This window comes from Bradyrhizobium sp. CCBAU 11357, assembly GCF_028128865.1.
GTDB lineage: Bacteria > Pseudomonadota > Alphaproteobacteria > Rhizobiales > Xanthobacteraceae > Bradyrhizobium.
The window spans coordinates 516,508-574,178 of record NZ_LBJW01000113.1 but is presented as its reverse complement, the minus strand read 5'-3'; the positions used below and the strand labels follow the sequence as shown (position 1 = coordinate 574,178).

General features: G+C 65.8%; 48 protein-coding genes and 2 riboswitches (2 of these 50 only partly in view). Of the genes, 16 read left to right on the top strand and 32 right to left on the bottom strand.

The window, feature by feature from the left end:
- Positions 1-857, bottom strand: partial view of an FAD-dependent oxidoreductase gene (locus XI05_RS38415; RefSeq protein WP_271511577.1) — the 5' portion only. The gene continues 361 nt to the left of window position 1, outside the view; 857 of the gene's 1,218 nt are visible here — the first part of the coding sequence; its start codon is at positions 855-857; its stop codon lies beyond the left edge, outside the window.
- Positions 858-1,276: 419 nt separating this feature from the next.
- On the opposite strand from XI05_RS38415, the gene XI05_RS38410 reads away from it, so the two are divergent.
- The 3 genes from XI05_RS38410 to XI05_RS38400 all read left to right on the top strand — a co-directional run bounded on the left by XI05_RS38410 (position 1,277) and on the right by XI05_RS38400 (position 5,579).
- Positions 1,277-2,623 carry a lipopolysaccharide biosynthesis protein gene (locus XI05_RS38410; protein ID WP_271511573.1) on the top strand — a complete coding sequence of 449 codons (1,347 nt, stop codon included), beginning with the start codon at positions 1,277-1,279 and terminating at the stop codon, positions 2,621-2,623.
- Positions 2,624-2,838: 215 nt separating this feature from the next.
- On the top strand, positions 2,839-4,014 hold the full coding sequence (locus XI05_RS38405; protein ID WP_271511571.1) for a glycosyltransferase family 4 protein: 1,176 nt from the start codon (positions 2,839-2,841) through the stop codon (positions 4,012-4,014).
- 29 nt (positions 4,015-4,043) lie between these two features.
- A complete protein-coding gene (locus XI05_RS38400) occupies positions 4,044-5,579 on the top strand; it encodes a glucosamine inositolphosphorylceramide transferase family protein (RefSeq protein ID WP_271511568.1) in 1,536 nt (511 codons plus the stop codon).
- Here the strand turns inward: XI05_RS38400 and XI05_RS38395 are convergent.
- From XI05_RS38395 to XI05_RS38365, 7 genes are all read right to left on the bottom strand, one after another.
- Positions 5,576-7,291 carry an FAD-dependent oxidoreductase gene (locus XI05_RS38395; RefSeq protein WP_271511966.1) on the bottom strand — a complete coding sequence of 572 codons (1,716 nt, stop codon included), beginning with the start codon at positions 7,289-7,291 and terminating at the stop codon, positions 5,576-5,578. The genes XI05_RS38400 and XI05_RS38395 overlap by 4 nt on opposite strands.
- Positions 7,292-7,337: 46 nt before the next feature.
- Positions 7,338-7,805 (bottom strand): MarR family winged helix-turn-helix transcriptional regulator, encoded by a 468-nt coding sequence (locus tag XI05_RS38390; protein WP_271511566.1) that lies wholly within the window; start codon positions 7,803-7,805, stop codon positions 7,338-7,340.
- A 161-nt stretch (positions 7,806-7,966) separates the two neighbouring features.
- Entirely contained in the window at positions 7,967-8,914 is a 948-nt protein-coding gene (locus tag XI05_RS38385) for an ABC transporter substrate-binding protein (RefSeq protein WP_271511563.1), read from the bottom strand.
- Between the two features lie 95 nt (positions 8,915-9,009).
- Entirely contained in the window at positions 9,010-10,050 is a 1,041-nt protein-coding gene (locus tag XI05_RS38380; protein WP_271511560.1) for an ABC transporter permease subunit, read from the bottom strand.
- A complete protein-coding gene (locus tag XI05_RS38375) occupies positions 10,043-11,566 on the bottom strand; it encodes a sugar ABC transporter ATP-binding protein (RefSeq protein ID WP_271511558.1) in 1,524 nt (507 codons plus the stop codon). The genes XI05_RS38380 and XI05_RS38375 overlap by 8 nt, the downstream gene beginning before the upstream one ends.
- 138 nt (positions 11,567-11,704) lie before the next feature.
- Positions 11,705-13,150: a xylulokinase gene (xylB, locus tag XI05_RS38370; RefSeq protein ID WP_271511555.1), complete on the bottom strand. Its 1,446-nt coding sequence runs from the start codon at positions 13,148-13,150 to the stop codon at positions 11,705-11,707.
- 13 nt (positions 13,151-13,163) lie between these two features.
- A complete protein-coding gene (locus XI05_RS38365; protein ID WP_271511553.1) occupies positions 13,164-14,087 on the bottom strand; it encodes a LysR family transcriptional regulator in 924 nt (307 codons plus the stop codon).
- A 107-nt stretch (positions 14,088-14,194) separates the two neighbouring features.
- On the opposite strand from XI05_RS38365, the gene XI05_RS38360 reads away from it, so the two are divergent.
- From XI05_RS38360 to XI05_RS38310, 11 genes are all read left to right on the top strand, one after another.
- Positions 14,195-14,518, top strand: coding sequence for a Dabb family protein (locus XI05_RS38360; RefSeq protein ID WP_036005173.1), 324 nt, complete (start codon positions 14,195-14,197; stop codon positions 14,516-14,518).
- On the top strand, positions 14,515-15,594 hold the full coding sequence (locus XI05_RS38355) for a maleylacetate reductase (protein ID WP_271511548.1): 1,080 nt from the start codon (positions 14,515-14,517) through the stop codon (positions 15,592-15,594). Before XI05_RS38360 ends, XI05_RS38355 begins: the two co-directional genes overlap by 4 nt.
- 4 nt (positions 15,595-15,598) lie before the next feature.
- On the top strand, positions 15,599-16,963 hold the full coding sequence (locus XI05_RS38350; RefSeq protein ID WP_271511545.1) for an amidohydrolase family protein: 1,365 nt from the start codon (positions 15,599-15,601) through the stop codon (positions 16,961-16,963).
- Positions 16,964-16,984: 21 nt separating this feature from the next.
- The gene (locus XI05_RS38345) at positions 16,985-17,887 is read left to right on the top strand and encodes an NAD(P)-dependent oxidoreductase (protein WP_271511542.1); all 903 of its coding nucleotides are present in this window, start codon (positions 16,985-16,987) and stop codon (positions 17,885-17,887) included.
- Positions 17,888-17,902: 15 nt separating this feature from the next.
- Positions 17,903-18,787, top strand: a complete 885-nt coding sequence (locus tag XI05_RS38340) for an intradiol ring-cleavage dioxygenase (protein WP_271511539.1) — start codon at positions 17,903-17,905, stop codon at positions 18,785-18,787.
- Positions 18,788-18,836: 49 nt separating this feature from the next.
- Positions 18,837-20,231, top strand: a complete 1,395-nt coding sequence (locus XI05_RS38335) for an FAD-linked oxidase C-terminal domain-containing protein (RefSeq protein WP_271511536.1) — start codon at positions 18,837-18,839, stop codon at positions 20,229-20,231.
- A complete protein-coding gene (locus tag XI05_RS38330; protein ID WP_271511534.1) occupies positions 20,228-21,751 on the top strand; it encodes a sugar ABC transporter ATP-binding protein in 1,524 nt (507 codons plus the stop codon). Before XI05_RS38335 ends, XI05_RS38330 begins: the two co-directional genes overlap by 4 nt.
- Positions 21,744-22,694 (top strand): ABC transporter permease, encoded by a 951-nt coding sequence (locus XI05_RS38325; RefSeq protein ID WP_271511531.1) that lies wholly within the window; start codon positions 21,744-21,746, stop codon positions 22,692-22,694. Before XI05_RS38330 ends, XI05_RS38325 begins: the two co-directional genes overlap by 8 nt.
- Positions 22,691-23,668 (top strand): ABC transporter permease, encoded by a 978-nt coding sequence (locus tag XI05_RS38320; RefSeq protein WP_271511528.1) that lies wholly within the window; start codon positions 22,691-22,693, stop codon positions 23,666-23,668. Before XI05_RS38325 ends, XI05_RS38320 begins: the two co-directional genes overlap by 4 nt.
- A gap of 41 nt (positions 23,669-23,709) precedes the next feature.
- Positions 23,710-24,684: a sugar ABC transporter substrate-binding protein gene (locus XI05_RS38315; protein WP_271511525.1), complete on the top strand. Its 975-nt coding sequence runs from the start codon at positions 23,710-23,712 to the stop codon at positions 24,682-24,684.
- Positions 24,685-24,772: 88 nt separating this feature from the next.
- Complete coding sequence (locus tag XI05_RS38310) at positions 24,773-25,060, top strand: YciI family protein (RefSeq protein ID WP_271511520.1); 288 nt, start codon at positions 24,773-24,775, stop codon at positions 25,058-25,060.
- A 4-nt stretch (positions 25,061-25,064) separates the two neighbouring features.
- Here the strand turns inward: XI05_RS38310 and XI05_RS38305 are convergent, their stop codons facing one another.
- From XI05_RS38305 to hydA, 13 genes are all read right to left on the bottom strand, one after another.
- On the bottom strand, positions 25,065-26,042 hold the full coding sequence (locus XI05_RS38305) for an ABC transporter ATP-binding protein (protein ID WP_271511516.1): 978 nt from the start codon (positions 26,040-26,042) through the stop codon (positions 25,065-25,067).
- Positions 26,039-27,028, bottom strand: coding sequence for an ABC transporter ATP-binding protein (locus XI05_RS38300; protein WP_172784408.1), 990 nt, complete (start codon positions 27,026-27,028; stop codon positions 26,039-26,041). The genes XI05_RS38305 and XI05_RS38300 overlap by 4 nt, the downstream gene beginning before the upstream one ends.
- 31 nt (positions 27,029-27,059) lie before the next feature.
- The gene (locus tag XI05_RS38295; protein ID WP_271511513.1) at positions 27,060-27,983 is read right to left on the bottom strand and encodes an ABC transporter permease; all 924 of its coding nucleotides are present in this window, start codon (positions 27,981-27,983) and stop codon (positions 27,060-27,062) included.
- The gene (locus tag XI05_RS38290) at positions 27,980-28,921 is read right to left on the bottom strand and encodes an ABC transporter permease (protein ID WP_172784406.1); all 942 of its coding nucleotides are present in this window, start codon (positions 28,919-28,921) and stop codon (positions 27,980-27,982) included. The genes XI05_RS38295 and XI05_RS38290 overlap by 4 nt, the downstream gene beginning before the upstream one ends.
- A gap of 17 nt (positions 28,922-28,938) precedes the next feature.
- A complete protein-coding gene (locus XI05_RS38285; RefSeq protein ID WP_271511506.1) occupies positions 28,939-30,543 on the bottom strand; it encodes an ABC transporter substrate-binding protein in 1,605 nt (534 codons plus the stop codon).
- 141 nt (positions 30,544-30,684) lie between these two features.
- Positions 30,685-32,355, bottom strand: a complete 1,671-nt coding sequence (gene nikE, locus XI05_RS38280; RefSeq protein ID WP_271511503.1) for a nickel ABC transporter ATP-binding protein NikE — start codon at positions 32,353-32,355, stop codon at positions 30,685-30,687.
- Positions 32,352-33,200 carry an ABC transporter permease gene (locus tag XI05_RS38275; protein ID WP_271511500.1) on the bottom strand — a complete coding sequence of 283 codons (849 nt, stop codon included), beginning with the start codon at positions 33,198-33,200 and terminating at the stop codon, positions 32,352-32,354. Before XI05_RS38275 ends, nikE begins: the two co-directional genes overlap by 4 nt.
- On the bottom strand, positions 33,197-34,231 hold the full coding sequence (locus XI05_RS38270; RefSeq protein WP_271511961.1) for an ABC transporter permease: 1,035 nt from the start codon (positions 34,229-34,231) through the stop codon (positions 33,197-33,199). Before XI05_RS38270 ends, XI05_RS38275 begins: the two co-directional genes overlap by 4 nt.
- Positions 34,232-34,259: 28 nt before the next feature.
- Complete coding sequence (locus XI05_RS38265) at positions 34,260-35,879, bottom strand: ABC transporter substrate-binding protein (protein WP_271511498.1); 1,620 nt, start codon at positions 35,877-35,879, stop codon at positions 34,260-34,262.
- A 119-nt stretch (positions 35,880-35,998) separates the two neighbouring features.
- Positions 35,999-37,435, bottom strand: coding sequence for an NAD(P)-binding domain-containing protein (locus XI05_RS38260; protein ID WP_271511497.1), 1,437 nt, complete (start codon positions 37,433-37,435; stop codon positions 35,999-36,001).
- Positions 37,432-38,181, bottom strand: coding sequence for an SDR family oxidoreductase (locus tag XI05_RS38255; protein ID WP_271511495.1), 750 nt, complete (start codon positions 38,179-38,181; stop codon positions 37,432-37,434). Before XI05_RS38255 ends, XI05_RS38260 begins: the two co-directional genes overlap by 4 nt.
- A gap of 1 nt (position 38,182) precedes the next feature.
- Entirely contained in the window at positions 38,183-39,157 is a 975-nt protein-coding gene (locus XI05_RS38250) for an NAD-dependent epimerase/dehydratase family protein (RefSeq protein WP_271511492.1), read from the bottom strand.
- Positions 39,158-39,173: 16 nt separating this feature from the next.
- The gene (hydA, locus tag XI05_RS38245; RefSeq protein WP_271511490.1) at positions 39,174-40,643 is read right to left on the bottom strand and encodes a dihydropyrimidinase; all 1,470 of its coding nucleotides are present in this window, start codon (positions 40,641-40,643) and stop codon (positions 39,174-39,176) included.
- Between the two features lie 56 nt (positions 40,644-40,699).
- On the opposite strand from hydA, the gene XI05_RS38240 reads away from it, so the two are divergent.
- A complete protein-coding gene (locus XI05_RS38240) occupies positions 40,700-41,362 on the top strand; it encodes an aspartate/glutamate racemase family protein (protein WP_271511487.1) in 663 nt (220 codons plus the stop codon).
- Here the strand turns inward: XI05_RS38240 and XI05_RS38235 are convergent.
- From XI05_RS38235 to XI05_RS38200, 8 genes are all read right to left on the bottom strand, one after another.
- On the bottom strand, positions 41,359-42,027 hold the full coding sequence (locus XI05_RS38235) for a flavin reductase family protein (RefSeq protein ID WP_271511482.1): 669 nt from the start codon (positions 42,025-42,027) through the stop codon (positions 41,359-41,361). The two genes, XI05_RS38240 and XI05_RS38235, sit on opposite strands and share 4 nt — an antisense overlap.
- The gene (locus tag XI05_RS38230) at positions 42,024-42,956 is read right to left on the bottom strand and encodes an N-carbamoyl-D-amino-acid hydrolase (RefSeq protein ID WP_271511471.1); all 933 of its coding nucleotides are present in this window, start codon (positions 42,954-42,956) and stop codon (positions 42,024-42,026) included. Before XI05_RS38230 ends, XI05_RS38235 begins: the two co-directional genes overlap by 4 nt.
- A gap of 103 nt (positions 42,957-43,059) precedes the next feature.
- Entirely contained in the window at positions 43,060-44,736 is a 1,677-nt protein-coding gene (locus tag XI05_RS38225; RefSeq protein WP_271511468.1) for a long-chain-fatty-acid--CoA ligase, read from the bottom strand.
- Positions 44,733-46,028, bottom strand: coding sequence for an aminotransferase class III-fold pyridoxal phosphate-dependent enzyme (locus XI05_RS38220; protein ID WP_271511466.1), 1,296 nt, complete (start codon positions 46,026-46,028; stop codon positions 44,733-44,735). The genes XI05_RS38225 and XI05_RS38220 overlap by 4 nt, the downstream gene beginning before the upstream one ends.
- Positions 46,029-46,039: 11 nt before the next feature.
- Entirely contained in the window at positions 46,040-47,620 is a 1,581-nt protein-coding gene (locus XI05_RS38215; RefSeq protein WP_271511463.1) for a hydantoinase B/oxoprolinase family protein, read from the bottom strand.
- The gene (locus tag XI05_RS38210) at positions 47,617-49,626 is read right to left on the bottom strand and encodes a hydantoinase/oxoprolinase family protein (RefSeq protein WP_271511460.1); all 2,010 of its coding nucleotides are present in this window, start codon (positions 49,624-49,626) and stop codon (positions 47,617-47,619) included. The genes XI05_RS38215 and XI05_RS38210 overlap by 4 nt, the downstream gene beginning before the upstream one ends.
- A 531-nt stretch (positions 49,627-50,157) precedes the next feature.
- A complete protein-coding gene (locus XI05_RS38205) occupies positions 50,158-51,591 on the bottom strand; it encodes a PepSY domain-containing protein (protein ID WP_271511457.1) in 1,434 nt (477 codons plus the stop codon).
- 12 nt (positions 51,592-51,603) lie between these two features.
- Positions 51,604-53,961 (bottom strand): TonB-dependent receptor, encoded by a 2,358-nt coding sequence (locus XI05_RS38200; protein WP_271511454.1) that lies wholly within the window; start codon positions 53,959-53,961, stop codon positions 51,604-51,606.
- 116 nt (positions 53,962-54,077) lie between these two features.
- Positions 54,078-54,280, bottom strand: a riboswitch (cobalamin riboswitch).
- Positions 54,281-54,352: 72 nt separating this feature from the next.
- Here XI05_RS38200 and XI05_RS38195 point away from each other — a divergent pair.
- The gene (locus tag XI05_RS38195) at positions 54,353-54,925 is read left to right on the top strand and encodes a histidine phosphatase family protein (protein WP_271511452.1); all 573 of its coding nucleotides are present in this window, start codon (positions 54,353-54,355) and stop codon (positions 54,923-54,925) included.
- On the opposite strand, the gene cobT is transcribed toward XI05_RS38195, so the two are convergent.
- Genes cobT through XI05_RS38180 form a run of 3 tightly spaced genes read right to left on the bottom strand, consistent with a single transcriptional unit; the run spans position 54,918 to position 57,447 of the window.
- Positions 54,918-55,970 carry a nicotinate-nucleotide--dimethylbenzimidazole phosphoribosyltransferase gene (cobT, locus tag XI05_RS38190; protein ID WP_271511449.1) on the bottom strand — a complete coding sequence of 351 codons (1,053 nt, stop codon included), beginning with the start codon at positions 55,968-55,970 and terminating at the stop codon, positions 54,918-54,920. The two genes, XI05_RS38195 and cobT, sit on opposite strands and share 8 nt — an antisense overlap.
- Positions 55,971-55,980: 10 nt before the next feature.
- Positions 55,981-56,730 carry a precorrin-6A synthase (deacetylating) gene (gene cobF / locus XI05_RS38185; RefSeq protein WP_271511440.1) on the bottom strand — a complete coding sequence of 250 codons (750 nt, stop codon included), beginning with the start codon at positions 56,728-56,730 and terminating at the stop codon, positions 55,981-55,983.
- Positions 56,731-56,769: 39 nt separating this feature from the next.
- Positions 56,770-57,447 (bottom strand): energy-coupling factor ABC transporter permease, encoded by a 678-nt coding sequence (locus tag XI05_RS38180; RefSeq protein WP_271511437.1) that lies wholly within the window; start codon positions 57,445-57,447, stop codon positions 56,770-56,772.
- Positions 57,448-57,484: 37 nt separating this feature from the next.
- Positions 57,485-57,671, bottom strand: a riboswitch (cobalamin riboswitch) (it continues 32 nt past the right edge of the window).

Sequence of the window (57,671 nt, the reverse complement as noted above, 5' to 3'; positions counted from 1 at the left end):
AGATGCCCCTCGACGACGGTCAGATCCATCACCCAGTTCTGGACCCGGTCGGTCACACGGAAATCGCCGAGATAGCTCCGCAACCCCGGCAGCAGACGCAAGACTGTGGCCTCCGGCTCGCGGCGCAACTCGCGCATGATCGGATCGGTCGGATCGCGGAACATGAAGAGATTGGCACGCATTCCGGCGCGGACGGGAAACAGGCTGAGATAGTCGATGCCATCCGCCGTGCGCTCGCCATAACAGGTCAGCGCCTCGAAATCGAACGGGGTGCCATCCTTGTGAGCGATCGTGAAGCCGAACGACACCGAATGGCGCTCGGCCAGCACGCGCCGCCTGATGCCGAGCTTGTAGCCCAGGACTCCCGCCATGCCCGTGGCCAGAACGACGAGGCGAGCCCTCACGCGCCGTCCGGAGGCCAGCTCGACATGCTGGACGTCGTCGCTAGGACCGATCGCGGTGACCTCGTCGACGATCAGGCTGGCGGGATCGGGAATCTGGCGACGTGCCATGGCGACGAGATCGGCATAGGGAAATCCGTAGGCCTGGCCGACGCTGATATCGACCACCTTGCCCTCGCGGATGTTGAGCACTCGATCATATCGGCACGCGACATCTTCGAGCGCGTCGAGGAAGCCGAGCTTGCGGAGCAATTCCAGCTGATGGCCGCCGATCTTCTCGACCCGGAACTCGTCCGGATGGACCGCCCGCTTGTCGACGAGCGCGACGCGATGCCCTGCCCGCGCCAGCACGGCCGCCGCAAGCGATCCCGCAAGGCCGCCACCGACGATGGCGACGTCCGAATCGATGGTTGCGCTCTCGCCTCCATCGACTGGCTCGGTCACGGGTCTCGTCATGGCTCCGGCTCCCACGATCAACGACGTCTGCAGTGCAATTCTCTCGCCTGATGTCGCATCGCAGGGCCGAGTGCGAACATTTCCTGAGATTGAGGTTAACGACCGGACGCGCCGAGTTCGCTGCCTCGCCGCGGCACGCGTCTTGCTGCGTCGAATCCATTCCGCACGCGAGCGCCAGATCTCGTCTTCTCGGTCGTCGATGCGCTACAAATGCCGGCAGTCGCGCGGGCCTGAACTTGCAGAACCAGGACAATGGAGACGGCGATGTTCCAGAACGAAGCAATGGCATCACCGCGATATCGCCGCGAGCGCCGAAATCCCCCAGCTTGTCCATTAACACTCGCGATTTCTCGACATGCTAGATTGCCGGCGGTATCGGAACATGTCCCGTCAGGGGAGCACAGCCCCTTAACCCTTCCATGATCGCATCCATCCTCCAGTTCATGCGGCGCGACGTCACGCGCGGTGTCGTCGGGACCATCCTGCTCAAGGTTGGCAGCGGCGTGCTCGCGTTCGCATTGTTCTCGCTGGCGGCGCGGACGATGTCGCCTGACGGCTTCGGCATCTTTGCGACCTGGCTTTCGGTGGCGCAGATCGCGGCCGTCGTGGGACTGGTCGGCCAGGAATCCTTGCTGGTGCGATTCCTGAACGAATATCAGGTCGGCGAAAGGCCGGACCTCACCAAAGGCGTCCTCCAATCGAGCTTGAAGATCACCTCGCTCGCAATGCTGATCGTGATCGGCGGCATCGCGATCGCCGCGAGCATGAGAGGCGACTGGTGGGTGCTGATCCTCGCGGTGTCGGCCTACACCGCCGTCAATGCCGGATTGATGCTCGGCAGCCAGATCGCGCGCTCGCTGGTCAGCATTCTCATGGGTGAAGGAAACCGCGAGTTCCTTTGGCGGGCCATCGTCGTCCTGTTCCTGCTCGTCATGCTGCTCGCCCATCGCCAACTCGATCCGGCCGAGATGTTCGCGGCGATGACGATCGCCATGTCGGTTGGCCTTGTTGCGCAGATCGTATCCGTCGCCCGCGTGCTGCCGGATCTGCGCAGTACGCCGGCGCGCTCCGAGACGTCACGCTGGCGATCGAGTGCCCTGCACTTCTGGATCGCATCGATCCTCGAAGTCGCCAACCAATATCTCGACGTCATTCTGGTCTACTGGATGCTGGATCCGACGACCGCAGGAATCTACTTTGCCGCCTCGCGCCTCGCCAACATTTTCGCCATGGTTTCCGCGGCACTTTACACGTTCGGGGCGCGCCGGCTCCCGTCGCTGTATTTCAGCAAGAACCACAGGGAGTTCGAGCGGACCTCGCGCTTGATGGCGGAAGTGACTGCGCTCTGCGTCGTCGCCGGTCTCGCCACGATCTGGATCGGCGGCCCCTATCTCCTCAACCTGTTCGGACCTCATTTCGCCGAGCAGCATTCGGTCCTGATCGTGCTCGCAATCGGAACCGCCATCCAGGCAGCGGGCGGCCCGTCGGCTGCGATCCTGCAGCTGACCGGCCATGAACGAATCTATGTGCCGGTTGTCGCCGCCAGCGTCGCGCTGCGGCTCGTCGGATTTCTCGTCCTCATTCCCTTCCTCGGCGTGCTTGGCGCAGCAATTTCGACGACCGTGTCGCTCGCGCTCGCGACCATTGCGCTGAACGTCCTGTGTCGCCGGCGAAGCGGGGTAGATCCTTCCGTTCTCGTGCTGTTGCGCTTCCCTGCATCGAGGCGCGGCAACTACGCAGTTCGCAGCGCGGAATCACGTGATTAGATGTCACGTGCCGCTGGGGTCATCCGCGCAGGACCGATTGGTTAACGCGCCCGCTGTGCGCCAGCCGGGAACCAGCGGAAATGCTGCGCGAACGACGTCGTCGCCATAGCCTCGCATTAACTCCGTTTGTTGCAAGTCGGTGTCCGCGAGACGCCCGCATGATAGGTACGGAGTTAAGAAGGTGAAGATTTCCTTTCTTTAGCGGGTCGGGATCCGTGCTCCACTATCAGCCGAACAAGGACTTGGGCGAGACGAGCGCGACGGCACCTGCGCGGCCGGACGACGATGGGCGAAAACTTCACGTGCTTCTCGCGCAAACCCAGGCCGAGAACGCCGGTGCACAGGAGATCTCCCGGCTGCTCGGCGCCGGCCTGACCGCGCGCGGTTACCGGGTCACCAACCTGTTCTTCTTCCGCAAATCGGACTCCTTCGACGAGCCGCCCGATACGCTCTACTGCGCGCCAAGCCGGCCGGGCAATCCGCTGGCGCTGCTGCGGATGCTGTGGACGCTCGGCCGCCACATCAGATCCACCAGGCCCGACGCCGTCCTGACGTTCCAGCATTTCGGCAACGTCATCGGCGCCGGCGTCACGCGCCTCGTCAGCCGCGCACCGGTCGTCGCCAATCAGGTTTCATCCGCGCTGGCGATGAGCCGGCCGGTCCGCACCGCCGACATCGTCATGGGCAGCCTCGGCTTCTTCGACTGCATCACGCTCAATTCGCTGGACATGGAGCGCGAATATTCGCACTACCCCGCGGCCTACCGGTCGCGCATGGTGCATGTGCCGCACGGCTTCGACGACAAGGCCCTCACCCTGTCGAAGGAGGCGGCGCGGCAGCGATTCAATCTGCCGCCGGATCGCGTCCTGCTTGGCTGCGCCGCACGGCTGCATCCGCACAAGCGGCTCGATCTGGCGATACGTCTGCTGCCGGATCAACCGTCCTGGCATCTTGCGCTCGCCGGCCAGGGAGCCGACGAGGCCCGGCTGAGGCAACTGGCGAACGACTTGAACGTCTCGGACCGTCTGCATTTGCTCGGGGAGATTCCTCCCGGCCGGATGGCGGACTTCCTCGCCTGTCTCGATGTGTTCGTCTTTCCGACCCAGGCCGAGACCTTCGGTCTGGCTGCCGTCGAGGCCGCCAACGCCGGTGTTCCCTCCGTCGTGACCGATCTTCCCGTCCTGCGCGAAGTGTTGTCCTACGAAGGCAGACCGACTGCACTCTTCGTCGATGCCTCCGATCATGCGCAGCTCTCCGCGTCCGTCTCGAGGCTGCTGACCGACACGCAATTGCGCGATGACCTGCGACAAAACGCCAAAGGCCTGCGGCTGCGCTATTCGGTAGATGCCATGGTCGAGGAATACGTCCGAATTCTCGACCAGGTCGTTTGACCTGATTCGCTGGAACAGATTGGCTCGACATGATCATCGAGTTTCGCTGTGAACGTGAGTACGCGCGACGCTGGATGGACCGCAGGACGCTGTCGGTCGACGGCCGGGACGTGCCGGTGCAAGTTGCATGGACGGCAACTGCGGAGTCACGGCCGGCGGGTCTCGATGCCCTGTTCGAGCTCGAGCGCCTGGTGTTGCACAGGGGCAAGCACAGCGGCGCCGACAGGCTGACGATCGGCTCCGAACCAGCACGCGCCAGCGTCGGCACGGCCGACGTGATCGTCGATTTCACGAGTGCCCCGCGCGATCCGGCCAGCCCTGCCCGACTGTATCTCCGGCCGCTGTTCAATGGCGTCGCGGGTGAAAATGCCGCGCTCGCCGCCATCCTCGCCGGCGACCTGCCGGTGATCGAGATCGTCAACGAGATCGACGGCTCAGTCCTCGACCGCGGCCATCCGTCCGGCGAGATTGCCGCAGGCCTCAGCGGTGGGCTCGAAACGGTCATGGCGCGGACTCTGACCATGCTGGCGGCGATCCTGTCGGGAAGGCCGCGCATCGTGCCGCAGCTGCCGCACCCCGCTGGAATTGGCTCGCGACGCGGCGCGGTTGGCTACGTCGCGCGCGGCCTTGCCGTATCGATCGCCAAGGAGATCTATCGGCTCTGCTGCTATGCCCCGCATTGGCATATCGGATGGCGCTTCAACGACGGCGCGGGCGTCTGGCAGACCGGAGACCTGTCAGGTCCAGGCTGGAACGTTCTGAGAGATCCTGGAAACCACTTCTATGCCGATCCCTTTCCCGTCACGTGGCAGGGCCGGACCTTCGTCTTCTTCGAGGATCTCGATCACCGCGTCGGAAAAGGCATCATCTCGGCGATCGAGTTCGGCGACGCGGGGCCGGTCGGCGAGGTGATGCCGGTGCTCGAGGAGCCCTGTCACCTCTCCTATCCGTTCGTGATCGAGGACGATGGCGAGCTCTGGATGATCCCGGAGAGCTCGACCCGCGGAGACGTCGCCCTCTACAAATGTGTTCGGTTTCCTGACAAATGGGAGCGTTACGCAACGCTCCTTTCCGGCCTCGAGCTGGCCGACGTCACGATCACGCGCCACCACGGCCTTTATTATCTGTTTGGCGCCTGGCGCGACGGAACGGCTGGCTATTCGGATTCGCTGGCGATCTACTACGCCGATCGACTGTTGGGGCCCTGGTTGCCCCACGCCAGCAATCCCGTCCTGATCGACCGCGCAAGCACGCGGCCGGCAGGACACTTCGTCACGCTCGATGACAAGCTGTGGCGACCGGTCCAGGACTGCACCGACGGATACGGCGCAGCGCTTGCCCTGGCGGAAGTGGTCGAACTGTCGCCGACGGCATTCAAGCAGATCGTCCGCCACGCTCTGAAGCCCGGACCGGCATGGCCCGGCAGGAAGCTGCATACCCTGAACCGCTGCGGCCGCCTCGAGTTGATCGACGGATCGCGCGTCCAACCCAAGACCAGTCTCTTCGCGAGCGCAATTCCGCCGGCCGTGTCACCTGCGCGAACCAATCCGTCCACCGCGCGCTAGCTGCCGCTTGCCAGCCCAGCGCCTTCGCTTTCACCGCGCCCGAGTGCGCGGTCAAGCACACGCGCGATCGCTCCGGTCTGCGTTGCGTTGCCGCGCCAAGCCACGATCTGGTCGGGACGTATCAAAGCGAGATCCGCCTCGTAGAGATCGCGCAACGATCTCGGCAGCGTGACCAGCTTTACATCGGCCCCGATCGCGCGGATGGTCTCGGCGAATGACGTATGGGCCGACATGACGTCTCCAAACTGGAGCAGCGTCCACTCGAATCCGAACAGGTCGTACAAGGACATGCCGTCGTCCAGCCAAGCATGCGGTGCGCGGCCGCCGGGACAGGCGGTGGGAACGTAGACATTGGCGGCATCCGGCGGCGGCTCGCTGCCGTCGGGGACGATGATCGGCGAGCCGTCGTAGCGCCCGCCGAAGGTGACGCCGGGGATGTTGAACTCGGCGCGGGCGTGCTGATCGAGATAGGCGCCCGCGATCCGCCGCGCTTCGTGGCCGGCGTCCGTCGCATCCTCAATCTCCGGCGCCGGCGCGAAGAGGCCGAGCGAATCGGCGAAGCGCCGCGCATAATCGGTGTTGCGGAGCGCCACCGGACGCCGCTCGACCTCGTAGCTGTCGAGCAGTGCCGCCGGGCTCACGCCCTTGACGACGCTTGCGAGCTTCCAGCCGAGATTGACCGCATCCTCGATCGCGGTGTTGTAGCCGAGCCCGCCGGTCGGCGTGAACAGATGCGCCGCGTCGCCGCCGAGGAAGACCCTGCCCCGCTGCATCCCGTTCGCGACCAGTGCGTGACCGGCGGTCCAGGTCAGGAAGGACAGAACTTCGCAATTGATTGGCGCACCGCAGGCGCGCTGGAACGCGGCTTTGGCTTCGTCGATCGTGATCGCGCTTTCGTCCTCGCCCGGCCGCAACTGCGTGTGGAACGCAAATTCATCACGGCCGTTCACCGAGGCCATGAAGGCGCGGCGGTCGCCGTTGAAGCAATTGTACATCCACGCTTTGGCGTGGGGCACGCGCGCGTAGAAATCGGGCGAGCGGAGATAGACCGCCAGCATGCGGCCGCCCATGAAATCGCGCTGCGTCCCGGTCTCGCCGCCATAGACGATCCCGAGCGATTGCCGGACCATCGAGCGCGGCCCGTCCGCTCCGACCAGGAAGTCGGCGCGGACCCGGAAGCAGCTGCCATCGTCGAGACATTCGATTTCGCCGACGATACCCTCATCGCCCTCGCTGTAGCCGATCAGCCGGTGACCGTAGTTGAGCTCGATTCCGGGAAGCCGTTCGGCGTGGCGGCGCAGCACCGCCTCGACATATTTCTGCGAGACCCGATGCGGCAGCTCCGCCGCGCTCCAGGAGCCCGACATGCCCTTGATCAGCTCGCCCGCCCGCGAGGCTGGCGGCAATGCAAAGCGCGCCAACTCGTAACCGGTATAGCGCGTGAAATAGGCAACATCGGTCGGGTAGTCCGCGGGCAGACCTTCGCGTCTGATCTCGTCGGCAAAGCCCAGCCGCCGATAATGCTCCATCGAGCGCGCCTGCGTCGCATTGGCTTGCGGATTGAAGGCGGTGCCCGGCTTTTCATCGACCAGGATCGCAGATGCGCCGCGGCGGCCGAGCTCGTTCGCCAGCATCAGCCCGCAAGGGCCTCCGCCCACGATGAGCACCGCGGCCGTCAGACGAGTCTCCAAGACGCTTCTCCCTACCAGCATCATCTTACATGGTAAGGTCACCTGACTATTTCGTCAAGTTGCCTGACTAATCGGGATCGTCGAGCGTATCGAACTCCGTGCCATACGCCGCGAGCCCCTTCAGGATCACGTCCATCGTGGCCTTGCCGAGCTCGGCGCGCATCTCCCGCTCGGCGACGTCGACGGCATCGCGGAACGCGTCGAGCCATTTGCGCCCCGTGGGCGTGAACATGACGATGCGCGCACGCCGGTCGGTCGGATCGGCGATGCGATCGACGAGGCCGAGCGCGGCGCATTGATCGACCAGCTCGCCCATCGCCTGCTTGCTCATGGAGGCGCGGCGGGCGAGCTCGGTGAGCCGCGTCCCCTCCACGTCGAGATTGCGCGTGAGGCTGACATGGGCGATGCGCGTCTCGTCGTGGCCCCGCTCGCTCATCAATTCGAGCACACGGCCTTCGAAGCGCCGCACCGCGTTATTGAGCAGGCGGCCGATATTGGCATGCCGCCACGCCGTGCCTGACGTCCTGGATTTCACCGGATCTGCTTTCCGAATCGACCGATCGAGATCGTGGAAAGCTAGCACAGGCATCGCTGCGTACTACCGGTGAGCACGCAGGGTATCGGCGGCGGGCGGCGCGATCAAACCGCCGCCCGTCATCTCTCATGCTTCGAACGTCTCCAGCAGCGGACGATGCCTTACTGCGAGCGATCCGAGGTCCAGCCCTTGTACTCGGCGACGTTGTCCCTGGTCACGAGCTTGGACGGCAGCAGCTCGACGGTCGAGGCCGGCTTCTGGCCGTTGAGAATGCCGACACCGACCTGCACGGCGCGCCGCGCCATGAAGAACGGATCCTGCGAAGCCGATGCCTGGATCTGCGGCGACTGCGGATCTTTCAGCGCGGCCTCGATATCGGGCGCGCCGTCGACGGCGGTGATGATCATGCCGCTGCGGTTCTGCTGGCGCGCCGCAAGGTCGGTGCCGATCGCCTGCGGATCGTTGATGGCGAAGATGGCGTCGATCTTGGGGAAGCGGGTCAGATAGCCCTGCGCGACGGTGAGGCCACCCTCGCGCGAGCCCTTGCCGTCCTGGTCGCTCGACAACACCTTGATGCCGGGATTCTTCGAGAGCACGTTCTTGCAGCCGACCACACGGTCGATCACGGCGGAGACCTGCGGCCCGTTCTCGATGATGACGTCGCCCTTGCCGCCCAATTTGTCGACGATGTACTGGCAGGAGATCTCGCCGGCCTGCACGTTGTTCGTGGTCACCGTGGCATCGGCGCCCTCGGCCGCGGTGTCGACCGCGACGACGACGATGCCTGCGGCTTGCGCCTTCTTGATGGCCGGCCCGATCGCCTTGGGATCGCCGGGATTGAGCAGGATCAGATCGACGCCGGCAGCGATGAAATTGTCGATCTGGGTGACCTGCTTGCCGAGGTCGTATTCGAAACCGACGGCCGTGATCTTCACGTTGGGATTGGTCTTCTTGGCCTCGAACTCGGCGCCCTTCGACAGCGCGACGAAGAACGGGTTGCCCATCGATCCCAGCGAGACGCCGATCGACTTGAGCTCCTTGGCGAAGGATGGTGTGGTGGTCAGGGCAAGCGCGATGGCGGCGCCGGCGAGCATGATCGTCTTCAACATGGACTTCCTCCCTGGTCTGTCTTCGTCCCCGGCGCGGCAGACCAGTTGCCGCAACGGAATTTCACGCCATGCGCCATCGTTGCGCGCCCGGCCTCTCACGTTCTCGCGGAGCCTTGCAGCCGGTAGCGGTCCAGCGCCACGGCGCCGATGATCACCAGGCCCTTGATCACATATTGCCAGATGTCGGAGACGCCGATGAGGATGAGCCCGTTGGACAGCACGGCGATGATCAGCGCGCCGACCAGCGTGCCCCAGATCGAGCCGATGCCGCCGACGAACGAGGTGCCGCCGAGGATCACGGCGGTGATCGCATCGAGCTCATAGGACTGGCCGAGCTGGAGGCCGTTGGCCGCATAGAGGCGCGCCGCCTGCATGGCGCCGCCGAGCCCGGCGAAAAGTCCGGAGATGCCGTAGACGAAGATCAGGACGGCCCAGACCTTGATACCGGCCAGCCGCGCTGCGCTCTCGTTTCCGCCCACTGCATAGATATGCACTCCGAGCACGGTCCGGCGCAGCACCAGCCAGGAGATGAGAATGACGAGCAAGGCGATCACCGAGAGCCACGGGATCGACGCGACGCCGGGAATGAGCGTCAGCGAGCCGTTGCCGATGAAGGCATAGGGAATGGAGGGATTGAACACGGTGGTGTCGGCTCCGAGCAGCCGCGCGAGGCCGCGCACCGCGGTGAGCGAGCCGAGCGTGACGATGAAAGGCGGCAGGCGCAGCAGCGCAATCAGCGCGCCGTTGACGATCCCGAAGCCGAGGCCGGTGAGCAGCGCGGCCGGCAGCCACAGCATCCCGAGCTCCGGCAGCTTGGAGAGCGTCAATCCCGCCATCGCGGAGGCTGCCAGGATCGAGCCGACCGACAGGTCGATGCCGCCGGTGAGGATGACGAAGGTCATGCCGGCGGCGAGCACGGTGTTCACAGCGGCCTGCTGCAATACGATGCCGAGATTTTGTCCGGTGAAGAAGCGGCCTTCGGACAGCACGTTGAAGCCGATGCAGAGGATCAGCAGCACCGGCAACATGCCCAGCGCGCTGATCAGCATCCGCATCCGCTGGCGCCTTGTTTCTGCGGCAGCGCCGTTGGTCGTGGTCGATGCCGGCTTCGCCCCCACAGCACCATTGTCAGGCATCGAGATGCTCCATCCCCGTGGCAAGCCCCATGATGTCTTCCTGCGCCAGCGGCGAATTCGGGCCGCGGGTGACCTCGCCGGCGATGTGCCCCGCACGCATCACGACGACGCGATCGCAGATGCCGATGATCTCGGGCAGATCGGATGAGATGACGAGGATCGCGGTGCCGGCCTTGGCGAGGTTGTCGATGATCGAATAGATCTCAGATTTGGCGCCGACATCGACGCCGCGCGTCGGCTCGTCGAGAATCAGGACCTTCGGTGCGATGGCGAGTAGCCGTGACAGCAGCACCTTCTGCTGATTGCCGCCTGACAGGCCGCCGGCGGGAACGCCGGCATTGGCGGCGCGGATGCTGAGGCCCGCAAAGGCGCGGTCGGCGCGCTCGCGTGCCTTGTCGCGATCAAGAAACCAGCCGAGCTTCGCGTCGCGGCCGAGCACGGCGAGGTTGATGTTGTCCAGACACGACATGTCGAGAAACAGGCCGAGCGCCTTCCTGTCTTCCGTGAGATAGGCGATACCGGCCTCGAGCGCCTCGCCCGGCGTGCGGATATCGACCGGACGCCCCTCCAGCTCGAGCCGGCCCGAGGTTTTCGGCGACGCACCGATGATGAGATGGGCAAGCTCGGTGCGGCCGGCGCCGATCAGGCCGGCGAGGCCGACCACCTCACCCGCATGCACGGTGAGCGAGCAGCCCTTGACGCGCTGGCCATCGGCCATGTCGATCGCCGCGAGCACGGGATGCCCCCGCCCCGCCTCGGGATCATGGTCCTTCTTATAGAACGAGGAGACGTCGCGACCGACCATCAGGCGCACGATGGTGTCGGCGCGGATCTCAGGCTTGTCGAGCGAACCGACCAGGCGGCCGTCGCGCAGCACGGTGACGCGGTCGCCGAGCGCGTAGACCTCGTCCATGCGATGCGAGATGTAGATGATGGCAAGCCCTTCGGCGCGAAGCTGGCGGATCAGCGCGAACAGCCGCTCGCTTTCGGCGGCCGACAACGAGGTGGTCGGCTCGTCCATGATGAGGATTTTCGATCTGACGTGCAGCGCCCGCGCGATCTCGACCAGCTGCCGCTGGCCCATGGACAGATGCGCCACCAGCGTCGAGGGTAGGAAGTCGGCGCCCAGTCGTTTCAGGATCGGACCGACGCCCTCGCGCATGGCGCCGCGCGCCAGCAAGCCCGAGCGCGACATCTCCCGGCCCAGATAGATGTTCTCGGCAACGCTGAGATTGGGAGCGAGCGACAGCTCCTGGTAGATGATGGAGATGCCCGCCGCGCGGCCGCCGAGCGGGCCTTCGATCCGCACCGCCCTGCCCTCGATGCGAATCTCGCCGCCCGGATCGGGCCGGTAGGCGCCGGACAGGATCTTCATCAGCGTCGACTTGCCAGCGCCGTTCTCACCCATCAGGGCGTGAATTTCGCCGGGATAGACGGTGAGATCGACGGCCCGCAGCGCCTTGATGCCGAAGAAGGTCTTTGAGACCCCGCGCATCTCGAGGATCGGATCGTTCATCGTGCCTCCCGGCGCACAATGCGTTTCCCACCCGCGTCTCGTTTCTCGGCAACGCGGTTTGGTCATTAAACAAAAGCGGGTGACGCAGGGCAATACCGAAGGCGAGTATACCGAAGTATGCAAACCAGATTGGGCCAGCTAGTGGCGCGGCCGATACAGTTCGCGCCAGGCGGGAAGCCGTTCGGCGTAGGCGTCGACCAGTGCAGCGTCGGGCTCGAATGTTTCGATGCGCTGCGGCCGCATGCATACGTCACCAATTGCCTCACCCGTGACAGCAAGCCGCCCCAATCTCGCCGCACCGAACGCGGCGCCGGTCTCGCCTCCGGCAAAGCGATGGACCGGAACATTCAGCACGTTCGCCAGCACCGCGAGCCAGAAGGCCGAGCGTGATCCACCGCCAATCACGTCGGCTTCCGCAATCCCGATGCCGGCATCCGCGAGCGCATCGCGGCAATCGGCAAGCGCGAAGGCAACGCCTTCGAGCACCGCCTGCACGATCGCCGCGCGATCGGTGCCATGGCTCAGACCATCCAGCATGCCGCGCACGACGGGATCGTCGTGCGGCGTCCGCTCGCCGGCCAGATAAGGCAGGAAGCTCACGGGCGACGGCGCCCGCGGTCGTGCTCCGAGCGGCGCCAGCAGTTCCGCCTCGGTGGCGCCGAACAGGCGCGCGAGCCAAGCGAGGCAGGAGGCGGCCGAGAGGATCGCGCCGGCCTGAATCCACATGCCGGGAATGGCGTGGCAGAACGTGTGCACGACGCGGTCGGGATTGGCGGCGATCCTGTCGGTCGGGGCCATGAGGGCACCCGAGGTTCCCAGGGAGACGAATGCCGCTCCCGGCCGGACTGCGCCGATACCGACGGCGCCCGCGGGATTGTCGCCGGCACCGCCCGCGATCACCGGCTGCCTGACCATGCCCCAGCGGCGCGCGAGCTCGCTGCGCAGCGTGGTTGCGGGCGCGCATCCCTCGACCAGGCGCGGCATGTGCGCGCGTGACAAGCCGGTCGCTTCGAGTGCTGCGTCCGACCAATCGCGGCGCGCCGCGTCGAGCCACAGCGATCCCGAAGCATCCGAGACATCCTCGACGGCCTCGCCCGATAGCACCAGGCGCAGATAGGCCTTTGGCAGCAGAACGAGCTTCGTCGCCGCGAAGATCTCGGGCTCGTGCGCGGCGATCCAGAGCAGTTTTGGCGCGGTGAAGCCCGGCATCGCCTTGTTGCCCGTCACCGCGCGCAAGGCGGGCCAGCGTTGCTCCAGGATACGGCACTCGTTGGCCGATCGTCCGTCGTTCCAGAGAATGCAGGGCCGCAGCGGCCTCGAGCTCTTATCGAGCAGCGTGGCGCCATGCATCTGGCCGGACAGTCCAATGCCTGCGACCACCCCCAACGCATCGGCGTGCGACGCCTTGAGGGCATCCAGCGTGGCAAAGGTCGCATCGATCCACTGCGCCGGATCCTGCTCGGAATAGCCCGATTGCGGCGAGACGGTCGCGAGCGCCCGGCTCTCGCTTGCGATCACGCGCTGGGCATCGTCGACGAGAACCGTCTTGACCGCCGACGTGCCGAGATCGATGCCGAGATACATGAATGCTTCCCGCTCACTTCGCTGCGTCGATCCAGATCCCCGGTTCCGAATGCTCCCGGATGTAGCTCACGAGGAAATCGGAGAACACCCTGATCTTGGCGGGCAGCCTGACCCGATTTTGATAGGCGATGTTCATGGTGAGCAACGGCAGCTGCCAATCCCTCAGGACGGGCACCAGCCGGCCGGCCGCGATATCGCCCTGCACGATATAGAGCGGCTGGATCAGGATGCCGAGCCCCGCGCGCGCTGCACCGCAGATGATCTGGCCGTCATTGCTGTCGAGCGTCGGCGCGATCCGGATCGTCTGCGTCGTGCTGCCCTGGCTCAGCCGCAGCGAGTAGGGATCATTGGCGAGATTGTAGATCAGCATGTTGTGGCGGGCGAGATCGGAGGGATGCTCCGGCCGGCCGTGCTTCTCCAGATAGGACGGAGCCGCCGCAAGCACGCGGTGCATCTGGCCGATGCGGCGGACGATGATGTTGGAATCCGGCTCGTGCTCCCGGGTCCGGATCGCAACGTCGATGCCGGCTTCGATGAAGTCGGGGTAGCGGTTTGCGCTGATGATCTGCACGCTGAGATTGGGATAGAGCGCGCGGAAGGCGGGCAGCATCGGCGCGAGATAGATCATCGCGAAGGACAGCGAAGACGTCACGCGCAACATGCCCTTCGGCGACAGCGCGCGGTCGGAGACGGCGTCCTCGGCTTCGGCGAGCTCGTTCAGGAGCGTGCTGCAACGCTGCAAGAGCTCCTGCCCGGCTTCGGTCAGCCATTGCCGGCGCGTGTTGCGCTCGATCAGCCGGACCGCCAGCCGCTCCTCCAGCGCACTGAGATGGCGGCTCGCGGCCGCGTTCGACATCCGCAGGATTTCGGCGGCCTTGGAAAGACTGCCGAGCTCAGCGGTTTTGGAGAAGACCTCGAGTTGAAGCAGCCGGTCCATTTTTGCGAAAAGAGGAAAAGAGACTTACAAATTTTGACCTTTATTTCCGTTTTCTGCAAGGCAAAATGGCGCCAACAAAGCACCATTGCAGGCGAGGAAATCAGGAAATGTCGGGCCCGATCAGGCACATCGTGATGTGGCGGCTGCGCGGGGAGAGCCCCGAGGAGCGCTCCGCCGCCCGGCTCAAGGTCAAGACCCTGTTCGAGGGCCTCAAGGGCCGGATCGACGGCCTCACCCATATCGAAGTCGGCATGGACGTCAGCGCGGTCGATTACGCCTGCGACGTGGTGCTGTTCTCCGAATTCACCGACCAGGCGGCGCTGGCCGCCTACGCCAACCACCCGGAACATCTGCGGGTGCGCGAGGCGCTGGGCGACTTGCGGATCGGGCGCTTCCAGGTCGATTATCCCATCAAAGAGACCGGCGCATGATCGGTTCGTTCACATTCGAAAACCTGCCTTGCCGCGTCGTGTTCGGCAGCGGAACGTTGGCTAGCGCCAAGGCCGAGGTCGAGCGGCTCGGCGGCGAGCGTGCGCTGGTGCTGACGACGCCGCAGCAGGAGGCGCAGGGCAAGAGCTTGGGGGCCGCGCTCGGTCCGCTCTATGCCGGCATCTTTCCCGGCGCCACCATGCACACGCCGGTCGAGGTCACGGAACGCGCGCTCGCGGCGATGAAGGCATGCGAGGCCGATTGCGTCGTCTCGCTGGGCGGCGGCTCGACCACCGGACTCGGCAAGGCGCTGGCCTTGCGCACCGGTGTCAACCAGCTCTGCATCCCCACCACCTATGCCGGCTCGGAGATGACGCCGATCGTCGGCCAGACCGAGAACGGGCTGAAGACCACGGTGCGCGATGCGGCGATCCTGCCGGAGACCGTGATCTACGACGTCGACCTGACGCTGACGCTGCCGGCGGGTCTCGCCGCAACATCAGGCATCAACGCCATCGCGCATGCGGTGGAGGCACTCTACGCGCGCGATGCCAATCCCGTGACGTCGCTGATGGCGGAAGAAGGCATCCGCGCGTTGGCGCGTGCCCTGCCCGCCATTGCCGCCAAAAGCGACGACCGCGAAGCCCGCACCGAAGCCCTTTATGGCGCCTGGCTGTGCGGCGTCTGCCTCGGCACCGTCGGCATGGCGCTGCATCACAAGCTCTGCCACACGCTCGGCGGCACGTTCGACCTGCCGCACGCCGAAACGCATACCATCGTGCTGCCGCACGCGCTGGCCTACAACGCCCCGGCCGTGCCCGATGCGATGGCGCGCATCTCGCGCGCAATCGGTGCGGCTGATGCATCGCAGGGACTTTACGATCTCGCCAAGGGGCTTGGTGCGAAGCTGGCGCTACGCGATGTCGGCATGCCCGAGAGCGGAATCGACAAGGCCGCCGATCTCGCCGTCACCAATGCCTATTGGAACCCGCGCCCGCTCGAGCGTGGCGCCATTCGCGACTTGATTGCGCGCGCCTTCGCCGGCGAGCCGCCAAGCGCCGTCAAAGCGGCGGCGTAAGGCAATGCGGCGCACGCTGATCAGATCGGCCATTGTCATCAGCATGGATGACGCGATCGGCGATCTCTTGACCGGCGATGTGCTGGTCGAGGGCGGCCGGATCGCCGATGTGCGCCCGTCGATCGACGTTGGAGCCGACACGGAGGTCGTCGATGGCAGGGGGCGCATCGTCATTCCCGGCCTGATCAACGCGCATATGCACACCTGGCAGACGGGCTTGCGCGGCTTTGCCGCGAACTGGACTCTGCTGGAATATTTCCGCCGCATGCATGCCGGGCTCGCCACCGTGTTCCGGCCCGACGACATCTACATCGCGACCCTCGTCGGCGCGCTGAACCAGATCAATCACGGCGTCACCACGCTGGTCGACTGGTGCCACAACAACCCGACGCCCGATCATACCGACGCCGGCCTGCGCGGCCTGATCGAAAGCGGCATCCGCGCCGTGTTCTTCCACGGCTCGCCCAAACCGGAGCCGAAACCGGGCGAGCCGCATTTCTCGGAAGTGCCGCATCCGCGCCGCGAGGTCGAGCGGCTGCTGGCGGGCCCCCTCGCCGACCGCGACGGCCTCGTCACGCTCGGGCTCGCCATTCTCGGCCCGCATTATTCGACGCTCGACGTCGCCATGCACGATTTCCGCCTGGCGCGGGAGCTGAACCTGATCGCCTCGATGCATCAGGGCGGCGGTCCGGCCAAGACGCCTGGCGGCTGGGAGAAGCTGCTCGAGGCCAGCCTCGTCGGCCCCGGCATCAATATCGTCCATGGCAACGATCTGCCGGATGATCTGCTCGATCGTCTCGTCGATCTCGGTGTGTCCTTCTCGGTCACGCCCGAGAACGAGATGATCCAGGGCCATGGCTTTCCGATCACCGGACGCCTTCTGAAGCGCGGCGTGCGGCCGACGATGGGCATTGATCTGGAATCCGTGCTGGCAGGCGATCTGCTCTCCGCCGCGCGCGTTGCGCTGTCGATGCAGCGCGCGCTCGACAATTCCGAGTCGCGCAAGACCAGCGGCACGATCCCGGCAACGACCACGATTCCGATCCGGGAAGCGCTGCGCTGGATCACGACGGAAGGCGCCCGCATGCTCGGCCGCGAGCACCAGATCGGCTCGCTGACGCCGGGCAAGCTCGCCGACCTCGTGATCATCAACGCCTCCGATCTCAATCTCCATCCGGTGCACGATCCCGTCGCGACCGTCGTGATGCAGACGAGCCTCGCCAACATCGAGTCCGTCATGATCGGCGGCGCCTGGAAGAAGCGGAACGGCCGGCTGCTGGTCGAGGGGCTGGAGACGAAGAAGGAGCTGCTGGCGCAATCCGGCCGGCGGCTGGTGCAAGACATCGAACGACAGGGACGCGCCGCCTGAAGGCGCCAATGGACAAGAACAATGACTGACGCTCTGAAAACAGTTGCTTTCATCGGGATCGGCAAGATGGGCCTGCCGATGTCGGTGCTCGTCGCCAAAGCCGGCTACACCGTCACCGCGTTCGACCAGAGCGCGGCGCGCATCGACGAGGCACGCGCGCAGGGCATTGCGATCGCCGCCTCGCCGGCCGAGGCCGTGAGCGGCAAGGCCGCCGTGATCACCTCCCTGCCCGACGACGCCGCTTTGCGCGGCGCGTTGCTCGGCCCCGCCGGCCTGATCGCCGCGATGGGCCCCGGTGCCGTCTTGATCGAAACCAGCACCGTCAGCGTCGAAGCCTCGGCTGAGGTTGCGGCCGCCGCGCAGGCGCGCGGCATTGCCTATCTGCGCTCGCCGGTGTCCGGCAATGCCAGCATCGTTCACACCGGCGCGCTGACCTGTTTCGTGTCGGGACCGACGGACGCGTTCGAGCGCGCAACGCCGCTATTCGCAGCCTTCACCCGCGCCCAGACCTATCTCGGCCCCGCCGAGGAAGCGCGCTACGCAAAACTCTCGGTCAATCTGATGATCGCGGTGTCGGCGGCGATGATGGCGGAGAGCCTGGCGCTGGCGCGCAAGGGCGGCATCGCCTGGCAGGACATCCTGAAGGTGCTCGACGACAGCGCGGTGGCCTCACCCATGGTCAAGTACAAGACTGCGCCGCTGCGGACGCGCGACTTCGAGTCCACCTTCTCCTGTAAGCAGATGGCCAAGGATCTCGATCTGATCCTGGGCGCCGGCCACGCCGTCGGCGTGCCGCTGCAGCTCGCCGCGCAAGTGCGGGAGACCTATGGTTCGCTGGTCGCCCAGGGCGACGGCGATGCCGACTTCATTGCGACCGTCAAGCATCTCGAGCGGCTGTCCGGCCTCGGCGAGCCGAAGCTGTGATCAACGGAGACCGACATGCGTAACTTCAACGAGAACACGATCACGGACGCGGTGCTGGAGCGGATCGCGGGCGCGACCGATCCACGCATCAAGCAGGTCAGCGAGGCGCTGGTGCGTCACCTTCACGCGTTCGTCCGCGAGGTGCGGCCGACCCAGAAGGAGTGGGAATATGGCATCGACTTCCTGACCCGCACCGGGCACATGTGCAACGACAAGCGCCAGGAATTCATCCTGCTGTCGGACACGCTCGGCGTCTCCATGCTGGTCGACGCCATCAACCATCCGGTGCCCGAAGGCGCGACCGAGACCACGGTGCTCGGCCCGTTTTTCGTTCAGGCCGCGCCCGAGAAGGACAGCGGCGCTGACATCTCCGGGACTATGGAAGGCGATCCGATGCTGGTCACCGGCTCGGTCTCGACCGTGGACGGACAGCTGCTGGCCGGCGCCATCGTGGACGTCTGGCATTCCGACGACGACGGCTATTACGACGTGCAGCAGCTCGACAAGATCGGCGATCTCGCGATGCGCGCCCGCTTCCACACCGACGCCAACGGCCGCTTCCATTTCTGGTCGATCAAGCCGGCCGCCTACCCCATTCCGCATGACGGGCCGGTCGGCGAGATGCTGGAGGTGCAGGGACGCCATCCCTGGCGCCCGGCGCACGTGCACTTCATGATCTCAGCGCCCGGTTTCGAGCAACTGGTGACGCACGTCTTCGTTGCCGGCGACCAATATCTCGACAGCGACGTGGTGTTCGGCGTCAAGGACAGCCTGATCCGCGAATTCGTCCGTCATCCCGCCGGCCGTGCGCCGGATGGTCGCATGGTGGAGCGCGACTATTTTCATCTCAACTATGATTTCGGCCTGAAGCAGGTCGCAAGCAACGCAAGAGCCGCTTAAGCTCAACGACGGACCAACAAGAGTCCGGAAACAGGGACGGGAGCTGAGGATGGGACCGCGGGTCAGCACGGGCACATTGGCCGATCGCCTCACCGGCATGATCGGCCCGCGCGTGAGCGTCGCGCGCGGCGTGCTCGATCAGCACGGGCAGAGCGAGTCGCATTACCAGAACCTGCCGCCCGACATCGTGGTCTTCCCCGAGACCACGCAGGAGGTCGCCGAAATCGTCAAGCTCTGCGCGAGCGCGGGCATGCCGATTGTCCCGTTCGGCGCCGGGACCTCGCTCGAAGGCAATGCGGCCGCGGTCGCCGGCGGCGTCTGCTTCGACTTCGCACGCATGAACAAAGTGATCGCGGTGCACGACAGCGACATGGACGTCGTGGTGCAGCCCGGCATCACGCGCAAGCAGCTCAATGCGGAGCTGCGCAATACCGGCCTGTTCTTCCCGATCGATCCGGGCGCCGATGCTTCGATCGGCGGCATGACCTCGACGCGCGCCTCGGGCACGATGGCGGTGCGCTATGGCACCATGAAGGACAACGTCATGGCGCTCGAGGTGGTGCTCGCCGACGGGCGCATCATTCGCACCGCTAGGCGCGCGCGCAAATCGGCGGCCGGCTATGATTTGACGCGCATGTTCGTCGGCGCGGAAGGCACGCTTGGCGTGATCACCGATATCACGCTGAAAGTGCATCCGGTGCCGCAGGCGATCTCGGCCGCGGTCTGCAGCTTCGATACCCTGCACGACGCGGTCGACACCGCGATCTCCGTGATCCAGTCCGCAATCCCCGTGGCGCGCATCGAGCTGCTCGACGACGTCATGATGCGCGGCATCAACGCCTACGCCAAGCTCGGCTATCGCGAGGCGCCCACCCTTTTCTTCGAATTCCACGGCTCGGAGGCTTCGGTCGCCGAGCAGGCCGAGGCGGCACAGGCGATCGCCGCCGACAATGGCGGCCATGGCTTTGCCTGGGCCAAGGCGCCCGAAGACCGCAGCCGGCTCTGGCACGCCCGCGACAACACGCTCTATGCGGGCCTCGGCCTGCGGCCCGGCGCACGCGCGGTGATCACCGACGTCTGCGTGCCGATCTCACGGCTGGCGGAATGCCTGACCGAGACGCGGCGCGATGCGGACGCGCACGGTTTCACCGCACCGATCGTCGGCCATGTCGGTGACGGCAATTTCCACATGCTGATCCTGATCGACCCGACAAAGCCGGAGGAGGCCGAAGGCGCCAAGGCGCTGCAGGCCCGCATGGTCGCGCGCGCCATTGCCATGGACGGCACCTGCACCGGCGAGCACGGCATCGGGCTGGGCAAGATCGATTATCTCTCTGATGAGCTCGGCGAGGCCGTGGACGTGATGCGATCGATCAAGACGGCGCTCGATCCCGCCGGATTGATGAACCCCGGAAAGATCTTTGCTGGCGGAGCCAAAGCATGAGCGACGCGCTCCCGATCGAGGTCACCTCACCCACGCCGCTGCTGGAGCTGCGCGGCATCAGCAAGGAGTTTCCCGGCGTCAAGGCGCTGGATGACGTGTCCTTTGCCGTCTACCCCGGCGAAGTCCACATGCTGCTGGGCGAGAACGGTGCCGGCAAATCGAGCCTGATGAAGGTGCTGTGCGGCGCCTATCGCGCCGACGCCGGCGAGTTCTATTACAACGGCGAGCCGGTCGTGATCTCCTCGACCGCCGATGCGCAGAAGCTTGGCATTGCCGTGATCTTCCAGGAATTCTCACTGGTCCCCTATCTCGATATCGCCCAGAACATCTTCCTCGGCCGTGAGCCGAAGGGCCGCATCCCCGGCACCATCGACCGCCGCCAGATCCTCGCCGATGCCAAGCGCGTGCTCGACACGATCGGCTTCGACATCGATCCCTCCACCACCGTCGACAAGCTCGGCGTCGCGCAGCAGCAGATGGTCGAGATCGCCAAGGCGATCAGCCAGAACGCCCGCATCCTGGTCATGGACGAGCCGACCGCTGCGCTGTCCGACCGCGAGACCGAACTCTTGTTCGCACTCATCGCGCGGCTGAAGGCGGACGGCGTCTCCATCGTATACATCTCGCACCGTATGGCCGAAGTGTTCGCGCTCGGCGATCGCATCACCGTGCTGCGCGACGGTCGTCGCATCGACGGTGTCCGGCCCGCCGACGTCACGCCGGACCAGCTCGTGCGCATGATGGTCGGCCGTAACGTCGACATGACCTATCCGCGGAATTTCGCCGACAAGCCTGGCGAGCTGCTGCTCGAGGTCAAGGGCCTGACTGCGGCAACCGGCATTTCGGATATCAACATCGAGGTGCGCCGGGGCGAGATCGTCGGCCTGTGCGGGCTGGTCGGCTCCGGCCGCAGCGAGGTCGCGCGCGCGATCTTCGGCGCCGATCCCGTGACATCGGGCGAGATCATCTTCGACGGCAAGAGCATTTCCGGCGAGCCGGATCTCGCCGCCCGCCGCGGCATCGCGCTGATCCCGGAGAGCCGCAAGAGCGAAGGCCTCGCGCTGCTGCGATCCGTCAGCGACAATCTGGTGGTGTCGGCGCTGAGGAAGCTGTTCCCGAGCGGGCTGTTCGACCAACGCTCGGCCCAGCGTACCGCCGACGGCCTGATCCGACAGCTGCGCGTCGCGACACCGAGCGCACGCCAGACCGTCGGCCTGCTCTCGGGCGGCAACCAGCAGAAGGTCGTGATCGGAAAATGGCTCGCCGCCGGCTCGAAACTCTTCATCTTCGATGAGCCGACGCGCGGCATCGACATCGGCGCCAAGTCCGAGATCTTCGCGCTGATCGACCGCCTCGTCGCGGAAGGCGCGGCGGCGTTGATGATCTCGTCCGAGCAGGTCGAGATCTGCCATGTCTGCGATCGCGCCTATGTGATGCGCGAGGGGCGCATCGCCGGGCACCTGACACGCAACGAATTGACCGAGGAGAATATCGTGCGACTGGGGATGCATCATGCGTGAAGCCGCGGTCGTCGCGCAACCCAATCCGCTGCAACGCATTCCCGGCGTTGCCATCGTGCTGGTGCTGCTGATCGCGCTGTTCAGCGCGATCGCGCCCGGCTTCCTGTCGGTCGCCAACCTCTCCAACGTGCTGGTGCAGTCGACCATCCTGACCATGCTCGCGCTGCCGATGACGCTGATCATCATGACGGAGGGGCTGGACCTGTCGATGGGCGCGGTGTTGACGCTGACCTCGCTCTGCGTCGCGATCGTGTCGCTGGCGACCAAATCGATGCTGCTGGGCCTTGGCGCCGGCCTTCTGGTCGGCGCGTCCTTCGGCATCGCCAATGGCTGGCTGGTCGCGATCCTCGGCATCCCGCCTTTCGTCGCGACGCTGGGCACGCTCGGCATGGCGCAAGGCCTGTCGCTGATCGTCAGCGACGGCCAGAGCGTGGTCGGCATTCCCCACAGCGTGCGCGACATCTATTCGGCGACGCTGCTCGGCATTCCCGTGCCGATCGTGATGGCGCTGGTGACCTACGCTGCCTTTCACGGCCTGCTCTATCACACCCGCTTCGGCACCTATATCTTCGCCCTCGGCGGCAACCGCGAGGCGCTGCGCTATGCCGGCCTCTCGCCCAACAAGCTTCTAATCGCGGTCTATGCGATCGGCGGCGCCATGGCCGGCATCGCCGGCCTCTTGATGACCGCACGCATGAATTCCGGCCACCCCACCGCCGGTCTCGGGCTGGAGTTCGATGCCATCGCGGCCGTCGCTGTCGGCGGCACCTCGTTCGAGCGCGGCAATGGCTGGCTGCTTGGTACCCTGCTCGGGGTCCTCTCCGTCGGCGTGTTGCGCAACGGGCTGAACCTGATCTCGCTGCCGTCCTCGGTGCAGGTCGCCAGCGTCGGCGTGCTCGTCATCGTTGCCCTGTTCCTCGACGGCCTCAGGAGCCGCACATGACCGACATCACCAAGGGCGCCATCGCGCCGCCCCGCTCCTTCTTGTCGCAGGACGCGGTCCAGCTGTTCTATCGCCTGCTCGCGGCTTTCCTGATCTGCGCGGTGCTTGCCGTGCTCAGCGATTCCTTCCTCAGCCTCGGCAACATCCTCAATGTGCTGAGGCAGGCGAGCCTGACCTTCTTCATCGCCTCCGGCCTAACACTGGTGGTGCTGACCGCCGGCCTCGACCTCTCGGTAGGCGCCAATGTCGCGCTGTCCGCCTGCCTCGCCGGCACCGTGATCCACAAGACCGGCTCACCGGCGCTCGGCATCCTCACCGGGCTGGCCTGCGGCGGCATCGTTGGCCTGCTCAACGGCATCATGGTCACGGCGCTCCGCATCCCATCCTTCATCGCCACCTATGGCATGCTCTGGGTGCTGAATGGCCTCACCTATTGGTACATGGCGGGTGAGACCCTGCACGGCTTCCCGGCCGGCTTCCGCCAGATCGGCAGCGGCTATCTGTTCGGCCTGCCCATTCCGGTCTATCTGTTGCTGGTGTTCCTCGGGATCGGGACGTTCTTCGCACAGCGCACGATCTGGGGCCAGGAGATCTATGCGATCGGCGCCAATCCGGTCGCCGCAAGGCTCTCCGGCATTCCGGTCGCGCGGCGCCTGCTGCTGGTCTACGCGGTGTCAGGCACCATGGCGGGACTTGCCTCGATCATCTTCCTGTCGCGGCTCAATTCGGCCGAGGCCGACATCGGCGAGAGCCTGACGCTGCCGGCGATCGCGGCCGTGCTGATCGGCGGCACCTCGCTGTTCGGCGGCGTCGGCACCGTGTTCGGCACATTCATCGGCGCGCTGATCCTGACCCTGGTGCTGAACGGCATGAACCTGCTCTCGGTCAGCGCCAACTGGCAGCCGCTCGTCACCGGCGTCATCGTCATTCTCGCGGTCTGGCTCGACATGAAGACCCGCCGCCGCGCGCAATGAGTTCTAGCAATCCAACAAGCAAAATGAGGGATGGAGGCAACATGAAACAACAACTGGGCTATCTGGCGCTGCCGCTGCTGATGGCGGCCGCACTCACGACTGGGGCACGTGCCGACGGCGAGACCATCGCCGTCTTCACCAAGAACCAGACCAATCCGTTCTTCCAGACGGTGCGGGTCGGCGCCGACAACATGGCAAAGACGCTGAACGCGAAGACGCTGCAGTACATCCCGACCAAGCCGGACTCGATTCCCGAGCAGCTCAGCCAGATCGAGGACGTCGTGGTGAAGAAGCCGAGCGCGATCGTGTTCACGCCGGTCGATTACAAGGCGATGGTCCCGGGCGTCGAGAAGATCAACGAAGCCAAAATCCCGGTCGTCAACATCACCGACCGCTCTGCCGGCGGCAAGTTCCTGTCCTTCGTCGGCGCCGACGATTACAGCCTTGGGCTGGAGACCGCGCGCTTCCTGCTCAAGACGCTCGGCGGCAAGGGCAACATCGTCATCATCGAGGGCGTCAAGGGCTCGCTGACCAATGTCGACCGCGTGCGCGGCTTCAACGACGCGTTGAAGGAGGCGCCCGGCGCCAAGCTCTTGGCCTCGCAGCCCGGCAACTATCAGCGGCTCCAGGCGCTCCAGGTCATGGAGAATTTGATGCAGTCGAATTCGCAGATCGACGGCGTGCTCGCCGCCAACGACGCCATGGCGGTCGGCGCGATCGAGGCGCTCGACGGCGCCAACCGCAAGGCGCAGGTGATCGGCATCAACGGCACCAAGGAGGCGATCGACGCGATCAAGTCCGGCAAGCTGCTGGCGAGCGGCGACTACAACGGCTTTGCGCAAGGCTGCCTCGGCACCATGATGGCGATCCGGTCGCTGCGGAACCAGCCGGTCATCAGCGAGATCGTGCTGAAGCCGACGGTGATCACCAAGGACAATTACGGGCCTTTCGACGTGCCGTTGGAGCAGCGGACCTGTCCGACCTTCGAGGACGCCGGCAAGCTCAGCGCGAAGTAGACGACCCGATCACAACAAGCCCGGACGGCCGCAGCCCGCGGCCGTCCCAAAAAGCTAAGCAAGAACCGAAGCAAGAAACGGAGACACCATGCTGTTCGCCATTCACGCCGTCGACCGCGCCGGCGCGTTGTCGACCCGGCTCGCCAATTACGATGCCCATAAGGCCTTCCTCGGCGACACCTCGCGCTTCGGCGTCAAGATCGTGATGTCGGGACCGCTGGTCTCCGATGACGGCCAGACCATGATCGGCAGCCTGTTCCTGATCGAGGCTCCCGGCCGCGCCGAGGTCGAAGCCTTCAACCGTGCTGACCCTTTTGCCGCGGCCGGCATCTGGGAGAAGATCACGATCACCGGTTTCCTGCGCCGGCAGGGATGAGCCTCTACGGCGGCTCTTCGAGGTGACAGGCCACCCACTGCTCGGGTCCTATCGCGCGCAGCGCCGGCTCCTCGGTCCGGCAACGATCGAAGACGAAGGGACACCGGGTATGAAAGCGACACCCCTTCGGCGGGTTGATCGGGCTCGGCACGTCGCCCTTGAGGATGATGGGATTGCGCTGGGCTCCGGGCTCCGGCAGCGGCACGGCCGAAAGCAGCGCCTTGGTATAGGGGTGCCTCGGCGCGGCAAAGATCTCGCGACGTGGTGCCACCTCGACGATCTTGCCGAGATACATCACCGCCACGCGGTGGGTCATGTGCTCGACGATGGCGAGATCGTGGCTGATGAACAGCAGCGCGAGGCCGAACTCGCGCTGGAGATCCTGCAGCAGATTGACGATCTGCGCCTTGACTGAAACGTCGAGCGCGGAGACCGCCTCGTCGCAGACGATCAGCTCCGGCTCGGCCGCGAGCGCCCGCGCAATGCCGATGCGCTGACGCTGGCCGCCGGAGAATTCGTGCGGCCTGCGGTTCAGCGCCTCGCGCGGCAGGCGCACCGTGTCCATCAGCGACGTGACACGGACCTCGAGGTCCTCCGCGGATTTGGCGAGGCCGAAATTGCGGATCGGCTCGGCGAGAATGTCGCGCACGCGCATGCGCGGATTGAGGCTCGAGAACGGATCCTGGAACACCACCTGCACGCGGCGGCGCATCTGGCGCATCGTGCTCGGTGCGGCGTCGTCGATCCTCTGGCCGTCCAGGATGACCTGGCCCGAGGTGATCTCGAACAGCCGCAGGATGGCGCGGCCGACCGTCGACTTGCCGCAGCCGGACTCGCCGACCAGCGACAAGGTCTCGCCGCGCGCGATCTCGAACGACACGCCGTCGACCGCATAGACGAATTCGGTTTGCCGCCCGAAGAGGCCCTTGTTGATCGGAAAATGCTTCTTGAGGTCGTTGACCTGGAGCAGCGGAGGACTCATGCCGCAACAGCTCCCTTGGCAGCGTAGTGGCAGGCGGCGACGTGGCGCGGGCCCTTCTCTTCCAGTCCCGGCGCATATTGCCGGCAGAGGTCGGTCGCGAGCGCGCAGCGGCCGGCGAAGACGCAGCCCGTGATCGGCTTGCGAAGGTCGGGCACCTGCCCGGGAATCTCGGCGAGGCGGGTCGCGGTGCCCGCGAGCGAGGAGCCGAGCTTCGGCACCGCACCCAACAGCCCTTGCGTATAGGGATGGCGCGGCGAACGGAACAGCTCGGCCACCGGCGCCTCCTCGACCTTGCGGCCGGCATACATCACCATGACGCGCTCGGCGATCTCGGCGACGACGCCGAGATCGTGGGTGATCAGGATGATGGCGGCACCGACCCGGCGCTTCAGATCCAGCATCAGCTTCAGGATCTGCGCCTGGATCGTCACGTCGAGCGCGGTGGTCGGCTCGTCCGCAATCAGAAGCTTCGGATTGCAGGCCAGCGCCACCGCGATCATCACGCGCTGGCGCATGCCGCCGGACAACTGGTGCGGATATTCGCCGACGCGCCGTTTCGGCTCGGGAATGCCGACCAGGGTCAGCATCTCGACCGCGTGCGCCTCCGCCGCCTGCTTGTCGAGGCCCTGATGGATCATCAAGGTCTCGCGGATCTGGCGGCCGACGGTGAGCACCGGGTTGAGGCTCGTCATCGGTTCCTGAAAGATCATCGAGATGTCGTTGCCGCGGATCGCGCGCATCTCGCGGTCGGACAGCTTCAGGAGATCCCTGCCCGCGAAGCGGATGCTGCCTGCGATCCGGCCCGGCGGCTCCGGAATCAGCCGCATCAGTGACATCGACGTCACCGACTTGCCGCAGCCGGACTCGCCGACGATGGCGAGCGTCTCGCCCTCGTTGACATGGAAGGACACCCCGTCGACCGCGCGGTTGATGCCGCCGGGCGTGCGGAAATGGGTCTGGAGATTCTCGACTTCGAGCAATGCCATCGCAATCAGCCTCGATCCATCAGAGGCAACATCACAGACTCTTGGCCATGCGCGGGTCGAGCGCATCGCGAAGGCCGTCGCCGAGCAGATTCACGGCGAGCACGGTGACGGACAGGAACGCCGCCGGGAAGAACACGATGTAGGGCTTCACCTGCCAGAGCGCACGGCCCTCGGCCATGATGTTGCCCCAGGACGGGATGGTCGGCGGCGTGCCGGCGCCGATGAAGGACAGGATCGCCTCCGTGATCATGGCGCTGGCGCAGATATAGGTCGCCTGCACCAGCATCGGCGCAACGGTGTTGGGCAAGATATGGCGCAGGATGATCATCGGCGTGCGGGTGCCGCAGGCCACCGCCGCGTCCACATAGGGCTGTTCGCGCAAGGACAGCACGACGCTGCGGACGAGGCGCGAGACGCGCGGGATCTCGGCCACGGTGATCGCCAGGATGACGTTGCCGACGCTGCCGCGCGTCAGCGCCATCAGCGCGATCGCCAGCAGGATCGGCGGGATCGACATCAGCCCGTCCATGAACCGCATCAGGATGCCGTCGGCCCAGCGGATGAAGCCGGAGACCATGCCGATGGCAAGGCCGATCGCCGACGCGAAGATCGCGACCGACAGGCCGACCGTGAGCGAGACGCGTGCGCCGAACAGCACGCGCGAATAAATGTCGCGGCCGAGCACGTCGGTGCCGAACCAGAAATCGGCCGACGGCGCGCGGGTGCGCTTGGCGGGCGCAAGCGCGGTCGGGTCGACCGTGCCGAGGTAAGGCGCAAAGACCGCGATCAGCACCAGCGCCAGCAGCAGCGCGCCGCCGATCGCGACCGTCGGATGGCCGCGCAGCAGGCCGACGAAGCCGCGCCGTATCCTGACCGGCCGCAGGATCTCGGGCAGTTGCGGTGCGAGGACGAGGCCGGCCGGAAGCGATTGTGGATTGACGGTGGTGTCGGTCAATAGCGGATCCTCGGGTCAACGAGCGTGTAGACGACGTCGATCATCAGATTGACGAGGACGTAGACGAAGCTGAACAGCAGCACGATACCCTGGATCACCGGATAGTCGCGGCGCAGGATGGCATCGATGGTGAGGCGGCCGAGGCCGGGGATCGCGAACACGCTCTCGGTGACGACCGCACCGCCGATCAGGAGCGCGATGCCGATCCCGATCACGGTGACGATCGGCACCGCCGCGTTCTTCAGGGCGTGGATGAACAGGATGCCGCCCTGCCCGAGGCCCTTGGCCTTGGCGGTGCGGATATAGTCCTGCTGCAGCACTTCGAGCATGGCTGCCCGCGTGATGCGGGCGACCAGCGCGATATAGACGCAGCCGAGCGCGACCGCCGGCAGGATCAGGTTCTCGAGCCACGGCCAGAAGCCGGAGCTGAGCGGCGTGTAGCCCTGCACCGGCAGCCATTCCAGCTCCAGCGCGAAGATGTAGGCGAGCATGTAGCCGACCACGAAGACGGGCAGCGAGAATCCGAACACGGCAAAGCCCATGATGACGCGATCGATCAGGCTGCCGGCCTTCCATGCCGCCACCACGCCGAGCGGCACCGCCACCACGACCGTCAGCAGCAGCGTGACGATCATCAGCGACAGCGTCGGTCCGAGACGCTGCCCGATCATCGCCGAGACCGGCAGGTTGGTGAAGATCGAGGTGCCGAGATCGCCGTGCAGGATGCGCCAGACCCAGCTTCCGAACTGGACCAGGAAGGGCCGGTCGAGGCCGAGGCTCTGGCGGATGCGCTCCACATCCTCCGGGCTCGCCTGGTCGCCCGCGATCACCACGGCCGGATCACCGGGCGCGATGTAGAGCAGGCTGAACACGAACAGCGCGACGATGGCCATGACTGGCAAGGTCGCGACGATGCGACGGAGGATGTAGGAGAGCATCTGGCCTCAGCGCACGATCATGCAGTCTTCGACACGCCCCAGAAGAACGGCAGCGGCCCCTTGGTGACGCCGGAGACGTTCTTGCGCCAGGCGGTGTAGCTCAGGAAGAAGCCCGTGGGCGCGTAGACCACGTCGTCGAGCGCCGCCTTGTTGAGGCGACCGATGGCAGCCTTCTCCTCGTCGAGGCTCTTGGCCTCGAACCAGGACGCAACCTCCTTCTCGGTGCCGGGGCTGTTCGGCCAGCCGAACCAGGCCTTGTCGCCGTTGGCGCGGATGGCGGTGTAGGGAGCCGGATTGATGCAGTCCGCGCCGGCATGCCAGGTGTGGAACATGTTCCAGCCGCCCTGTCCCGGCGGCGTCTTCTGCGCGCGACGGGAGCCGACCGTGCCCCAATCGGTGGCGACGAAATCGACATTCATGCCGAGCTTCTTGAGCAGGTCCGCGGTGACGTCACCCATTGCCTTGGTGATCGGCTGATCCTGCGCCACGATGCAGGTCACCGGCTGGCCGGAATAGCCGCTCTCGGCGAGCAGCTTCTTGGCCGCATCGAAATCGCGCTTGCCCTTCAGGATCTCGCCACCGACTTCGCTGTAGAGCGGCGTCTCCGGCGTGAAGAAGCCGGGCAGCGGCTTCCAGAGCGCGGTGTCGTCGCCGACGATCGCGCGCATATAGTCTTCCTGGCTGAGCGCCATCAGCACGGCACGCCGCGCCCGCACGTCGTTGAACGGCGCGAACAGATGGTTCATCCGGAACGAGCCGATATTGCCCAGCGGATCGCCGATGTCGACGCTGATGTTCTTGTTCTTCTTCAGGACAGGCACGAGGTCGGCAATCGGGTTTTCCCACCAATCGACCTCGCCGTTCTGCAAGGCAGCGGCGGCCGTGGCCGGATCCGGCATCACGATCCATTCGATGCGATCGAGCTGCATCTGCTTGCCGCCCGCGAGCCAGGACGCCTTCTCCTGCCGCGGCACGTAGTCCGCAAATTTCTCGAACACCGCCTTCGCGCCCGGCACCCATTCGCCCTTGACGAACTTCATCGGCCCGGAACCGACATAGTCGGTGATCTGCTTGAACGGATCGGTCTGCGCGATGCGCTCCGGCATGATGAAGCCGCAAGGCGAGTTGTTCTTGGCCAGCGCGTAGAGCATCTTCGGAAAGGGCTGCTTGAGCACCCATTTGAATGTGCGATCGTCGACAGCGGTCAGCTCCTGCTGCAGCGCCTTGATCATCAGACCCATCGGATCGCGCGCCGACCAGCGCGTCAGGCTTGCCACGACGTCCTTGCTGAGCACCGGCTCGCCATCGTGGAACTTGAGCCCGGAGCGCAGCTTGAACGTCCAGGTCGTGCCGTCGTCGGTCACCTCCTCGGACTCGACCATCTGGCGTTGCGGCTTCAGCGAGGAATCGATGCCGTAGAGCGTGTCCCAGACCATCGCGGCGGCATTGCGCACGACATATTGCGTGCCCCAGATCGGGTCGAAATTGGCGAGATTGGCCTGCGGCACGAAACGCAGGGTGCGGGCCGCGGCGCCCTGGGCGATCGCCGGGGCCGACAGGCCGCCCGTCAATGCCAGACCGCCCGCGCCCGCCAACCCCTTCAATACCGTCCTGCGATCCATGAAGTCCTCCCAGTAATGCCGTGATGCCAGCTGTTCATTGGCAAAGGGCAAGTGAAACCGAGCCCATTTGCAAGCAAATGGTATGCCACTAAATGCGCCATCGCCAGTGGGATCTCACCGCCATTTGGGCTGATCCCGGCCTCAAAGAGCGGTCGCCAGGGCCGGCCCGGCTTCGAAATGCGGAATCGCCTCGACCAGCTTGCGCGTGTAGTCGGTCTTCGGATTATCGAACAGGGCCCGGCTCTCGCCCTGCTCCACGATGCCGCCGTTGCGCAGCACGATGGTGCGGTCGCACAGCATGCGCACCACGTTGAGGTCGTGGCTGACGAACAGCAGCGCAATGTCGTTCTCGCGCCTGAGTCGATCGAGCAGCTGCAGCACAACCGCCTGCACCGAGACGTCGAGCGCGGCGGTCGGCTCGTCCAGCACCAGGAGCCGCGGCCGGCAGGCGATGGCGCGGGCAATGCCGACGCGGGCTTTCTGACCGCCCGAGAGCTGATGCGGAAACCGCGGCAGCAGATCGAGCGGCAGTCCGACCCGCTCAGCGCATTCCTCCACCCGCTTGCGAAGCCCATCGCCGGCGCGCATGCCGTCGAGACGCATCAAGGGATGGGCAATGCAATCGAACGCCGTGAAACGCGGGTTGAGGCTCTCGTTCGGGTCCTGAAAGACCATCTGGATGTCTTTGCGCAAGAGCGAGCGGTGGAAATCGCGCGCCGCCACGTGGCCGATCGACTGCCCGTCGAACACGATGTCGCCCTCGCTCGGATCGATCAGGCGGCAGATCATGCGCGACGTCGTGCTCTTGCCTGAGCCGGATTCGCCGACCAGCCCGACGCTCTCGCCGCCGGCCATCGTCATCGAGAAGTCGGCCACCGCGGCAGAGCCCTGATCGAAGCGCTTGGCGAGCTTGCGCACCTCCAGCAGCGGCGGCGTGCCGTGCGCTCGCTCCTGCCTGGGCTTGGTGATGGCAGTGGCGTAACGCTCGCGCTCTTCCTCCGTCACGAGATCTTCGATCCGTGACGTCGCCGTTGGCGATGCCGCAACCAAGCGCCTCGTATAGGCGTGCTGCGGCGCGCCGAAGAGCGTGCTGGGGCTCGCCTCCTCGACGATGCGGCCGCGCTCCATCACGGCGATGCGGCGGCAATAGCGCGCCGCAAGGCCGAGGTCGTGCGTGATCAGGATCGTCGCCATGCCGCGCGCGGCGGCAATGTCTGCCAGGAGATCCATCACCACCTTCTGCGTGGTGACGTCGAGGCCGGTGGTCGGCTCGTCCGCGATCAACAGCGCAGGATTGCAGGAGATCGCGATCGCGATCATGACGCGCTGGCACATGCCGCCGGAGAGCTCGTGCGGATAGGCGGTCATCCGCGCCTCGGGATCGCGGATCTGGACCGCGCGCAGCAACTCCAGCGCCTCGCCGCGCGCGGCCTCTTTCGAGATACGCTTGTGGGTGAGGATCGCGTCCGCGATCTGCAGGCCGATCGCGCGGATCGGATTGAGCGCCGCCCGCGGGTTCTGGAAGATCATCGACATGGCAGCGCCCTGCAGCTGTCGCAGATCATCGCCGCGGAGCTTGGTGACGTCCTGCCCGCGAAACAGGATCTTGCCGCCGGTGACGCGGCCGGCGGCATCCAGCAGCCGCGTCGTCGCAAAGCCGGTGACCGACTTGCCCGAGCCGCTCTCGCCGACGAGGCCGAGCATTTCACCGGCCTTGACGGTGAGCGTCACGCCGCGCACGGCCTCGATCATGCCCCGCCGCGTCGAGAACGAGACGTGGAGGTCGTCGATCCTGAGCAGGTCCTCGCTCATGTGCGCATCCGGGGATCGAGAATGTCCCGCATCCCGTCGCCGAGGAGGTTGAAGCACAGCACCGCCAGCATCAGCGCAAGGCCCGGAAAGGCCACCAGCCACCAGCGTCCGGTCGAGATGAAGCGCGCCCCTTCCGCGACCATGATGCCCCATTCCGGCGTCGGCGGCTTGACGCCGAGGCCGATGAAGGACAGGCCGGCGGCATTGAGAATGGCCCAGCCCAGATTGAGCGAGATCTGCACCGCCATCGCCGGCAGGATGTTCGGCAGCAGGAAGCGCAGCACCACCGAGAAATGGCTCTCGCCGCAGGCGCGCGCGGCCTCAACCCAGCCGACATTGCGCCGGACGTTGACCTCGGCGCGCGCGAAGCGGATGTAGAAGGGAAGATTGATGATCGCGGTTGCGATCACGATGTTCTCGATCCGGTTGCCGAGAGCGGCGACCATCGCCATCGCCAGCACGAACAGCGGAAACGCCATCATGACGTCGACGAAGCGGCCGACGGCGCGATCGAGCCGTCCGCCGGCATAGCCGCAGAACGCGCCGACGACGGCCCCGATCACGAACGAGATGCCGACCGCGGAGACTGCGATGGCAAGGTCGAGCCGTGCAGCGATGATGAGACGGCTGAACACGTCGCGGCCGAGTTGGTCAGTGCCGGCGAGATGCGTGGCGCTCGGCGGCTGCAGGGCTTCCGAGACATTAGAGACCACGGGATCATAGGGCACGATCCAGGGACCAAAGATCGCAACCAGGACGAACAGCGTCACCCCGGCCGCAGCCACCGCCGTGAGCGGGTTGCCGCGCAAAATCCAGACCGAATGGCGGAGGGTTGCGGCTGTCATTCGATCGACACCCTGGGGTCGGCGATGCCGTAGCAGATGTCCACGACGAGATTGACGAGCACGAACAGGCTGGCCATCAGCAGCACGAAGCCCTGCACCGGCGCATAGTCGGACGACAGCAGCGCATCGAGCGCATAGGAGGCCACGCCCGGCCAGGAGAACACTTTCTCCACCAGCACATTGGCGCCCAGCATGGTCGAGAACACGATGCCGGCGATGGTGATGACGGGCAGGATCGCGTTGCGGAGCGCATAGGTGACGACAACCTTGCGCCAGGACAATCCGACCGAGCGCGCGGTTCGCACGAAATCGCTGCCGAGCGAGACCAGCATCGAGGCCCGCGTGATCCGCGCCAGCGGCGCGATCACGAACAGTGCCATGCTCACCGCCGGCAGGATCAACTGCCTGCAGGCCGCCCACCAGCCCTCAATATCGCCGGCGAGCAGGAAATCGATGCAAAGAAAGCCGGTGCGCTGCGGCGGCAGCGAGGTGAAGACGTCGATCCGCCCGGTCGGATCAGGGGCCAGCCCGAGCAGATAATAGAAGACGTAGATCAACAGCAGGCCCGAGACGAAGGTCGGCACGCAAACGCCGAGCGCGCAGAATAGCCGCACGCCGTGATCGATGATGGATCCCGGCCGCAGCGCCGCGATGACGCCGAGCGGCACCGCCGCGATCAGCGCGATCAACAGCGCGGTGAAGGTGAGCTCCAGCGAGGCCGGCAGCCGCTCGCGGAGGTCCTTCAGCACCGGCTGGCCGGTCATCATCGAGCGGCCGAGATTGCCGTGGCCGATGTCGGAGAGATAGAACACGAGCTGCTCCGGCACGGATTTGTCGAGCCCCATCTGCTTGCGGATCTGCTCGATCTCCTCCTTGCCGGCATTGGGCCCCGAGGCGAAGAACACCGCGGGGTCGCCGGGCAGGACGCGCATCAAAAGGAAGGTGAAGACCAGCACACCGAACAGTGCCGGCAGCGACGACAAGAGCCGCCTGCCCGCCCGCACCATCGTTGCACCAAGACCGGTCGTCACCATTCAGCGTTCCTGCTGGCCACGGATGTCACTTGCGGCTGACATCGCGATAATCTACCTGGCGATGGAACTCGTAAGTGTAGCCTTCGATCGACGGCGCCATGACCGCGTCCTGATTGGGTTGCCACAGCATGATTTGCGGCATCAGGTCGAAATGCATCGCGTTGAGCTTGCGGCCAGCTTCCTCGTACTTGGCCTTATCCGGCTCGAAGCGCGCCTCCTGCGCAATCGCCGCAAGGTCGGGGTTGTTGATCGAGCTGTAATTCCAGCGCTGACTGCCGGTGTAGAAGTTGCGGTAGAAATAGTCGGTCGACGGCAGCCATGCGACGATACCTTCGGTGAAGAACGGCAGCTTCTTCTCGTTGATCTGCGTCGACATCTGTGCGTCCGGCAGCTTCTGGATGTCGACCTTGATGCCGATCTTGCCAAGCGACTCCTTGACGAGGGCCGCCATCGGCTCGGCGGTCGAAGCCTGGCCGACATTGAAGCTGAAGGTGGTCGAGAAGCCCTCGGGAAGACCTGCGGCCTTGAGGTATTCCCTGGCCTTGTCGAGATCGAGCTTCAGCGGCTGCTGGAACGGATAGATGCCGTTCGCCGGCTTGCCGTCCGCCCAGGTCGCGCCAAACAGCGGCGCCCCCCGGCCGAATAGAGCGGCCTTGAACATGTCCTCATAGGGCAGCGCGGAAGCGATGGCGCGGCGTACATTGACGTTGTCGAAGGGCGGGATCTGGTTGTTCATCGAGACGAAGGTGACGGCGTTGTATTGCGGCGTCGAGATCACCTTGAGCTTGCCCTTGGCCTCCAGCGACTGCACGTCGCTCGCCTGCAGATCGAGCACGAGATCGGCATCGCCGCGCTCGACGAGGTTGGCGCGCGTCGCCGGCTCCGGCACCGACTGCACGATCACGCGCTTGAAGAACGCGGGCTTGTTGGCCGCGCCGCGGTTCCAGCTCTCGTCGCGCTTGATGATCACCTGCTCGCCGGGCTTGAAGCTCTCGACCGCGTAGGCGCCGCTGCCGGCGGTGTGCTCCTTCAGCCAGGCCGTGGCCCAGGGATCGTCAGCCGTCGCGTGCTCCTTTGCCACTTTCGAGTTGATGATCATCGGATAGACGGTGGCGAGATTCGGCAGCGCAAGCTTGTCGGGTTTTGGCAGCGTCACCTCGATGGTGAGGGGATCGATCACCTTGAACTGATCGGCCGACGTCAGAGATCCCGTCAGCAGCTGCGCCTTGCCGAGGATCGGCGCGGTGACGCAGCGGTCGAGCGACCACTTGACGTCCTCGGCGGTGACCGGCGAGCCGTCCTGGAATTTTGCATCCTTGCGCAGGCGGAAAGTGATCTTCAGGCCGTCCGGACTGACGTCGTAGGATTCGGCGAGCTCGCCGGTGATCGTGTCGAGGTCGAACACCCATTTGCCGTTGAGCTGCTTGCGGCCGAATGCCACCAGCCGGTCATAGGTGCTCATGCTCAGCGCGAAGGATTCGCGGGTCGAGCCGGGAATGTTGGGATCGAGCGTGTTGACGGATGCGCCGGTGACATAGCGCAGCGTCTCGGCCCGGGTTTGCGCTTGCGACGGCGCGGTGGCGATGAGCAACAGCGCAGTGGTAGCGAGCACGCAGGTCGCCGGCCTGAAAGACACAAAACGCATTGGTTTTTCCCTGAATTTCGAACGAGAACGCCAGCAAGGCAGGTTAAGAAGGAAGCAAGTTGCGCGCCAGTCTCATCGGGCGTTTTTGGGGACGCATCGCCGCGGCGGCGCATGGATGATCACAGCGATTCCCCCATTTCTCGCGCCGGCCGCGTAACCACGGCCTGCGGCACGTCATAGGCGCTGAGCGAAGCCCAGTGCCGTTCGAGATCGGCGCGGAACAGGCCGCGCGTCAGGCCGTGGACCAGCTTTGGAACGGCGGTCGTCATCGCGTTGATCGACGATCCTGACGGACCGAAGCTCATGGTGGAGGCGATGGCGAAGAGATGGACGTCGGAGATCCAGGGCGTCTCGCCTGGCACGCGCTCGGTGAAGGAATAGTCGTCGGCGAGATAGGGAAAGCGGCCGAGCCGTTCGTTGCGCTCGTTTTCCGGCGGATGATAGCGGTCGGCCCAGGTGGCGATGTTGCCGGCGAATTTGGCGAGCTCGCCGCGCCCGGCAAAGTTCATGTCGATGCCGGTGCCGCAGATGACGAAGTCTGCCATGACGTGGCCGCGCGGCGTCTGCAATTCGACGCCTCTGTCGGTCTCGCGCGCGGCCTCGAGCGGCGCGCCCTCGTGCAATGTGAAATTGGCGTGACGCGCGCAGCGGTCATAGGTCGGTTGCGGAAATCCCTCGCGCATTTCGAGGATCTTGCGCATGAAGCGCCAGCGCCAGGCATCGTCGAGATCGCTGAGATGACGCAGGAAGCCGCGAAAGGTCAGCCAACGATAGGGCTGGATGACCTGGATCTGCGCACGGCGGCACAGCAGGTGCACCTCGGCGGCTCCGGCTTCCAGAGCCGTCGCCGCATTGTCGAAGGCGGAGGCGCCGGCACCGATGACGGCGACGCGCTTGCCGCGCAGGCTTTCGAAATCGATATCGTCGGCGACGGTCGCAATAGAGCTCGCCGGCAGATGCGCCAGCTGCTGGGGGATCATCCAATCGCCCATGCCCTCCTGCCCCGTCGCGAGCACGATCTTGCGGGCATAGAGCGTTTCGACCTCTCCTGCCCGTTTCACGCGCGCAGCGAGAAGGCCGTCAGCCGCCGGCCCGATCTCCAGCAGTTCACAAGCATTGTGCACCGGCAAGCCGACCGTACGCCGGAGCCAGAGCAGATATTCCGCCCAATGCTCGCGCGTGATCAGGCCGAGCTCCTGCCAGCTCGCCTTGCCGAATCGGGCCTCATGCCAGGATTGGTAAGTCAGGCTGGGGATGTCGAGATCGGGCCCGGTGTAGTCCTTCGGGCTGCGCAACGTCGGCATCCGGGCATAGGTGAGCCACGGGCCCTCCTTGCCCTCCTCGGCCTTGTCGATCAGCAGAATGTTGCTGACGCGCGAGCGCAGCAGGCCGAAGCTGATGGCGATGCCGGACTGACCGGCGCCGATGATGAGGACATCCAGCGCCGGTTTGCCGTCGGGTCCCGTTTTCGGTTCGAGCCAGGCAGCGCCGGGATGCGCGATCCTGGCGAGATCGGCGCGAATATCGGCTTCGAGCTGGGTGAGCGCCTCACTCATGCCGCGAGCCAGCCTCCGTCGACCACCATCACGGTGCCGGTCGTGAACGAAGAGGCGTCGCTGGCGAGATGCAGCGCGGTCTGCGCGATCTCCTCGGCCTGGCCGAACCGCTTCATGGCGTGGCGGTTGCGCGAGGTGTCGCGCACTTCGTCCGGATTGGCGTGGCGGGCAAAGCTGCGGCGAAGCATCGGCGTGTCGATCGCACCGGGCGCGATCGCGTTGACACGGATGCCGTCGGTGGCGAAGTCCAACGCCATGGTCCGAGTCAGGCTGATGATCGCGCCCTTGGCCGCGATATAGGCGCTGTTGCCCTTGCCGCCGGCAATGGCGAGCTGCGAGGCCAGCGTGATGATCGAGCCGCTGTTCTGCCGCTGCATCTGCGGCACCGCGGCCCGCGCCCACAGCCAGGTGCCGCCGACATTGGCGCGGAACACCGCATCCCAGTCATCCAGGCTCGTCGTCAGCACCGTGCCGCCACAGGAGAAACCGGCAGCGGTCATCAGGATGTCGAGCCGGCCATGCCGGGCCACGACGTCGCCGACGACCGTCTCGGCGAATGCGGCATCGCCGACGTCGCCGACATGCATCGTTGCCTCGCTCACCAGCCTCAGCGTGTCCTCGAGGCCAGCGGCATCACGATCGACCAGGGCAAGGCGCGCGCCCTCCTCCGCGAACAGTTTTGCGCTGGCGCGGCCGATGCCCGAGCCCGCGCCGGTGATGATGGCGGTGCGCCCATTCAGCCGCATCTCAGATCCACTCCTTGTGCTGCTTCAGCCAGGCGCTCATCGCGGCAGCGGACGCGGCGCAGCCGAACCGCGCGTGCCAACCGAATTCGTCGGCCATTCGCGTCACCGACAGTGGCGCGCGATAGGGCCCGTGCAGCTTGATGGCCGTCTTCTCTCCGGGCGCCGCCAGCCGGCACTCCAGGCCGGGATGCAACGCTGCGAACGCCTCGCCCCATTGCAATGCGGGCCACGCCCCGCCGTTCGAAATGTTGTACAGCCGGTGACGAGGGCGCTCGGCTTCGACCAGAATCGCGACAGCTTCGGCAGCGTCCGGCGCGTAAGTCCAGTCTCGTAGACCCGGCTCCGGCATGATGGCCGGCTCGCCGCGAGCGAATGCGGCCAATATCTGATATTGGAGGCTCGGCGTATCGCGCACGGAACCGGGGCGCTCCCACGGCCCGAAGACCGCAGTCAACCGCACACTCAGGAAATCACCGCCAAAAAGTTCGGCGTGCCGTGCCACCGATCGTTCCGAGGTGAACTTGCTGATGGCGTAGAACGAGACGGGATCGCAGGGCGTTTCCTCGTCCAGAATGTCGACCCGCGCACCCGCGGCGCCGTAGGCCGAGGCCGACGACAGATTGACGACGCGGCGAACGCCATGGCGGATCGCGGCTTGCAGGATCGGGATCTGGGCCATGACGTTGATCTCGAGAACGCGCGCGGTCGATGCCTTTTCGAGGTCATCCCCAGCGGTCACCGCGGCGCCCAGCACGATCGCATCGCAGCCCTTTGCGATAAGGGCATTGATGGTGTCTGCGTCGGTGACATCGCCCTGCACCGCTTTGAGCCGTGCGCCGTAGTCGGCAAGAGATCGCTGCGCGGATGGCGGCAACGGTGCACGATCATACAGCGTCACCTCGTGCCCGCGCGCAAGCAGCACCTCGGCCAGATTGAGGCCGACGAAGCCGGTACCGCCGAAGATGACGACCTTCATCGCGCGCGATCCACCATCACAGCAGCGTGGCTCCAAAATTCCGCTCCGGATCCATCTCGGCAACAAGCCGGCCGGTCGGCCTGGCCGCCTCGCCGCCGCTGCGCGCCAGGAATTTGCCGCTCCCGGCGCCCGCAAGACACTTGTTGCCTTCGATGATCACGCGGCCGCGCGAGAGCACCGAGACCGGCCAGCCCTTCAGCCTGCGGCCCGCGAACGGGGTGTAGCCGGCGAGATCGTGCATCATCTCGTCGGCGATCACGGTCTCGCGGTTGGGATCCCAGATCGCGATATCGGCGTCGGCGCCGACGGCGATCGAGCCCTTGCGCGGATGCAGGTTGTAGATCTTGGCCGGCGCCGTCGCGGTCAGCTCGACGAATTTTTCCAGGCCGAGCCGTCCCTTCGAGACCATCGCGTCGAACAACAGCGGCAGCCGCAGCTCCAGGCCCGGCAGGCCGTTGGCGACCTGCTTGAAGTTGGGATTGGGGCCGGCGCGCAACTTGCCGGTCTCGTCATAGCGATACGGCGCGTGGTCCGACGAGATGGTCTGGAGATCGCCGAGCGAGAGCGCCTGCCACAGCGCCTCCTGGTCGGCATGCGTGCGCGGCGGCGGGCTGCACATCCACTTCGCACCCTCGGCGCCCGGCTTGTCGAGATCAGCAGCGGTCAGGAACAAGTATTGCGGGCAGGTCTCGGCGAAGACCTTGAGCCCCTGCCCGCGCGAGTCGCGGATCACCTTGGCGCCCTCGGCTGTCGAGACATGGAAGATCATGATCGGCTGGTCGATCAGCGCCGCCATGCCGATCAGCCGGGTGAAGGCTTCCGCCTCAGAGACGCGGGCGTGGCTGACGGCGTGGTATTTCGGCATCGTGTAGCCGCGTGACAGCAGCCGCTTCACCATCCAGGCGATGATGCCGTGGTTCTCGGCGTGGGCACACAGCATCGCACCCGACTGACGCGCAGCGAGCAGGATGTCGAGCAGCGGCTCGTCGTCGACCTTGAGGCGATCGTAGGTCATGAAGATCTTGATCGAGGCATGGCCCTGCTTCACCAGCGCGGGAATGTGCTCCTCGACCGTCTCCTTGGTCGCGTCCGCAATGATCATGTGAAAAGCGTAATCGATCACCGCGCCCTTCTTCGCCAGGGCGTGATAATCCTCGACGACCTGCGGCAGCTTCATGCCGACATGTTGAGCCGCGAACGGAATCACCGTGGTGGTGCCGCCGAAGGCGGCGGAGACGGTGGCGCTCTCGAACGTATCGGCGTTCATGATGCCGGCGGCCGACAGCTGCTCGATATGGGCGTGACTGTCGACGCCGCCGGGCAGCACCAGCTTGCCGCGTGCGTCGATCTCGCGCTTTGCCGGCGGAAGCCCGCGGCCGATCGCCGCGATGGTCTCGCCGGAGATGGCGACGTCGGCCTCGAAGACGTCGGTCGTGGTGGCGACACGGCCGCCGCGGATGATCAGGTCGTAAGCGGGTTCAGTCATGAGGCACTCCGTGATAGGCTCAAGGCACGTTCGCTAAATTTCGCAGGAAGATCATCATGTCCCGGCCGCGCATTCTCGTCATCAACCCGAACTCCAACCACAAGGTCACGCAGGGGCTGGAGGATGCGTTGAAGCCGCTCGATTTCGAAGGCGGACCCGAAGTGGTCTGCCAGACGCTGGCCGAGGGTCCGTTCGGCATCGAAAGCCAGGCGGACGCCGATAGCGTTGCGATTCCTTTGCGAAAGCTGGTCGAAACCGACAACAGCTCGGCCGCTTTCGTCATCGCCTGCTACAGCGATCCCGGGCTCCAGGTCTGCCGTGAAGGCACCGACCGGCCGGTGTTCGGCATTGCCGAGTGCGGCGTGCTGACGGCGCTGTCCCGCGCGGAGACCTTCGGCGTCATCGCGATCGCGCAGCGCTCGATCCCGCGGCACATGCGCTATCTCAGGCAGATGGGCCTGACCGACCGCTTTTCCGGCGAGCGGCCGCTGAACATGAGCGTCGCCGAAACCGCCTCCGGTGAAGGCACGCTCGCCAAGATGATCGAGGTCGGCCGCGCGCTGCGCGACGAGGACGGCGCCCGCGCCATCGTGATGGGCTGCGCCGGCATGGCGCGCCACCGCCGTGCGCTCGAAGACGCGCTGCGCATTCCCGTGATCGACCCGACACAGGCGGCCGTCACCATGGCGCTGGGTACGGTGCGGTTCTCGGCCCACTAGGCGTCCTTCAGCTCTTTGGTTTCCTGGCGCGCGAGCCATTGCGCATGGCTCTCGCGGACCAGGGCAAACGTGTCCCGCTGGGTGGTGTAGAGGTTGCCGAACATGCGGCCGATCGGCCGATAGGCGTCGAGATCGACATACATGTTGGCGGTATCGACGAGGCCCTCGCGGGCGTGAACCCGCACGACCTCGCCGACCAGCAGCTCGCGATCGGGCGAGAAGGTCAGCACGACATGGCGCCGGCATTCCAGCGCGAACGGCGCCGCAGCGAGGCGCGGCACCTTCACGTCCACGGAGGGAAGCGTCGCCAGGCCCGTCGCGGCGACCTCGCTGTCGCCTGAGGGGAAATCAACCGCGCAGTCGTTCATCGCGACCGACAGCGCCTCGTCCACCATATGCACGACGAATTCGCCGTCGCGATGGATGTTGCGGGTAGTGTCCTTCGGCGAGTGATCCGGCTTGTGCTGGAGCCCGAGCACGATCAAGGCCGGGCTTTCGGAGAACACGTTGAAGAAGCTGAACGGCGCGGCATTCACCGCGCCGTTCTCGTCCAGCGTGGTCACCAGCGCGATCGGCCGCGGCACCACCACGCCGCAAAGCAGCTTGTAGCGATCGCGCGGATCGAGCTCACGCAAGGAGATGCCCTTGTCAGCCATCGGCGTCATTTCTCCGGCGGCGGCACGGCGCCGGTCTGGCTGGTGATCAGGCCGTAATGCTCGATGCGGCGATGCCGGGAGAAATCGAAGATCGTGGTCTTGCCGAAGGCCGTGGCATCGAGGTCGCAGGCATGGACCAGAAGCTCGTCGTCATCCGTCTTGGCCTCGGCCACGATCTCGCCATTGGGATCGACGATCAGGCTGCCGCCGAACAGCGGGTGACCATCCTCATTGCCGGCCTTGGCGACCGCGACCACCCAGGTCGCGTTCTGATAGGCGCCGGCCTGCACGGAGAGGCGGTTGTGGAACAGGCGCTTCTCGACGCCTTCCTCGCTCTTCTCGGCATTCACGGACGGCGTGTTGTAGCCGATCAGCACCATCTCGACGCCCTGCAGCCCCATGACGCGATAGGTCTCGGGCCAGCGGCGATCATTGCAGATCGCCATGCCGATGATGCCGCCAAGCTCGCGCCAGACCTTGAAGCCGAGATCGCCCGGCTCGAAATAGCGTTTCTCCAGATGCTGATGCGAGCGCTTGGTGTCGTATTCCACATGGCCCGGCAGATGCACCTTGCGGTATTTGCCGACGATCTTGCCGGATTTATCCGTCAGGATCGCGGTGTTGAAATGATGACCGTCTGGCGTCAGCTCGGCATAGCCAAAATTCATCGCCATCTGGTGCTGCGCCGCGCGCTCGAACAACGGCCTGGTTGCCGCGTTCGGCATCTCGCGCTCGAACCAGATGTCGAACTCGGCGCGGTCCTCGACGTACCAGCGCGGGAAGAACGTCGTCAGCGCCAGCTCGGGATAGACGATCAGGTCGGCGCCCTTCGCTTTCGCCTCGTCCATCAGCGCGATCATGCGCTTGACCACAACCTCGCGGCTGTCGGCTTTCTGGATCGGGCCCATCTGGGCGGCGGCGACATTGACGATGCGCATCAGCGAGTTCCTGGTGATGTCTGGGGGGAAGGGTCGGCTTGTAGGATCTTCCGCCGCGCCAAGCATAACGCGGCTCCGTGCCGATATTCCAGCCAAGCAGCTTTCATGCCGTCCGCCCCCATTCGGCATCCTGCAACAGCCGCCAGTTGATCTTGTTGCTGGCGGTGCGCGGCAGGGATTCGACGAAGATGACGGCGCGCGGCGCCTTGTAGCTCGCCATCGCGCCGCGTGCCCAGCCGACGATGTCGCCCTCCGACGTGGTCGCGCGCGCGGCGTCATCGAGCACCACCAGCGCCTTGACGGTCTCACCGCGATAGCCGTCCGGCGCTGAGATGATGCAGCATTCCCGGATGGCGCGGTTCTGGTACATCGCCGCCTCGACCTCGGCTGGCCACACCTTGAAGCCGCTGACATTGATCATCCGCTTCAGGCGGTCGACGGCGAAGAAATAACCGTCGGCATCGCGGTAGCCGAGATCGCCCGTGCGCAGGAACCGCTTGCCGTCGCGTTCGATGAAGGCCTCAGTATCCGCCTGCGGCCTGTTCCAGTAACCCTGCAGCAGCTGCGGTCCGTGCACGATGATCTCGCCGACCACGTTGTCATCGAGCTCGATCAGGCGTTCGGGATCGATCACCCTGGCGTCGGTCTCGTGCACGGCGATGCCGAGGCACTGCCGCTTCGGTGCGGCCATCGGATTGAGGTGCGTCGGAGACATCGTCTCGGTCATGCCGTAGCCCTCGACGAAATCCAGGCCGAACCGCCCCTTGAGCCGTTCAGCGACCGCGGTCGGCATCGCCGCGCCGCCGCCAGTCAGCACCTTGAGCTTGGCAAGGCATTTGTCGCGGAAGCTGGCGCTGGCGAGCACATCCACGATCATGGTCGGGGCGGCGTTCCAGAACGTGACGCCATAGGTCTCGAACAAATCCGGCAGCAGATCCTTGTCCCAGCGCGCCATCAGCAGCAACGTGGCGCCGGCGACAATGGCGGCATTCATCGAGCCCTGCATGCCCGCGACATGGAACAGCGGCATGAAGCCGGTCATCACGTCACCGCCATCGAGCCCATACCAGCGCGCTTGCAACACGGCGGTGAACAGCGCGCTGCGATTTGTATGCATGCACGCCTTGGGCTTGCCTGTCGTGCCCGACGTGTAGGGCAGGATCATGAGATCGTCCGGCCCCGCCTCCATCGCAACCGGCTGCAGGCCTTGCGCGATCGCGAGCGACCACGAATGCCAACCCGGCGACGACGGCACCTCCGACGGCGCGTCGGTCACGCAGAGCGGCAGCGTGTAGGGCGTCGCGGCTGGAACCTCGTCGCGATATTGCGCGACGATTGCATGCGTGATGGCCTCGCCGATCAGCGGCGCAAACACATCGCTCAGCTCGCTGCCGATGATCGCAACTCTGGCGCCGCTGTCCGCAGCGAGATACGCGATCTCGGCGGTCTTGTTCATGGGATTGACCGGCACGATCACGGCGTCCGCCCGCATCGTCGCGTAATAGGCGACGATATATTGCGGCGAATTCTGCAGCGCGATCATGACGCGGTCGCCGCGCTTGATGCCGCAAACGCTTTGCAGGAAGCCGGCCATGGCATCGACCCGGTCGCGCAGCTCGGCGTAGCTCAGGCTCGCGCCGTAGAACACCGTCGCCGGATGCGATGGTCGTTCACGTTCAGCACGCGCCAGCGCGTCGTAGAGCGTCCCCTCCGGCATCGCGAGATGCCAGGGCTCGTCCGCCGGCCAGGCCGGTGACCTCAGGGACGTTGTGTGGCTCACCCGTGCTCCTCGTCAGCGACATCGAGACCGTGGTCGAGCGCGTCCAGAAGCTGGTTAGCCTCGCGCTCGGAGATGATCAGAGGCGGTGCCAGGAACAGCGAGGTCTGCTCGCCGCTGGTGCCGATGACAGCGCCGGCCTCCAGCGCGCGCTCCGCGACGCGCGAGGCGATCGGCACCTCCGTGGTGTCGGCATGCCAGGTGCGCCAATCCGGACCGTAGAGCTCCACCGTCCAGTGCAGTCCCTGCCCGGCCACACGCTGCACGCTCGGGTGCTTTTGCGCGATCGCGAGCAGGCGGCGGGTGAACAGCTTTTCGAGACTCGCGACGTGCTCCAGAATCTTCCCGTCGGAGACGACCTTCAGATAGGCGCTGACGGCGGCCATGCTGATCGGATGGCCGCGCAGCGTGCCGTAGTTCTGCCAGCTCGTGCCCTTGAGCCGCTCGACGATGTCCTTGGACACCACGACCGCAGCCACCGCCGCCGCACCACCACCGAGCGACTTTCCGAGCGTCACGATGTCGGGGCGGCTCTGCGCGCCCTGGAAGGCGAACCACCGTCCCGCGCGACCGGCGCCGGTGACGACCTCGTCCGCAATCCAGTACGAGCCCGCCTGCCGCGCACAGCGCGCCACCTCGTCCTGATAGGCGCCGTCGTAATAGATGCCGCCTTGCGTGTAGTCGATGATCGTTGCCGCCGTGTCCGAGAGCAGGCGCGGGGCATCGGCGAGATATTCGCTCGGCGGCGTATTGGTGGCCGGCGCGCCATAGATCGCACCATCCGGCGCCGGCAGGATCCGCACCGGTGCCATCGGCGCCGGCAGTTTTGAGCCGCCTGCGTGCACTGCAAGTCCGCCGTGCCATTGCGGCTGCACGGTCATGCTGCGCGATAGCCCGGTGATGCCGTGATAGGCGCGCTCGCGCGTTGCCAGCGCCGAGCGCTGCGTCAGCGCCTGGCACAGCGACAGTGCCATGTCGTTGGCCTCGCTGCCGCTGATGCAGAAGCGCACCGCGCCGACCCAATCCTCTTCGCCCTTGAAGGCGGTGGCCATCAGATCGTCGGCGGCCTGCTCGCGGCCAACCCAGGTCCAGCCCTCGTTGACGACGGGCGTATCCGCCGCGCGACGGATCGCCTCCACCATAGCGGGATGGCGATGGCCGAGACCGCCGCCGGTGTTGCTGCCGTCGATCAGCTTGCGGCCGTCCGCAAGGTGAAAATAGACACCCTCGCCACCGACCACGGCCATCGGCGCGGCTTCGCCCGCATTCAGCCCGGTTCGCAACAATCTGCTCATCGCCGGTGCCCTCAGTTCGCCGCCGCAGCGCCGTAGCCGCCGCCACCGCACATCTCGATCGTGACGAGATCGCCTTGCTGCAACACCAGGTTCGACTTGCCGTCGATCGCGACGTTTTGGCCCTGCCGGACCAGCGAGATGCGGCAGGCCTTGCCGGGATGGCCGCCCTGCATGCCCCAGGGCGCCATCACCATGCGTTCGATGCAGCTGGTCAGGTGCATTGATGGCGCCAGGATGCGGTAGGTGCGGACGGAGCCGTCACCGCCGCGATGCGCCCCCGCGCCGCCTGACTGCCGGCGAATGGCCTGCTGCTCCAGCCGGATCGCGTAATTCGCCTCGATCACCTCGACCGGCGTGTTCGAGGTGTTGGACAGATGCACGCGGGTTGCGGACGTGCCGGCCCGATCGTGCCGCGCGCCTTCGCCGCCGCCATGGACCTCGTACAGCATCTTCCAGGAACCGTTCGGCCGCGGCTCGGCGAAGAACAGCACGCCCGCGGTGGTCGCCCCGCCCGCCGACAGGCGCTCGGGAATGGTGTCCTGCATGGCGCGAAAGATCGCATCGACGATGCGCATGGAGGTCTCGTGATTGCCGGCGGCAACGGAGGCGGTCCAGCCCGGCTCCAGGATCGAGCCCGGGCGCGTGATGATGGTCAGCGGCCGCAGCGCGCCGGCGTTCTGCTGCATGTCGCGTCCGCTCATGATGCGCGCGGCATAGGCGACAGCCGAGCGCGCCATGAACGGCGTCGTGTTGCAGAAATTGGAGACGCGGTCGCAGCTTCCGGAGAGATCGAAGGTCGCTTCATCCCCGCGAATGGTGATCTTCACATGGATGCGCGCCGGCGCGTTGTTCGCGCTGCCGTCGTCGAGATAATCCTCGCCCTCGTAGACGCCATCCGGAAGATCGCGCAGCGCTTCCCGCATCTCGATTTCAGAGAGATCGTGCAGGCGCGACTGCGCCGCCATGAAGACCGCCTTGCCATGCTCGCGGCAGAGCTCGACGATGCGCTTCTCGCCAGCCTTGGTCGCCGCGATCTGGGCGAGGAGATCGCCCTCGCAGGATTCGGCATCGCGAACGTTGGCCTTGAGCAGCTGCACGATCGGCGTGTTGAGGCCGGCAGCGGTTGCGATCAGCACCGGCGGAATTCGCATCGCCTCCTGAAACGTGTCGACCGCCTTGGCGAAATAGCTGCCGGGCCAGGTGCCGCCGATGTCGGGCCAATGCGCGAGGCTGACCGCGAAGGCGACCATTTCGCCGTCGAAGAAGACGGGGCGCACGACCTTGACGTCGTTGAGATGATTGCCGCCGAGCGCGCCGACATTGTAGATCACCACGTCGCCGTCGTTCAGGCCATCGCGCGGCATGACCTTCAGCAGCTCAGGGATCGTATAGGCCATCGCGCCGAGATGGATCGGAATGTCGCGGCCCTGCCCGACCAGGCCGCCGTAGCCGTCGGTGATCGCTGACGAGAGGTCGCCGGCCTCGCGCAAAAGCGGCGAGCGCGCCGAGCGCGTCATGACGAGGCTCATCTCCTCGGCCGCGGCGGAGAGCCCATGCCTGATGACCTCGACGACGAACGGATCGAGCTTCATGCTGCCCCCCGCGTCAGGAACAGATTGCCTGATATATCGGGTTTCGCCTGCCAGCCAGGTGGCACCACCACCGTGGACCATGCGTCTTCAATGATGGTCGGGCCGCTGACGGTCTCCGTGAGCGAGGCGCGGTCGATGATTGCCGTCGCGATGTCGTGGAAACCGTCGAACGAGCAGATGCGCGTACCTGACGACACCGCCCTCACCGCAGTCGCCGGCCGACTTACGACGGTCGTCGACGGGCGGCGGGCCTGCACCCGCACGGATTCGATGACGCAGGGCTCGCCGGTCGCATAGCCGAACAGCTCATGATGCCGCGTCAGGAAGTCCTGCTTCAGCCTGACAACGTCGAGCGGCAGCGTGAACCATACCGGAATGGCGTCATTCTGCGCCGCATAGCGCATCAAGGCCACCAGCTCGACCTGGATCTCCGCTCTTGCAACATTGTTGGCGAGAAGCGGCGCCGAGGCATCGGCAATCAGGGTTTCGATCCGCTCCGAGACGCGGGCGAGATCGATGCCGTCGAGGGCAGCGCGAAGGGTCTGCTGCTGCAGGAAGCTGAAATCGGCGGTGAGGCAGCCCAGCGCCGAGAACGCACTCGAGGCAGTGGGCACGACGACCTCTGCAATCCCGTAGAGATCGGCGAGGCCCGCGGCATGCATCGGGCCGCCGCCGCCGAAGGCCAGCAGCGTGCAGTCGCGCCCGTCGATGCCGCGCTCGACCGTGACGCGGCGGAGCGCGCGGGCCATGGTCGCGTTCGCGACCTTGATGATGCCGAGCGCCGTTTCGGTTAGGCTCAGTCCGAGTGCGTGCGCAATTGGCGCGATGACACGCTTGGCGCTCTCGATGTCGATGCCGATGCGATCGCCAAGCTTGGTCTCGGGATTGAGATAGCCGAGCACGGCATTGGCATCGGTGATGGTGGGCTCCGTGCCGCCACGGCCATAGCAGGCCGGGCCCGGCTCGGAGCCGGCGCTCTCGGGCCCGACCGTCAGCCCGCCGGGACCGTTGCGCACGATCGATCCGCCGCCCGCGCCGATCGAATGCACCGCGAGCATCGGCTGGCGCAGCGGCTTGTCGCCGAGCATGCGGCCGTCGGTCATTTCGGCCTGGCCGTCGACGATCAGGCACACGTCCGTCGTGGTCCCGCCCATGTCGAAGGTCAGCATCCGCGAGCAGCCGAGCTGGCGCGCGATGCTGACCGAAGCCGAGACGCCCGCCGCCGGCCCCGACATCGCCATCACCAGCGGACGCCGCTTTACCGCCGAAATCGGGACCATGGCGCCGGCGGAGTGAAACACCTGCAGGCCCGCCCCGATCGGCAGCCGCTGCTCCAGCTCGCTGAGATATTCCACCGCGATCGGCATCGCGGCCGCGTTGAACACGGTCGCCGAGGTCCGCTCATATTCGCGTGCCTCGGGATTGACCTCGTGCGAGAGCGAGACATGGGCGACGAGGTCCTTGAGCCGCTCGCCCAGCATCTTTTCATGCACCGGATTGGCATAGGCGTGAAGGAGCGCGACCGCGACGCTCTGCACGCCGGTCTCTTTCAGCCACGCCACCAGGCGGTCGATCTCGGCTTCCTCGAGCGCCTTCAGCACCCGCCCCTCATGATCGAGGCGCTCGGCGAGCCCGAAGCATCGCTCAGGCGGCACCAAAGGCGGCGATTTTGGCGGAATGTCGAGCCGGTAGAGATCGCGCCGGCGATAGCGGGCGATCTCGAGCACGTCGGCGAAGCCTTCGGTCGCGACCAGCGCCACCTTCGGCAGCCGGTTCTCGACGATCGCGTTGGTCACGCGCGTGGTGCCGTGGACGAAGCGCTTGATCTCGCTCTTACGCAGGCCGACTGCCTCGATTGCCTCCAGCATCGCCTGCACCGGAGCGTCGGGGCGCGACGGCACCTTCGCAATTCGCGCTTCCGCGGAATCGCGGCGAATGGCGATGATGTCGGTGAAGGTGCCACCGATATCGGTGCCGACCTCCCAGTGATTGTCGGAGTAGCTCATCTGCACAGTCAGCTACGCGTGACGTCCGGACCGGACGCCAGGTCCTTCCCGGCCATTGCCGCATCCAATGCCAAAGCGAGCACGCTCATCGTCATTCCCTGTCATGCCATCACGTGCGAGCGTGCGACAGAGCGATGGCCGCGGGATAGGGTCGGAGTTGTCGCAAACCACCGAGCCAGCGAGCCGCCGGCATTGCGCGGCGCACCATCGGCTGCACCGTTTTGGTGCAGCGCTGCTCGCGCAGAGAGCAGAAGCATACGAAAGCCAGAAATGTGCAGCGCACCCTTGGATTCTTCGACACAAATGGGAGCGCCCGTTGCACTGCAATCGGATCGCGCAAGGCCGTTTGTCTAATTTCCAGGCGATCGAACTGCGGTGCGGGAGAGAGGACTGACCAGGAGCTATGCACGCAGGTCGGCTCAGCCTCTCTTTATTGTACGGTCAGTAAGCGAGGAGGATCACCGGCCGCTGGTGGATAACCAGGCGCAGCACCGGCGCCCCCGAACAGGTCACGCCGGGTATCGCGATTGGCTATGCGCTCGCCAGCGACGCCCGCAAGCGTCGCCAACCGATGACGACGCCGGTGATGGAGAACATCAGTCCGAGCGTACAGAGGCCGACAATGAGAGCGTCACGCAGCCGCGCGTGAGCCAGCAGAATCGGGAAATCAAGCGTGTGCAGCGCACTGTAGAGCCAGCGATAGACCCGCCGTGACGGGTCCAGTCTTTGCAGCACCTTGCCATTGGCGGCATCGATATCGAACCAGAGAGCGCCGCAGAGCGTGCGGTAGACAGGAGCCCCGGGAATAGCGGATTGCGCCGGATAGTCGTCGTTGTCGGCGAGCAGGAACGGTGCGGCACAGCCGGCGCCAAGGCGCGCCGTCAGACCCCCGATCTCCTGCGTATCCAGGTATGCCGCCTGTCCATCGCGCGGCGCGTCCCCTGCCCGGATCAGAGTCTGGTGGCCGAGCGCGATCCGATCGCGCCGATAGATCTTGCCGCCGAAGGCGAACCATTCGACCTCGCGCGCCGACGGCGATATTGGCTGCTGATCGAGCGGTGAAGCGTCTCGCCAATCCGGGACGGCATCGATCACGCCCGCCTCTGCCGGCGTCAATTGCCCGCGCGAGAACAGGCGGCCGTGATCCATCGAGAGCCAGCCGCTGAAGATCCAGCTCAGCACGAACAGCATCGCCGCGAGGCCGATCAGGTGATGCAGCGCATGCCAGCCACGGTAAGGCGAGGCGATTTGGCCCTTGCGAAACCTGATCCGCACGATTCCGAGCACCGCGCCAAGCGATGCCGCGATCAGGGCCAGCAGCGACAGCATCCAGACCACCCGATCCCACAGCACCCAGCTGCTGCGCAGAACCGTCGGATAGATCCAGTGCAGCACGCTGCCGGCCCAGTTCCACGCGCGCTCACTGCGCGTCGTATCCAGGACGACCTCCCCGGTCAGCGACGAAACGTAGACCTCCGTTCCAGGGGCATCGCCGAGAGCGGCGCGAAACAAGGGGCGATGGCGATCAAAACCGTTCGGCACGCTCCATTGATCGTAGTCCGACCGAGCGGCGATCGCGGCGCGTGGCGCGTCGAGCCCGCGCTGACGTGAATAGCCCTGCACGATGGTGAGCGCGACACCGGCGGACGTCACCAGCGCGTCTCCTCCATCGGAGGCGCGAACCGCTCGCGAACCTGCGGGGCCCGAGACGACGTAGACCGGTCCATCACTGCGCTGGATCAGCCGAACACGCGTCCCGTCGGTGATTCCGCTCGCAGCAACGGCGTCCGCGACCGAGATCGTCTTGTCACGATCTAGCGGCGCGAGTCCGGCAACTCGCTCCGCTTCCGTCAGCGACGGAAACGGGACGAAGTGCATCACGATCCCGCTCGCGAACCACATCGCGAACAGCAGGCAGAACGCGATCCCGAGCCAGCGATGCGAGAGGACGATCGCGCCCATCATGCGCTCAAGGCCTCACCATTTGAACGCGGCCGAGACCTCGTAGGTGCGCGGCGCGCCCAGGAGGATCTGGTCGGGATAGAACGGATCGCCCCAGATCGCATAGCGCTTGTCGGTGATGTTGCGGACGCGGAACGTCAGGCGGGCCTGGTCGACCGCGTTGAACACGGCCTTCGGGATATCGACGAAGGCGTAGACGTCGGCCACGGTGTAGGCCTTCATCGTCACGACGTTCGCATCGGTGTTGTAGCGGTCGCCGACATGACGGCCGGTGATGCCGAGCTCCACAGGCCAGGGCGTGAAGAACCGGTAAGATGCACCGGCATTGGCCACGATACGCGGCACGTTCGGCGGCGTGTTGCCGGAGAACGAGCCACCGACGAAATTGTAGTCGGCATAGCGCGCATCGACATAGGCGATGTTGCCCCAGAGCCGCAGCGGCTCGATCGGGCGCACGGAGGCGGCAAGCTCGACGCCCTTGGACTCCTGCCGCCCGGCAATGTTGAGAGCCTGCCCGCCGGCCGCCGCATAGACGTTCTTGCGCAGGATGTCATAGGCCGAGAACGACCACTCCGCCCTATTGTCCCAGAACAGATGCTTGACGCCGGTCTCGTAGGTGCGCGACGTCGTCAGGTCCAGCGGCTGGGTCGGCAACAGCAGGAAGATGTTGTTGGCTGCGACGTCGGCGCCGGTGGCGTACTGGCTGAAGAAGGTCAGGCCGGGCACGGCCTCCCAGGTGTAGCCGATGCGTCCCGTCACCGGCGCCCAGTCTTTCGTGTACGGAAAGCCTGCCTTCTCCAGCCCGGCCTTGTCGGTCGAGTTCCGGTCGAGTCCGATGTGCTCGACACGCAGGCCCCCGATCAGCGCGAAGCTGCGCGTCAGCTTCAGCCGGTCCTCGAACGACAACGCCTCGTTGTCGATGCGCGCGGTCTGCTGCTGTGTCGTGAGCAGGCCGTAGAAGCCGCGGTTGGGATCGACCAGCGAAACGGAATCCCCGGGAAAGTTTGCCGCGCCGGGCCTGACGAAATCGAGATAGCTCGACGACAGCGTCGTGACCAGCCGGTTGTCGAAGCCCGCAATATTTGTGTCCCAGATCAGGTCGGTGATGTTGCCGACCAGCCGCTGGCTATGGGCGACATAGAAGCGCTCGCGATCGACCAGGTTCGTGGTGGAGTTGAATGCCTCGATCTCGTTGTTGAACCAGGTCCGTTCGGCGCCATAGCCATAGGCCTGACTTTTCACCGTGAGGTCAGGCGCGAGCTTCAGCTCGAAGCCGCCGCGCAGCCACACTTCCTGCGCCAGGTTGCGGTTATCGAGAACGTTGTAATTGGTGTTGAAGGTGCGGTCGTCGATGGTGACGGCACCGAGATTGGTACCGTTGTAGTTCGAGACGTAATTGCCGGAGACGATCCCCGTCGTCGCATGCGAACCGCTGAAGGCGACCGGCACCAGCGGCGCGCCCCAATAGGCCTTCGAGCGGTCTTCGCGATACTCGACCGCACCCCAGATCTTGAGGCTGTCGGAGACCCGGTAATTGAGCTGGCCGGACGTGCCGAACGTCTTGACGTTGGTGTCGTCGGCAAAGCCGTTCAGCGTGGAACGGCTGATGTCGAAGCGATAGTCCATCCCTTGCACATTGGTGCTGCCGCCGGAGCCGTAATGGGCCCGGAACGAATTCAGCGAATCCCAGGAGAAATTTGCCTCGTTGCGGATCGCTCCGGTGTGCGGCTGCTTGGTGACGAAGTTGATGGCGCCTCCCGCGGCACCCTCGCCCGAGATCAGCGAGGCAGGTCCTTTGAGGAATTCCACGGCCTCCAGATTGGCGGTGTCGACGATCCGCGAGGTCATGTTCTGCGGACCGATCTTGATGCCGTTGTAGAGCGTGTTGATCTGGCTGTTGGTGAAGCCGCGCATCGAGAAGGCGGAAGGTTCGGCCGGGTTGTCGCCGGAGGTGACGCCGACGGCGCCCTGCGCCACCTCGGACACGGTGCGATAGCCCTGCTCGCGCATGGTTTCGGCCGAGATCACCTCGACGGTCGCGGGCGTCTGCCGCACCGTCAGGCCGAGCCTCGAGGCGCTTTCGGCAACGGCATTGGTGTTGAGCGGCGTTTGCGCCGTCGAATCCGGCATGACGGGTTTTGGCGCTGCCGATACGGCCGCCGGCCTGCGCGCTGCCGCGCGGCGCGCGCTCGCCGCCTCTCCTGCTGCCGGTCTGGCCGGCTTGCGCGCCTGGGCGGGCGACACCTCGACGGGTGGCAGCGGCTCTCGGACCTGCTGCGCCAGAGCGGCAGGCGGATCGAGAACGGCGAAGGACGTGAACGCGGCGGAAACCAGCAGGACGCGGCGCGGTCGTGCGATACGGATGGAAGACACGGTACTAAACCTCGGTATGACGTCAGTGGCACGTCACAGCGAACGAGGTCTCACCTTTTGGCCTTGCAGCCGTCCGATGAAGCCGAATGTCTGTACTCCCCGACCGACATCTTCGCGTGTGACCACGGCTGACGGCAGGTCTCCTGGCTCGCGGGTCGTGACCTCTTCGTCGCCTTCCCGGGACCGAGGACCCAGTGGCTCGTGACGAAGGATTCACCGCTCACAGTTGCGGGGGCAGCCGCGGCATTGGGGACAATTTTCCCCGCACCGCATTCCCTTTTCATTCCCTCTCGGGAAAACCGTCGCGAGCATCTAGGATTACCACCAAGACAGAGTCAATGTGCCAGTTGCGGCGTCGTGGCAACAGCGACAAGCTTCCTTGGAGATGAGCATGGAAGGCGAGACCTTCCTCTGGTTGATACGGCACGCGGTTGTCGCGGGCGTAGCCGGGACGATCCATGCAGCCGATGCGCCGGCCGATCTCGGCGATCGCGCGGCATTGGCGGCTCTCAAGCAGCGCTTGCCCGCGGATGTCGCAAGCTATGCCAGCCCATCGCGGCGCACGGTCGAGACGGCGCGCGCGCTGGGGCTGGAACCGGAGCTGGTCAGCGAATTCCAGGAGCAGGATTTCGGCGATTGGACCGGCCATCGGCATGACGAGCTCGCCGCAACCGGCGGCGAGATCTACGCGCAGTTCTGGCGCGATCCGGCGCGCGGACGACCGCCGAATGGCGAAAGCTTTGCGGATCAGGTCGCCCGCGTCCGGCTCGGCCTGTCGCGGATCGGCCCAGGCTCCGCAGCGCTGGTGGTGCATTCCGGCACCATCCGCGCCGCGCTCTGCATCGCGCTCGATCTCGCACCGGAAGCGGCGTTGCGCTTCGTGATCGATCCGTTGTCGCTGACCCGGATCGACCGGCTCGCCAGCGGCTGGCGCGTCGTCTCCGTCAATCAGCGGATCAGCTAGGCCTGTCAGGCACATTGGCCTGCGCAAAGGTCGCCATGCCGTTGTGAAGTGCGCAGGCCGAGCGCACCAGCGGCAGCGCAATGGCGGCGCCCGATCCCTCGCCGAGCCTGAGATCGAGGCTGATCAGCGGCTGCACGTTCAGCGCGCGCAACACCAGCCGATGTCCTTGCTCCGCCGATTGATGCGAGGGCAACAGGAACGGCAGGCAGGAGGGATTGAGGCGCGCCGCCGCCAGCGCCGCCACCGAGACGATGAAGCCGTCGATCAACACGGGAATGCGGCGTTGCGCGGCCGCGATGATCGCGCCCGAGATCGCCGCGATTTCGAGGCCGCCGACCGCGCACAGGATTGTCTCGACCGAGGCTGCGGCGACGCGATGGCGCGCGATCGCCGCATCGATCACCCGCGCCTTGTGCGCGCGGCCGGCCGCATCGATGCCGGTGCCGCTGCCCGCGATCTCCCCGGCGCTCACACCGAGCAGGCTCGCAGCAATCGCCGCCGATGTCGTGGTGTTGCCGATCCCCATCTCGCCGAAGATCAACAGATCAGGCCGGCTGGCCTCGGCGCGAACCACCGCGCGCTGGCCGGCCGCGAAGGCGAAGGCCAATTCCGCCGGGGTGAGCGCGGCCTCGGCACTGAAATCGCGCGTACCGCTGCGCGGCTTGTCGGTGACTACTCCGGACATCTGCTCCTGGGACAGCGTACCGGCATCGACGACCTCGAGGCTCGAACCCAGCTCGCGCGCCAGCACGGAGATCGCGGCGCCACCGGAGGCAAAATTCGCCATCATCGCGATGGTGACGGCTTGCGGATAGGCCGACACGCCCTGCGCGACGATGCCATGGTCCCCCGCGAAGATGATGATCGGGACCCGCGCGGCGCGCGGCTGCTCGGTGGCCTGAAGGCCCGCAAGCTCGATCGCGAGCTGCTCCAGCCGGCCGAGCGCGCCCGTCGGCTTCGTCAGTTGCGCCTGCCGCGCAACGGCCGCCTCGCGATGGACCGCGGAGATTTCGGGGCAGTTCTGGGTGACCCATTCGGGAAGCATGCTGCCTCGCTCAACGCCTGCGTTTGAGAATGTAGCTGTCCATGATCCAGCCGTGCCGCTCGCGTGCGTCCTGCCGCGCGGCGGCAATGCGTGCGCCCATTTCGGCCAGGGTGCCGGACATGAGGATCTGATCGGACATGCCGAGATAGGCACCCCACCAGATGTGAAGCCCAGCCGGATCGAGCGACTGGAACGCCGTGCCGCCGTCGAGCATCACCACGACTGTATCGACACCCGCCGGCCAGCCGCCTTCGCGCAAGCGCCGCCCCGTCGTGACCAGGAACGGCTCGCCGATGTCGTTGAGCGGCAGCGCATGCGCCGCGCACAGCGCCTGGATCGTGGTGATGCCCGGCACGACTTCGATTGTCGGCAACGGATTCAATCGCCGCGCAATGCGCAGCGAGGAATCGTAGAGCGACGGGTCGCCCCAGATCAGCAGCGCGACCTTGCCGTCACCGCCGAGATGGCTTGCAATGGTCCGCGACCACGTGGCGGCAACGGCATCGTGCCAATCGTCGACGCCCTTGCGATAGTCGGCCTCGGTCGCGTCGCGCACGGGAAGATCGAATTCGGCGATCCGCGTCGCTTTGTTGGTGAGCACGTCAGTGCAGATCGTCCGCCTGAGATCGGCGAGATCGGATTTTGCGCTTCCCTTGCGCGGGATCAGGACGAGATCGGCCGCGTTGATGGCGGCAATCGCGGCGCGCGTGAGCTGCTCGGGATCGCCGCAACCGATGCCTATCAGGGAGAGCGTGAGCATCGGGTGTGTGGGGCGGCCATGACGGCCGCCCCTTGTCTCTTAAGCCGCGTTGTGCAGGCGAGGCGTGACGAAGCCAGGCGCGGTGACACCACGCAGCGACTTCGCCAGCGCCAGCACGGCAAGATCGGCCAGCGGCTCGATCACGATGACCAGTGCGTAGGACGCCGCGAAGGTCGCGATGCTGGCGAGGTTGCTCATGGCGAAACCGGAACCATAAAGCGCCCAGAACGCCACCCACGCGATCACGCCGGCCTGGTAGGTCGTCGAAAGCGCCAGCGCCTGCCGATACTTCAAATCAACATAGGCGCTGTTGCGCGAAATGATCCGGGCAGCGATTGCCTGGATCGCGAACAGTGGCACCAGCAGCGTCGTGACGTTCATGCCATATTGCGGGATGTCAGCGGGCTCGAAGAAAACGCCCTGGAGCAGCAGGCCGAGCGCAAGGCCGAAGGCCGCGGGAGCCGCGCCGAACAGCAGGAACAGGGTCGAGCCGAGAATGAAGTGCACCTCGGAAACGCCGACCGGGAAGTGCGGCAGGATCTCGAAGAACACGAACACGAGGGCCGTCGTGGCCAGCGTCCGCGCGGCGAACGACACGACGCCCTGCTCGCGCACGGTCTCGACCGCAAGCTTCAAGGCAACGCCGCCTGCGGCGATTCCGGTTGCGTAACTCAACACGAGCTTGGCGCCCGTCACGACGCCGGGTTCGATATGCATGGCTCAATTCCTTCCTGCCGTCACACCCGACGGCCTTGGCCTCAAAACATGCACGGCCGGTCTCCTGGCTCGCGGTTCACTGGGTTCTCCGGCCTTCCCGGACCTTGCGGACCAGTGGCGGTTCGGAGCCCCTCACCGCTTACAGTCGCGGGGGCGGCTGGGGTTTTGGGCGCCGCAACTGGGTCCGCCCATCCCCATTCCCGATTATGCTCCGGCGCTTTGCG

Coding starts and splice junctions, on each gene's coding strand:
- nikE (WP_271511503.1), bottom strand. CDS start 32,355: ATGAGCGAGGACCTGCTCAGGATCGACGACCTCCACGTCTCGTTCTCG.
- XI05_RS38215 (WP_271511463.1), bottom strand. CDS start 47,620: ATGAAGCTCGATCCGTTCGTCGTCGAGGTCATCAGGCATGGGCTCTCC.
- XI05_RS38210 (WP_271511460.1), bottom strand. CDS start 49,626: ATGAGCTACTCCGACAATCACTGGGAGGTCGGCACCGATATCGGTGGC.
- cobF (WP_271511440.1), bottom strand. CDS start 56,730: ATGCTCACGCTCTCCCTGATAGGCATCGGTTGCGGCGATCCCGAGCAG.
- XI05_RS38350 (WP_271511545.1), top strand. CDS start 15,599: ATGCGGCGCACGCTGATCAGATCGGCCATTGTCATCAGCATGGATGAC.
- XI05_RS38305 (WP_271511516.1), bottom strand. CDS start 26,042: ATGAGTCCTCCGCTGCTCCAGGTCAACGACCTCAAGAAGCATTTTCCG.
- XI05_RS38260 (WP_271511497.1), bottom strand. CDS start 37,435: ATGAGTGAGGCGCTCACCCAGCTCGAAGCCGATATTCGCGCCGATCTC.
- XI05_RS38205 (WP_271511457.1), bottom strand. CDS start 51,591: ATGATGGGCGCGATCGTCCTCTCGCATCGCTGGCTCGGGATCGCGTTC.
- XI05_RS38355 (WP_271511548.1), top strand. CDS start 14,515: ATGATCGGTTCGTTCACATTCGAAAACCTGCCTTGCCGCGTCGTGTTC.
- XI05_RS38240 (WP_271511487.1), top strand. CDS start 40,700: ATGTCCCGGCCGCGCATTCTCGTCATCAACCCGAACTCCAACCACAAG.
- XI05_RS38310 (WP_271511520.1), top strand. CDS start 24,773: ATGCTGTTCGCCATTCACGCCGTCGACCGCGCCGGCGCGTTGTCGACC.
- hydA (WP_271511490.1), bottom strand. CDS start 40,643: ATGACTGAACCCGCTTACGACCTGATCATCCGCGGCGGCCGTGTCGCC.
- XI05_RS38330 (WP_271511534.1), top strand. CDS start 20,228: ATGAGCGACGCGCTCCCGATCGAGGTCACCTCACCCACGCCGCTGCTG.
- XI05_RS38275 (WP_271511500.1), bottom strand. CDS start 33,200: ATGACAGCCGCAACCCTCCGCCATTCGGTCTGGATTTTGCGCGGCAAC.
- XI05_RS38230 (WP_271511471.1), bottom strand. CDS start 42,956: ATGCGCATCGTCAATGTCGCCGCCGCCCAGATGGGCCCGATCCAGAAA.
- XI05_RS38235 (WP_271511482.1), bottom strand. CDS start 42,027: ATGACGCCGATGGCTGACAAGGGCATCTCCTTGCGTGAGCTCGATCCG.
- XI05_RS38180 (WP_271511437.1), bottom strand. CDS start 57,447: ATGCATATCGAACCCGGCGTCGTGACGGGCGCCAAGCTCGTGTTGAGT.
- cobT (WP_271511449.1), bottom strand. CDS start 55,970: ATGCTTCCCGAATGGGTCACCCAGAACTGCCCCGAAATCTCCGCGGTC.
- XI05_RS38360 (WP_036005173.1), top strand. CDS start 14,195: ATGTCGGGCCCGATCAGGCACATCGTGATGTGGCGGCTGCGCGGGGAG.
- XI05_RS38285 (WP_271511506.1), bottom strand. CDS start 30,543: ATGGATCGCAGGACGGTATTGAAGGGGTTGGCGGGCGCGGGCGGTCTG.
- XI05_RS38320 (WP_271511528.1), top strand. CDS start 22,691: ATGACCGACATCACCAAGGGCGCCATCGCGCCGCCCCGCTCCTTCTTG.
- XI05_RS38300 (WP_172784408.1), bottom strand. CDS start 27,028: ATGGCATTGCTCGAAGTCGAGAATCTCCAGACCCATTTCCGCACGCCC.
- XI05_RS38375 (WP_271511558.1), bottom strand. CDS start 11,566: ATGAACGATCCGATCCTCGAGATGCGCGGGGTCTCAAAGACCTTCTTC.
- XI05_RS38400 (WP_271511568.1), top strand. CDS start 4,044: ATGATCATCGAGTTTCGCTGTGAACGTGAGTACGCGCGACGCTGGATG.
- XI05_RS38365 (WP_271511553.1), bottom strand. CDS start 14,087: ATGGACCGGCTGCTTCAACTCGAGGTCTTCTCCAAAACCGCTGAGCTC.
- XI05_RS38340 (WP_271511539.1), top strand. CDS start 17,903: ATGCGTAACTTCAACGAGAACACGATCACGGACGCGGTGCTGGAGCGG.
- XI05_RS38255 (WP_271511495.1), bottom strand. CDS start 38,181: ATGCGGCTGAATGGGCGCACCGCCATCATCACCGGCGCGGGCTCGGGC.
- XI05_RS38395 (WP_271511966.1), bottom strand. CDS start 7,291: ATGCTGGTAGGGAGAAGCGTCTTGGAGACTCGTCTGACGGCCGCGGTG.
- XI05_RS38335 (WP_271511536.1), top strand. CDS start 18,837: ATGGGACCGCGGGTCAGCACGGGCACATTGGCCGATCGCCTCACCGGC.
- XI05_RS38290 (WP_172784406.1), bottom strand. CDS start 28,921: ATGCTCTCCTACATCCTCCGTCGCATCGTCGCGACCTTGCCAGTCATG.
- XI05_RS38380 (WP_271511560.1), bottom strand. CDS start 10,050: ATGCCTGACAATGGTGCTGTGGGGGCGAAGCCGGCATCGACCACGACC.
- XI05_RS38385 (WP_271511563.1), bottom strand. CDS start 8,914: ATGTTGAAGACGATCATGCTCGCCGGCGCCGCCATCGCGCTTGCCCTG.
- XI05_RS38250 (WP_271511492.1), bottom strand. CDS start 39,157: ATGAAGGTCGTCATCTTCGGCGGTACCGGCTTCGTCGGCCTCAATCTG.
- XI05_RS38345 (WP_271511542.1), top strand. CDS start 16,985: ATGACTGACGCTCTGAAAACAGTTGCTTTCATCGGGATCGGCAAGATG.
- xylB (WP_271511555.1), bottom strand. CDS start 13,150: ATGTATCTCGGCATCGATCTCGGCACGTCGGCGGTCAAGACGGTTCTC.
- XI05_RS38195 (WP_271511452.1), top strand. CDS start 54,353: ATGGAAGGCGAGACCTTCCTCTGGTTGATACGGCACGCGGTTGTCGCG.
- XI05_RS38410 (WP_271511573.1), top strand. CDS start 1,277: ATGATCGCATCCATCCTCCAGTTCATGCGGCGCGACGTCACGCGCGGT.
- XI05_RS38315 (WP_271511525.1), top strand. CDS start 23,710: ATGAAACAACAACTGGGCTATCTGGCGCTGCCGCTGCTGATGGCGGCC.
- XI05_RS38265 (WP_271511498.1), bottom strand. CDS start 35,879: ATGCGTTTTGTGTCTTTCAGGCCGGCGACCTGCGTGCTCGCTACCACT.
- XI05_RS38325 (WP_271511531.1), top strand. CDS start 21,744: ATGCGTGAAGCCGCGGTCGTCGCGCAACCCAATCCGCTGCAACGCATT.
- XI05_RS38220 (WP_271511466.1), bottom strand. CDS start 46,028: ATGAGCAGATTGTTGCGAACCGGGCTGAATGCGGGCGAAGCCGCGCCG.